Genomic DNA, 55,116 nt, shown 5'->3' on the forward strand with positions numbered 1-55,116 from the left:
GGCCCGCGCCGCCCGCCGGGCCGAGATCGCCGCCGGTGGGTCGCTCGGTTTCCTGTCCGAGACGGCCGACATCCGCGCCGCCGAGTGGAGCGCGCCGCCGGCCCCGGCCGACCTGCGGGACCGGCGCGTCGAGATCACCGGCCCGACCGAGCGCAAGATGACCATCAACGCGCTCAACTCCGGGGCCAAGGTGTGGCTGGCCGACCTGGAGGACGCGAACACCCCGCACTGGTCGAACGTCGTCGACGGCCAGCAGAATCTTTACGACGCGATCCGGCGCACGGTCACGTTGGAGACACCCCAGAAGACGTACGAGCTGAAGGGTGGCCCCTACCCGACGATCGTGATGCGGCCGCGGGGCTGGCACCTTGACGAGCGTCATCTGCCGGTCGACGGCGAGCCGGCCGTGGGGGCGCTGGTCGACTTCGGGCTCTACTTCTTCCATAACGCTCAGGAACTGCTCGATCGAGGCAGCGGCCCGTACTTCTACCTGCCCAAGATGGAGTCGCACAAGGAAGCCGCGCTGTGGAACGACGTTTTCACGTACGCGCAGGAGACGCTCGGCATCCCGGTCGGCACCATCCGCGCCACCGTGCTGATCGAGACCATCCCGGCCGCGTTCGAGATGGAAGAGATCCTGTACGCGTTGCGCCCGCACATCTCGGGGCTCAACGCCGGCCGGTGGGACTACCTGTTCAGCATCATCAAATACTTCCGCGACAACCCGTCGATGGTGCTGCCCGACCGGGCTTCCGTCACGATGACCGCGCCCTTCATGCGGGCATACACGGAACTGCTCGTCTCGACCTGTCACCGGCGCGGAGCGTTCGCGATGGGCGGCATGGCGGCGTTCATCCCGAGCCGGCGTGATCCCGCGGTCAACGAGGTGGCGCTGGCCAAGGTGCGCGAGGACAAGGAGCGCGAGGCCGGCGACGGGTTCGACGGTTCCTGGGTCGCGCACCCCGACCTCGTGCCGGTCTGCGTGGAGATCTTCGACCGGGTGCTCGGCGACCGGCCCAACCAGCTCGGCAAGCAGCGCCCCGACGTGTCGGTCGAGGCGGCCGACCTGCTCAACGTGGCCGCGACCCCGGGCCAGGTGACCGAGGACGGCCTGCGCAACGACGTCTCGGTCGGCCTGCAGTACCTGGAGGCGTGGCTGCGCGGCAACGGCGCGGTGGCGATCAACAACCTGATGGAAGACGCGGCGACGGCCGAGATCTCCCGGTCGCAGATCTGGCAGTGGATTCACAATTCCGTACGCCTCCCCGACGGCACCGAGATCACCGCCGACCTCGTGGGACGCATCGAGGACGAGGAGCTGGCCAAGATCCGCGAGGCGATCGGCGACGAGGCGTGGGCGCAGAGCCGCTTCGACGACGCGCGCAAGCTGTTCGAGCGGGTGGCGCTGGCCGACGACTTCGCCGACTTCCTGACCACCGCCGCGTACGACTCGATCGACTGATGCGGCTCACCGACGCTGACTACGACGACGCCGACGAACGGCTCGCGGCGCACGACGCGTTCCTGGCCGCGCGTTATCCGGGCGAGCGGGCCGACCGGCAGCCCGTGCACACCGTCTACATCCCGGCCGACCGGCTCGACGGGTTCCGCGAGTGGGGGGCCGAGGCGCTGCGGGTGATGGACGAGCACGACTTCCCGTGGTCGGTGCCGGGCGTCCGCGAGAAGCTGGCGACCGAGCCGATCGAGGATCTGCGCGTCGACTTCGAAGACGGCTACGGCGTTCGCGACAACGAACAGGAGGATGCGGCGGTTCGTAAGGCGGCGGCGATCCTGCGGGCGGGGTCCCTTCCACCCTTTTTGGGCGTACGCGTGAAGTCGCTCGAGGCGGCCACCCGGCATCGATCGCTGCGGACGCTCGACCTGTTCCTCGATTCCTATCAGGACGACAAGTTTCTGATCACCCTGCCCAAGGTGAGCGGGACCGACCAGGTCGCGGCGTTCGTCGCGCTGCTGGAGAAGCTGGAGAGCGCGTACGGGCTGGCCGGCGGGACGCTGCGGTTCGAGATCCAGATCGAGTTGCCGGCCGCCGTGCTCGCGGCCGACGGCACCGCGACGGTGGCCCGGCTGATCACCGCGGCCGGCGGGCGGTGCGTGGGACTGCACTACGGCACGTACGACTACAGCGCCGCGGCCGGGGTTGCCGCCGCCTATCAGGCGATGGACCATCCGGCGGCCGACTACGCCAAGTCGGTGATGCAGGTGGCGGCGGCGCAGACCGGGGTGCGGTTGTCCGACGGGTCGACGAACGTGCTGCCGGTCGGCACCCGGCACGAGGTGCAAGAGGCGTGGACGCTTCATCACCGGCTCGTGGCGCGTTCGCTGGAACGCGGCTTCTATCAGGGGTGGGACCTGCATCCGGCGCAGTTGCCGACCCGGTTCGCCGCTACGTACGCGTTCTTCCGCGAAGGGCGGGACGCGGCTGTGGTTCGACTGCAGCGGTATGTCGCGCGGGCCGACAGCGGGATCGCCGATGAGCCGGCCACTGCCCGGGCGCTGGCCGGGTATCTGTTGCGGGGGCTCAATTGTGGGGCGCTGACTGATGCTTCCTACACGCGGGAGGAGTTGCTCGGCTTCCTCTGACCGTCCGGGCGCGGAGTGATCAGGAATCGAGACCTGGCGAAGCGTCACACCGCGACCGCACGCGGCTGAACGGCCGCGCTTCGGCGTCCGACCGCGCTGACGGCTACTTCGGGGGCAGGGTGCTCACGTGGTCGTAGGCGGCGGCCAGCCAGCCCTCGAGGGCGGGATCGTCCAGGTGTTCGCCGGCGACCAGGATCCAGCCCTTCATCGCGCGTCCGCCCGACTCGAACGGGCGGACGCCCGGACGGGTCAGGGCGGCGGCGATCTCGGGGGCGCCCAGGCGCACGATCAGTTCGTCGCGTGAGACGCCCACCGTCATGTTGCCGTTGGTGAAGAAGGCCAGCCCGCCGAACATCTTGCGCTCGGTGACGGCGGGATCGGTGAGGCGGTCGCGCAGGCGTTGCGCCAGCACCTCGTCGTAGGCCATGACCGCAACCTACCGCAGCACCTCGTAGGTCAGGCGGTTCACTCAGGTGTGACGGCGGAACTGCTCGTCGAGGAAGCCGGCGACCGGACGCCCGTGCAGGCGGAGCCGGGCCATCCCCCCGTCCGGGAAGATGTCGAGGCGGACGTGGGTGGCGGCGCGCCCGGGGCGTACGGGGAAACGGTGTGGGGTGTCGGGACGCAGCGGCGTGCGCGGCAGAATGTCGAACCACTCGGTGCCGTCGGCGGTGCCGCGAACGGACGCCGAACCGGGCGAGTTGCCCTTGAAATGCGTGGTGTCCAGGTCGACCAGCGAGATCTCGGCCGGCGCGGCCAGCGCGACCGTCACCCAGTCGTTGGCGTCGTCGCGGCGGCGGGACGTCTCCCAGCCGTCGCCCATGTGCTGGGCCAGGCCGGGCATCAGCATGTTTTCCGGATGGCCGTAGAACATGTTGCTGCACTCGGTGATCCGCGCCCCGTGGGCCAGCGCGGCCACGTCGAACACCTCGGGCAGCAGACGCGGGTCGGGGACGGCGGTTCCGTGCACACGCAGCCGGGCGACGCCGCCGTCGGGGATGATCGTCAGCCGGACGTGGGTGAACCGCCGCTGGTCGTCGACCGGGAACAGGTTGCGGCTGTCGCCCTGCAGCGGGGACTTCGGCACGAGCGGGACCCACTCGGCCTCGACGAGATCGGACGGTGCCGGATAGCCCTCGACCGTCAGCGCGTCGATCGCCGCGTGCGGCGGATAGTTGCCGGTGAAGAAGGCCGTGTCGATGTCGACGCCCCGGATCACCCCGGGCGCACCGAGCCGCACGATCGCCACGTCGAACCCGGGTTCGCGTCGGCGCCGGGTCTCCCACCCGTCGTACACCTGGCCCTTGTGGTCGAAGCTGCGCGGCGTGAACACCGGCGCGGCCGGGAGCACCAGGTGGTCGGCCGCCGCGAAGAACTCGTCGTTGGCGTGAACGACGCCGCCGCCGAGCGCACGTGAGGCCAGATCGGGCAGAGTGGCGAAATCCTCCATCAAGCGTCCTTCCGCGTCAGAAACCTCCCCCGCGCCGAGTCGCCGGTCACCGCATGCCCGCGCAGCCAGGTGGTGCGGACGACACCGGTCAACTTCCTTCCCGCGTACGGCGTGACGGGGTTCTTGTGGTGCAGCCGGGCCGGCTCGACCACGAAGGTGTCGTCGGGGTCGAACGCGACCAGGTCGGCGTCGGCACCCACCTCGATCCGGCCCTTGCCGCGCAGCCCCACCAGATCGGCCGGGCGGCGCGCCATCCAGTCGACCACGTCGGCCAGCGAATAGCCACGGGATCGGGCCGAGGTCCAGATCACCGGCAGGCCCAGTTGCACCGACGCGATGCCGCCCCAGGCCGCCGCGAAGTCGCCCGTGTCCTGCCGCTTGAGCTCGGGTGTGCAGGGGGAGTGGTCGCTGACGACGCAGGCGATCAGGCCGTCGGCCAGCGCGGACCAGAGCCGGTCGGCGTTCGCGGCGTCGCGGATGGGCGGGCAGCACTTGAACTCGGTCGCGCCCTCGGGGATGTGGTCGGCGTCGAGCGTCAGGTAGTGCGGGCAGGTCTCGGCCGTGACCCGCAGGCCCTCGTGCTGGGCGTTCCTGATGAGCGGAAGCGCGGTGGCGGCCGACAGGTGCAGGATGTGCACCCGGCCTCCGGTGCGCCGGGCCGCGTCGATCGCGGTGGCGACAGCGGCGTGTTCGGCCTCGACCGGGCGTGAGGCGAGGAACTGGGCGTAAGTCGCCGATCCCGACAAATCGGTCAGGTGATCGGGGTCTTCGGCATGGACGACAAACTGGGCGTCCGGGACTTTGTGCAGCGCGGCATGGAGCTCGCCCGCCGACACCGGCGGGAACTCGGGCACGCCCGAATCGGCCAGGAAGGCCTTGAACCCGAAGACGCCCGCCTCGTGCAGCGCCGGAAGCGCGTCGGCGTTGCCCGGGATCGCCCCGCCCCAGAACCCGACGTCGACGAACGTCTGCCCCTCGGCGGCGGCCTGCTTGATCCGCAGTGCCTCGACGTCGACGGTCGGCGGCAGGCTGTTGAGCGGCATGTCGACGATCGCCGTGACGCCCCCGGCCGCGGCCGCGCGAGTGGCCGAGGCAAAACCTTCCCATTCCGTACGCCCCGGCTCGTTCACATGCACATGTGTGTCGACGAGGCCGGGCAGCAGAGCGGTCTCGCCCAGATCGGTGTCGACCGCCGTGTCGAACACGTCGTCGTGCCCGCCGATCGCCACGATCCGCCCGCCCTCGACGGCCACGGAGGCCGCGCGCTCACCGTCACCCGTGACCACCCGCCGCGAACGCAACACCAGCTCGACCATGCCCCGACCCTAGTCCCGCCCTGTGACAGGAAAATGAAGACGACGCCGTTGTCCACAATCCCGGGTTGTCCACAGGGCTCAGGTCAAGATCGGCTCAGCGAGGGACAATCGTCGGGGACGGTGGCCCCCAGGGTGGGTGGGCTATGCGGCGGGCGGGCTACGCGGCGGGCTGTGCGGCCAGGCCGGAAAATGCGCTGGCGAGAGGTCAGAGCATTCCGGCCAGCAGGGTGCGTGCCCGGGCCGGCATCGTGGTCTGCGCGGCCGGGGCCGGAGTGGCGAGCGCCGCCGTGATGCCGTAACCGGACAGGGACATCTTCATGACGCCCAGTTCGGGAATCTTCATCGTGAGCGAGGCGAGATGGCCGTCGCGGGTGACGGCCTCGAAGGGGACCCGCTTCGCGCTGTCGCCGAGCCGTGTCATGTCGGCCTCGCTCAGCATCTTCTGGCCGGTCAGGTCGAGCATGCCGGTGTAGGTGCCCGTGTTCACTGTCGTCACCTCTGAGGCGGTAGCGAACACCGGCGGCGTGCTGACGGTGGCGCTTGTCTTCGTGGCCTGGTCGATGCGCATCCACTTGCCGGGCAGTCCCATCACGCGCAGGACCCCGGCCGGCAGCTCCACCTTGAACCAGCTCTGGTCGCCGACGACGAGTTTGCGGAAAGTCATCTTCGCGGTCGTTTTGGGGACCGGATGGCTGGCCCATGTCTCGATGGCCCGGTTCGCGTCGTCGACGGTCATGTTGATGGTCCGGCCCTTGTATGTGGCGCTCACCTGGTAGGGGTCGGCGCCGGACCTCGACTCGGCCGCCCGCAGTTCCTCGAGCGCCGAGGCCGGGCGACCGGCGGCGGGCCGGTCCTGCGCCCCGGCACAACCGCCCAGCAGGAACGCGACCGTCACGGACACGGCGAAAACTCGCATGGCCGGCCTCCGTCGAAAGCAGGGACTTCTCTTCCCTGTTCGCCCGGCCGGACCGGAAAATTAGCCGCAGGCCACCGCGGCGGTGAGCCGTTCGGGCACGTCGGCGGCGTGGTACGGCCACTCGGACGGCTCGATGCCGGCCAGGAACGCCGAATAGATGACGGCACCGCGCAACGCGTAGATCGGGCGCATCAGGTTCACCGCCCGCAACGGGTCGCTGCCGGGCACGGTCTGCGTCCAGCGGCCGGCCCACGCGTCCAGCAGGGCGTCGCGCTCGGGTGCGGTCAGGCCGTCGGTCAGGCGCAGGATGTCGATGGCCGGGTGGCCGAACGTGCAGTCGCCCCAGTCCATGATGGTCAGCCGGCCCGCGTCGTCGGTGCGGACGTTGCCCGGGTGCAGGTCGCCGTGCACCAGGGTGTCGGGCAGGCCGCAGGCGGCGATGGCCGCGAGCCGCTCCGGCAGGTCGCCGATCAGCGCTTCCAGGCCGGGAATCGTGTCGTAGCAGGGCGCGGCGACCCGGGCGAACGGTTCGACCCGCAGGCGGGCGTCGGGAATCTTCGCCAGGGGTGCCTGGTGGGCGGCGAAGTGCGCCTGGATCGGGTGGAAGGCGGCGGCGATCGAGGCGCACATCTCGGCACCGGCGCCGTAGCGGTCGGCTCCGGGGGCATGAGCCAGCAGCATGCGGCCGTGGTCGCCTTCGGCCAGCAGTTGCGGGACGAGGGACGGGGCGAACTCGGCGACCATGCGGATCGCGTACGGCTCGTGGGCGAAGAACCGCGGCACCTGCTTGAGCCAGGCGACCGGACCGGACGGGCCGTCGATCCGCCAGATGGCCGAGAGGTTCCACGTACGCTGTTGCGCCGCCTCGCCGGTGACGACGGTGGCCGCCCATGCGAGGGAGGCGGTCGGGCCCCCGAGTTCCGCGTACGGGGCGCGGGCCGGGTGGGGCTCCGACGCGTACGGGGAAACGGGTTTGATCGTGAATCTCTCGACGGAACCGGTGACCTCGGCCAGATAGGTGACGTGGCCGCCGGGCGGCGCGGAACGGTCGGCGTGCAGCAGCCGGAGCACCTGGAGGCCGGGGCCGAAGCCGGAGACCTCCTGCCAGTACGGCACCGCGGCCTCGAACGGCTCGGTCTCGCCCAGGATCTCGCCGGCCGGGCTGATCAGCACCAGCGTCACGGTTCTCGTCACGGTCGCAAACCGTAACGTGCGATCGATACCTTGCTCACGTGAATTACTCCCAGGTCGCCTGCTTCCTCGGCTTCGACGTCACCGAACCGGCCGAGGTCGTCCTGCAGATCAGCGTGGCCGCGCCGGAGAAGTCCGAGCTGACGGTGAGCGCGGGCGAGGTCAGCGTGCTGCCCGACGGCCAGCGGATGCTGCGGGCCCCGGCCGGACGGGTCGAGGTCAGCTACGAGGCGTCGGTGGGCCTTCATCCGGGAGTGCCGGCCGTGACCGAGGTCGAGCGGATCGTGGCGTTGCGGCCGAGCCGATATTGCCCGTCCGATCGGCTCGGGGGCTTCGCGAGCAAGGAGTTCGGCGGCCTGAGCGACGCGACGACCGCCGTCCGGGCGATCACTTCCTGGGTGTACGGACATCTCGCGTACACGCCGGGCAGCAGCGGACCCACCACCGACGCCATCGACACGCTGCTGGGCGGGGCCGGGGTGTGCCGTGACTACGCACATCTGGTGGCCACGCTGTGCCGGGCGATCGACATCCCGGCCCGGGTCGCCGCCGTCTACGCCCCGGGGCTCGATCCGATGGACTTCCACCTGGTCGTCGAGACCGCGCTCGAGGGACAATGGCGGGTCTGGGACGCGACCCGGCTCGCCCCGCGGCAGAGCCTGATGCGCATCGCGACCGGGCGCGACGCGGCCGACACCGCGCTGGCCACCACGATCTCGGGCGCGCTGACCATGCCCGACATCCGGATCCTGGCCGTGGCCGGGGGCGATCTGCCGTACGACGATCACGAGGGCTTGGTTTCGCTGAGCTAGTCTCTGGCGATGGCCCTGCCTGATCTTTGCGCCGGACTCGCCGAGGCCGTGCTCCGGCTCGACACCAAGGCGTCCACCCGCAGTTATCGCGCCATTGTGGACAGGCTGCCCGCCGCCGACCGCGACGAGCTGAGCGCCGGCCTGGTCCCGCTGATCCCGGCGCTGGAACAGGTCGCGCTCGGCAACGGCGGCCTGCTGGCGACGCTGGTGGCCGGGCTGATCGAGCAGGGCGCCGACCCGCTGCCGGTGCTCCCGGTGCTGGTGAGCCGGATGGCGACCGGGCTCGAGCTGGCCGCCCGGTTCGGGGAGCTGGGCGATCCGGCCGGCGCACCCCGGTCGGCCGACGAATATCTGGCTCTCCGGGAGCGCGTGTCCCAGGCGGCGAAGCTCAGTGTCGAGGAAGCCGGCGAGATCGTCCAGGCCTGGTTCTCGATCAAGGACTGGATCCCGAGCCTGCTCCTGCCGCTGCAGCAGAAACGGGCCCGGCTGGCGTTGCCGCAACGCGACCGGCTGACCGCGGCGACGGCCCTGATGACCCCGCACGCCGAAGACGCGGCCTGGCTGTTGGGCCTGCTCGAGGTGCTCGACGACGAACCACTGCTGGTGTTGCACCGGCCTGCGAAACAGGCGTACGAGCTGACCATCAGCGGCGTGGGCGACAACTTCCAGCTGCACACGCTGCTGGCCGCGACGCTGATCGGCAAACATCTGCCGGGTTCGCCCCCGGACCCGTCCTGGGTCGCCGCGGCCACCGAGGGTGAGCTGTCGCCGGCGACGCCGATCCACGGGCAGTTCTATCTGGCCGACGCGACCGGCGAGACCATCTGGAACGAGGGCCGGCCGGCCGACATCCCGCTGCTCGGCGACCATCGGGTGGTGGTGCTCGACCCACCGCCGTACGAGCGGAGCTGGAACCTGGGCCGCACCTATCCGCTGATGCGGCCCGAGGTGACGCTCAACCGCGTGCTTCCGGCGGCGGAGGCGTTCGAGTGGGCGGCGCGGGTGTCGCCGGCAAATTGACGCCGGTGGTGCTGTGCACGTGGGCCGGGATCTCCCCCTCGTGCCGGTCACCGGTCGTGAGTGTTCCGGACGGCTCGAACATCAGAATCGAGCCGCCGGGCGACGACGGCTTGTGCTCGACCCCCTTGGGCACGACGAAGACATCTCCCGGACCGAGCGTGACGGTCTCCCGGTCACGCAGGGCGATGTCGAACCGCCCGTCGAGCACCAGGAAGAACTCATCGGTGTCCTCGTGCACGTGCCAGACGTGTTCCCCGGCGACGTGCGCGATCCGCACGTCGTAGTCGTTCATGCGGGCGACGATGCGCGGGCTGTAGACCTCGGCGAAGGTGGCCAGGGCGGCTTGCAGATTGACCGGTTGCTCCATCCTCCCTTTCTAGCGCCTCAGCGTGATCCGCTGCCCGCACTGCTCCTGGCCGGGCGCGGGCTTGGTGGTGAGGACGAGGACGTCCGTCGCGACGGTGGCGGCCTCGGCGTACGCGGCGGCGAGCACGGACGTGGTGTCGCCGTCCGGGGCATAGGCGGCACCCACCCGGGTCATGCCGGCGATCACCGGGGTGCGGCCGGCCATGGCGGCCGGGGTGCCGTCGACCTCGGTCAGGGTGAGGCCGCCGTAGGTGAGCGGGAAGTCGACCACGTAGGTCAGGTCGCTCGGATCGCCCGGGTGGGCCGCCATCAGATCGTGGAACCACGCCACCAGCAGGTCACGGTCGTCCGGGCCGGCGCGGCGGGCCGGTCCGGTCGCCTCGCCGGACGGAGGGCGGCAGATGGTCACGCGAAACAACTCGGACAGGGTGGGCCAGGTGGCGGTGGCCCGATCGAGGTCGCGAGCGTCGATCCCTACCTCGGAAAAATCCGGCAAAGATCCCCAGGCATCGTCCGGGAGCCGGCTCACGATCGGGGCGTGGCGCGCGGCGCGTAGCAGGGCGCCGGTGACCTCGCCCGATGTCGTCGTCCACCAGCCGAACTGCCGGTCGTCGTCGGCGGGGTAGGCCCGCAGATAGGCGGCCTCGGTGAGCAGCATCGTGTTGGCCACCGGGTCGGCCCGCAGAAAGGCGCCCGCCGCATCCAGAAACTCTGCGGCGTCCGTGCTCGTCGACCAAGTCACAGCCGTCACAGTAGGCGCGTGACGGCCTCGCTGTCCGGGTCGCCGACCGGGTCGGTCACCGAGCAGAAGCGCCAGCCGTGGTCCGCGCCGCGGGCGAGCGTGATCGTGAAGGAGGTCGCGGACAGTTCGGGCCGGTCCTCCAGCCAGACCGTCTTGGCCGAGGTGCTGAGCCCGGTCTGACCCTTGACGACGACCGCCTCGGCCGCCCGGGTGGCCGTGACCCGCACCGTGGCCCGGTCGCCGGGGGAGGCGGGCCCGGTCACCGCGGTCAGCGTGACGGGGCTGGTGTGCACCATGGCGTCCGAGGCGGCGAGCGACTTCAGCACGCCGTCGAGCGAGTCGGCGCTGGCACAACCGGCCTGCGTCACGACACCGGCCGAGGCGGGGTCGCCGGTGGTCAGCAGCCATTGCCCGTACGCCACCATCGAGCCCACAACCGCAGGCCAGTCCGTGCCGCGGTTGGCCAGGACAGGTGCCGACGGCGCCGAAGTGGTGACCGGCGCAGGCCGCGACGCCGCCGTCGCCGACTGGCCCGAGCACCCGGACAGAACGGCGACGGCAGCCGCCCCGGCCAGGGCGAGCAGTGCGAACGATCGGCGCATGGCGTACCTCCTCACCGCTCCCGATCGGTGCCCGGCCGCTAGCGCTGATAGCGGAACGGGTGCCGCCGAGTTGCCGCGTCTATGGTGTGGAGGTGAGCGGGCCGCGGGCGGGCTACCTCGAGCGCATCCGGCAAGGGGGCATGGTCCTCTCGCCGCGGCTCGCGACGGCCTTCGCCGAGGTGCCGCGTGAGGTGTTCGTGCCCGAGGGCTTCCAGCGGCGCGACGGCACCTGGGCCGAACCGGCCGACCCCGACTTCCTCGACATCGTCTACAGCGACGACGTGCTGGTCACCAAGGTCGACGGCCGGACGCCGGTCAGCTCGTCGAGCCAGCCGTCGCTGATGGCGCTGATGCTCGAGACGCTCGACGTGCGGCCGGGGCAGACGGTGCTCGAGATCGGCACCGGGACGGGCTACAACGCCGCCCTGCTGTCCCACCTCGGCGCGCGGGTCGTGAGCATCGACGTGCAGGCCGACGTGGTCGAGCGGGCTCGCGCCGCGCTGGCCCGGGCGCAGGTCGGCAACGTACGGGTGGAACTGGCCGACGGTTATGCCGGCCGGCCCGGCCTCGACGCCGACCACGTGATCGTGACCGTCGGCGTCGCCGGGATCTCGCCGCACTGGCCGCGGCCGATCGTGGCGCCGGTCGAGCACGCCGGCACCCACCCCGTGCTCCGGATCGCCACCGACGGCACGGCCCGGGTGGTCACCCCGGCCGGGTTCATGACCGCGGCCGGGCCGTTGACCGCGGCTCACCCGTTTCCCGCGCCCGCGCCGCCGGGCGTGTTCAGCGAGCTCACCCCGTACGGGGAAATCGTCTTTGATCCGCCCCTGGACGCGCTCGCCTATCGCGATCTCTGGTACGCGGCCGGGGTCTGGCATCGGCGGGCGACCCACGCCGCCGTGCCCGGTCACGAGCAGAGTTGCCTGGTGCTGCTGGACGACGAGCGCACCGGCGGCGCCACCATCACCCCCGACGGGCGGATCAGTGCCCGGGGCGCGCAGGCGGACAAATATGCCGCCGACGCCCGGGCGGTGCTCGACCGCTGGCTCGACCTGGGGCGACCGGCGATGGGGGCGTGGCGCATCACGCTGGCCGCGGGCGGCGACCCGGCCGCCCCGATCCTGATGCCGCACACCTGGGAGCTGTGAGTGGACGACGTTCTGGCCTGGCTGCGAGACCACGCTCACCATCGGTTAGCCAGCCGGTCGCGCCACCGCCGCCCGTCCGGGTCGTAGGCCAGCCGATAGGCCGGGGCCGCCCACCACCGCTGATACCAGGGCAGTGGCTCGGTCGAGTGCCGTCGCAACCGGCCCGGCGGGCGATCACCCTGGCGTCCCCGGTCGTGCCATTTCTGCAGGCGATCGGCGGCCGAGGTCATTTCCCGTACGGCGTCCGCCGGATCGACCAGCGGCACGTCCTCGCTGTCCACGTGTTCCCGCATCAGCGCCAGCCGCAACTCGCGCGGGAACCGCCGCGCCTCGTCGCCCAGTCCCGCCGGGTCGAGCGGCGCCCGCCCGTCGCGCGTGTCGTCGAGGATCGCGTTGGAGATCTCGCTGTCGTGCGTCCACGACCGACGGTTGAAGTTGTCGCTGCCCACGCTGCACCACACGTCGTCGATCACGCAGACCTTGGCGTGCACGTAGATCGGCGTTCCGGCCTCGTTCTCCAGGTCGAACACGTGCACGCGGTCGGGCGCGGCCGACGTGCACAGGCCGATCGCCTTCTCCCGGCCGATCTGGTTGGGCGGCAGAGCGAACGCGCCGTCGACGTCCGGGTGCCGGGGCACCACCGCGATCAGGTGCAGGTCGGGGTAGGTCCGCAGTGCTTCGGCGAACAGCCGGGCCACCTCGGCCGACCACAGATACTGGTCCTCGATGTAGATGAACCGCCGGGCCCGTTTGATCGCCTTGGTGTATCCGCGGGCGATGCTCTGCTCGCCGTCCGGTGCGAAGTCGTACTTCGGGCGCATCGCCGGATACGTACGCAGCGTCTGAATGGTGAGCGTCCCGCACTCGGGCGGGTCGGGCGGCTGCGGCGGCAGCTTGTCGGCGCTCATGTCGGCGCCCCGCAGTTTGTCGGTGATCGTCGAGATCGGGCCGTGCTGGTCGAGGTCGTCGGGCTCGTTCCACCGTTCCCGGAAGGTCAGGTCGAGCACCCCCACCACCGGTCCGCGCAACGCCAGCTGCACGTCGTGCCAGGGCGGATTCTTCCCGTACGCCTTGGCCATCGGCACCGCCTGCGGATCCCCGAGGTGCCGTTCGTCGTCGCGGCGGCTGTGACACAGGTCGATGCCGCCGGCGAAAGCGATGTCGAGCTCGGGGCGGTCCGGGTGCCGCAGCACGACGAGCTTCTGGTGGTGCGAGCCCCCGCGACGGACCCGCTGGTCGAGCAGCACCTCACCGCCGGCCGCGCGGATGTCCTCGCTGAGGTTGCGGTTCTCCTCCTCGCTGTAGGCGAGTTTGTCCAGGTGGGAGCGCCACAGCAGCCCCTTGACGACGACACCGCGCCGAGCCGCGGCACTGAACAGCTCGGCGATGGTCGGGCCCTCGTCGCGCATCCGCTCGTCCGGGTCACCCCGCCAGTCGGTGAAGAACAGGTGGTCACCCTCGCGGAGGCTTTCCACCTCCGTTACCAGACGGTCAAAATATGTTTTGCCGTGAATAAGAGGTTCGGCGGCGTTTCCGGCGCTGAACGTGGGTATGGAGGAGGCCGGGTTGCCCCGCTCCTCCGTGGTGAGGAACCAGTCCGGCTGAGGCACGCCCTCGAATCTAAGTCGCAAGCCGGAAGCGCGCACGTCGACACCGTTCCGGAGGGAATCACGCCATGAGCAGCGAGCCGATCACCACCACCGACGTCACCGAGAACACCGAGAAGGGCCTGCTCATCGCGGTCCTGCTGCTGGTCGTGCTGGGCGTGGCCGGGATGATGTTCATGGTTTGATCGTTGTGAATGACAGGGTGGTCGGCACCGGTTCGCCACCCTCGGTGAAGCCGGTCAGCGTCAGGCCCGCATCCAGCACCGCCTGCAGTAGTGCGGGCAACGGAAAGTGAGTGGCACCCACCCGGTTGCGCACACCCTCGGTGGTCCACGAGTCCTTGGTCCAGTGACCGTCCAGATAGCCCGGCCTGATCACCACGGCCGCGGGATCGCTGCGATCGGCGAACCCGCCGCAGAAGGCCGGATGCACCCCCACATGCACGAACACCCCGCCCGGCCGCAGCACCCGGGAGACCTCACGCAGCACGGCCGGATAGTCCGGCATGTCGGTGTGCACCAGCATCGCCACCACCGCAGGCACCGAACCGTCACGCACCGGCAGACGCGTCGCGTCACCCCGGGCCACCGGCAACTTCGTTTTCCCGTACGCAAGCATGCCCGCCGACAGATCCACGCCGAGTGGAGCCCAGCCGAGTTCCCGAAGCTGCGCCGCGTGCACCCCGGTGCCACAGCCCACCTCCAGGACCGTCCCGCTCCCGGCCCCCAGCAGTTCGGTCAGTTGGCGCTGCACCCCGATCGGATCACCGGGCCGGCTCGCCGGCAGAAAGTCGTGCTCGTACCAGTCCGCGATCTCGTCATACGCCGCCGTAGGTGCCATACCCCTCATCGTGCCCACGCGGGCCGCCGCTCACCGTCCCGGAACGTTCGCCCGCAGCGGAAGCCGTCACGGCGCCAAGGTGCGGGGATACAGCTCGGTCTCCGGGTGATCGGCACGGAATCGGGACAGCGCCACCCCACTCACCTGCGTGTCGACGAGGTCGAGCCGGTTGAGGTCGAAGCGCTCGAGCGCGGCGAGGACGGCATCGGTGACGGGCGTGCCCCGCAGACTCAGCGAGCCCAGACGCCGCACGCCGTCGAGCAGCGCGATCACCTCGTGGTCGGTGCCGCGCCGCAGATGCAGGGCGAGCCGGTCGAGGTCCGTCGGCAGTGTGGCCCGGGCACCGATCCCGGCGGCGGTGAGGGTCATTTCCCGTACGGGAAAACCGATGTCACCGTCGAGGAACAGCGCGCCCTCGGCACTGAGGTCGAGGCGGCTCAGATTCGGCGCAAGGCCGCCCAGCGCGCCGAACCCCCACGGACGCGACGGCAGACCGCGGATCGTCAGGATCTCCAGATTCGGTAGAGCGGGCAGCTCGGCCAGGAGTTCGGCCCGCAGAGCGAGCGACCACACCTCGTCCGCGGCGGCGGCCAGATGCCGGGCGTCGGCGTGATCCCAGCACTCGGCCCGCAGGTGGATGCTGAACGGGGTGCCGTCGTGGTGGGGTGGCAGCGCCGGGCCGACCACGTGGAACGGCGGCCGCCCCTCCCGCGCGTGATAGAGCCGGGAGTTGTCGTCGGTGAAGCGGCCGCAGCACACGAGCTCGATCACGGTGGCCGAGCCCGTTTCGTCGACGACTGCCACGTCGATCCACTCGGGCACCCGGCCGTCGCGCCACAGCTCGGCGACCGCGGTGGCGGCGTCGCACTTGCTCAGGAAGCGTGTGCTGTCTTGCGGAAACCGGACCTCGCCCGGCTCCGGCGGATTGCCGTCGTAGGACTGGTTGAGCCGCACCCGGAACAGCAACGGCGCCGGGAGTTCCTCGGCCACGAATTTCCGGGCGAACGCCCAGGCCGCCTCGGCCGACGCGTGCAGACGTCCGGCGAACACGTCCCGATCCACGCGGAGAGCCTAGTGGTGAGCGGCGACACTTGTTGTTTCAGATTTGAAAGAGTTAGTCTCTTCCCATGGCCGACCCGCTGACGGAGAGCGAACAGCTCACCTGGCGCACCTTCATCGAGAGTTCGTGGGCTCTGCACACCCACCTCGAGGACGAGCTGCGCGCGCAGACCGGTCTCAGCATGAATGACTACCACGTTCTCGTCACCCTGTCCGAAGCGCCCGAACATCGGCTCCGGATGGGGGAACTGGCGGGGAAGCTGGTGTTCTCGCCGAGCCGGATCACCTATCAGATCAGCTCCATGGTCAAGCGCGGCCTCGTCCGGAAGCAGCCCTGTCCCGAAGACGGGCGCGGCCAAGAGGCTGTGCTCACCGACGAGGGCCTGCACGCGCTCGAGTCGGCCGCGCCGCTGCACCTCATCACCGTTCGCGACAGCTTCATCGATCGGCTCGATCCCGACGAGCTCGCCGTGATCGCCCGCGTGTTCGACAAAGTCAGGAAGGCGTAACCCATGCCCGCGATTACCGTCGACGACGTTCTGGTCCTGCCGCGGGTGCCGCAGCTCGACCCCTCGACCAGCTTCCGGCCCGTCCGCCGCCTCACCACCGCGCCGAGCGGTTACGAGGGCGAGGGCTTCCCGGTCCGCCGGGCCTTCGCCGGTGTGCCGATCAACGAACTCGACCCGTTCATCCACCTCGACCAGATGGGTGAGGTCGACTACGCGCCGGGTGAACCCAAGGGCACGCCGTGGCACCCGCACCGCGGTTTCGAGACGGTCACCTACATGATCGACGGGATCATGGACCACCAGGACTCGCTGGGCAGCGGCGGCACGATCGCCAACGGCGACACCCAGTGGATGACCGCCGGCCAGGGCATCCTGCACATCGAGGCGCCGCCGGAGCACCTGGTGACCAGCGGTGGCCTGTTCCACGGGCTGCAACTGTGGGTCAATCTGCCCCGCGCGGCCAAGATGATCACGCCGAAGTACCAGGACATCCGCGGCCGCGAGTCGGCCCTGCTGACCACGCCCGACGGCGGGAGCCTGATCCGGGTCATCGCCGGCGAGGTCGGCGGGCACGCCGGTCCGGGGTCGACGTTCACGCCGATCAACCTGGCCCACGTCACGCTGCAGCCCGGCGCCCGGCTCGACCTGCCCTGGCAGCCCGACTACAACGCGCTGGTCTACGTGCTGGCCGGCCGCGGCACGGTCGGCGTCGAGCAGCGCCCGATCCAGATCGGTCAGCTGGCCGCCCACGGCAAGGGCGACGCGATCCGGGTCACCGCCGACGCCACGCAGGACTCGAACATCCCGGCCATGGAACTCTTCATCATGGGCGGCCGCCCGATCCGCGAGCCGGTGGCGCACTACGGCCCGTTCGTGATGAACACCCAGGCCGAGCTCAAGCAGGCGTTCGAAGACTTCCAGAAGGGGCGCCTGGGCGTGATCCCGGCCGAGCGGATGCCGCACACGGACTGATTCGGATCACTTTCCATTCAGTTTCCATAAGGGACGTATGGGGACCGTTCCGGTATGCCCACCGGAACACCCTCGGTGATCTACCCTGCTCGGCATGGTGATCGAGCGATTCGCGGAGCTTGTCGTGCGGGGTGGCATCAATGTCCAACCGGGGCAGGGTGTCGTGATCTATACCGATACGGCCCACCTCGAAATCGCCCGGGCGGTCACCGAGGCCGCCTACGCCGCCGGTGCCGCCTGGGTCGAGCCGATCTGGAGCGACGGCCCCATGCGCCGGTCGGCCGTGCAGCATGCCACGATCGAAAACCTTTCCGCCGTACGCCCGTGGGCCCTCGAACGCATCGCCGAGTGGACCGCGGCCGGGGCGGCCTGGATCCGGCTGATGGGCGAGGCCGACCCGCACCAGTTCGACGGCCTCGACCCGGCCAAGGTCGCCGCCTCCCCGGCCGAGGAGACGCAGGCCATGCGCCGGGCCGTGTTCGACGGGATGCGCTGGACCGTGGTCGGCGCCCCCAACCCGGGCTGGGCCCGTGAGGTGTTCGGCGAGCCCGATGTGGAACGGTTGTGGAAGGCGGTCGGCACGGCCATGCGCCTCGACGCCGACGATCCGGTCGAGGAGTGGCAGCGGCGGGCCGCGATGCTGGCCGAGCGGGGCCGCCGGCTCGACGAGCTCGAGCTGACCGAGCTGCGCTACGCCGGTGAGGGCACCGATCTGACCGTCGGGTTGCTGCCGGGCAGCCGCTGGAAGGGCGGCGGGCTGGTCGACGCGGACGGCGTCCCCTACCTGCCCAACATCCCGACCGAAGAGGTCTTCACCAGCCCCGACCGCAACCGGGCCGAGGGCGTGATCCGGGTGACCCGGCCGGTGGTGATCAGCGGGCGGGTCATCACCGGGCTGGTGGTGACCTTCAAGGACGGGTGCATCACCGCGGTCGAGGCCGACGAGGGCGCCGAGGTCGTGCGGGCGCATCTGGACACCGACGAGGGTGCCCGCCGGCTGGGCGAGGTCGCCCTGGTCGACCGGGACAGCCGCATCGCCCGTACGGGCGTGGTCTTCCACAACATGCTGTTCGACGAGAACGCGGCCTGTCACGTGGCGTGGGGGCAGAGCTTCCCGTTCGCGGTCGAGGGCGGCGGCGCGATGACCGAGCGGCAGCGGGCCGAGCTCGGCCTGAACATGTCGAGCGTGCACACCGACGTGGTGATCGGCGGCGAGGGCATCTCGGTGACCGGCCGCGGCCCGAAGGGCACAGTGGACATCATCCGCGACGATGAGTGGGTGCTGTAGGCCGAGCCCTTGGGGGAGCGCGGATGACGGTCTCTCTGGGTCCCTACCCGCTGTGCGCGATCTGCCGGCAGACCAACGGCGGACTGGTCGCCGTCAGCCACCGCCAGTTTCATCTTCGCGCGCACGGCAAGGAGGCCTGCGTCGACCAGGGACTCGCCGGGCTGATCGACGCGCTGTGGGCGGTGTGTGACACGCGGAGCTGTTGCGAGCAGGACGGCGATCGCGCGTACGTGGTGCCCGAGTGGGGTTCCCTCGACGCGGCCCACGAGATGCTGGTCCGCCTCGGGCTCAAGCCCACCGAGCGGCACGGCATCCTCTACTTCGAGCCGCCGGCCACACCTTTCCTGAGCGACCCGGAACAGGTGCAGAATCGGCTTCGACGGCCGGCCACGACATCGGTGACCTGGCGGGTGACGGGCGGCAAGTTCCAGGTGAGCGCTCAGCCGGCCGCGAACGGATAGCGGGCGGTGAAGCGGGCGAACAGTTCGGCCTGCGCGGCGAGGCGATCGCCCCGGCGGGCGGCCTGGTCGAACACCGTGAACGTGGCCTGCGTGTTGCGCCCGAACACCACCTCGTCGGGGTCATGGCCGGGTCGCGGGATGGCGGCCAGGTGGATGACCGCGTCGGCGCCGTCGAGCGCGTCCGCCACGGAGCCGGTGTCACGGGCGTCGGCTACGAGCGTACGGGAAGCACGGGTTTGATCCGACTCGAGAACCAGGGCGGTCGAGGTGATGCCCTGAGCAGCCAGAAGGTCGAGAACCGCGGTGCCGATCAGGCCGGCCGCTCCGGTGACGAGAACGTGCGCAGGCATGACCCGGAACTTACTCGCACGATCGCTTATCATCGGCCCTGGATGAGGCCGGGCCGGTGGGGGCAACGTGGCGTTCCGGGTGGAATACGACGGCGAGGTGATCGAGTTCGCCGCACTGGATGCTGCTCTCGACTGTGCCCGCAACGCGATCGTGAACGACCTCGGCCGCATCGACGGCTGGTCGGTCGAGCACGACGAGGAGCTCAACGACTGGTACGTCCGCGGCGTGCGCAACGGCCGCCGGGTCGGGCCGACGGCGATCGTCTCGGGGCTGCGGCACCCGGTCGTCTTCGAGGAGTGGGAGCGCCGGGTCGTCTTCATCGGGCAGACGCCGGCCGAGGCGTTCGCGATGGCCGCCGCCTGGCTCGAGAAGCGGCCCGACATCACCACCCTGGGGGACGTCGGCTGGCATCACACCGCCGACGGCCACCAGCTGCGGGTCTATTTCCGCGGTTAGGGTCTGTCCCGTGGATCACGGGGGCCTGCGCCGAGGCCCAGGCGGCGCCTGACGGCGTCCGCAGAACGGCCACATCCAACACCAGGATGCGACCGCCCTGCGGCCGACGCCAGCCACCACAGAGAGGATGTTGGTGAGCGCCTGCGGCCGAGGTCTGACCCTAGCCACCACTGACCGTGGGTCTTGTCCAGGATCTGTCGGCTGCGGCCGTAGGCGCTCGTCGCACTCATCGGACGTGGCGTTGTGACTTCATAGGAGCCTGGCCAGAGGCCCCATCTCTGTCTTGTCCGCGTTGCCCGGCTGGTGCGTGCCGCCCTGCTCACGGTCGCAAAGACAGGACGACGATGCCCTCTATTACACCCGACACTGTGGCGTTCGACGTCGCGGGTGGCGTTGATACACATCAGGACACTCACACCGCCGCGGTGATCGACGTGATCGGCCGGGTGCTGGGTACCGAGCAGTTTCCCGCGACAGCGGCCGGCTATGTCGCTTTGCTGAGCTGGATGCGCGGGTTCGGCCGGGTGGGCCGTGTCGGTGTCGAGGGCACCGGCGCTTACGGCGCTGGGCTCACGCGTCGGCTGCGGGAGCAGGGAGTCGAGGTGATCGAGGTCGATCGGCCCCACCGCAAGACCCGTCGTTTCCAAGGCAAGTCTGATCCGATCGATGCCATCGCGGCTGCTAAAGCCGCCCTGGCCGGTGAACGGACCGGCCTGCCCAAACAGCGCGACGGCCGCGTCGAAGCCCTACGCAATCTCAGAGTCGCCCGGCGCAGCGCCGTCGAACAGCGTTCCGATGCCCAGCGCCAGATCAAATCTCTGATCATCACCGCTCCGGACGAACTGCGCGCCCAGCTACGCGGCCTGACCACTGCCAAGCTGATCGCCACCTGCGCGAACACGCGGCCCGACCATGCGGATGCGGGCTCACCGGTCACCGCCGTCACGATCGCTCTGCGCTCGCTGGCCCGCCGCCATCAACACTTGAGCGTCGAGATCGCCGATCTCGACGCCTTGCTCGAACCTCTCGTCGCCTCGATCAACCCCGCCCTGATCAGCGTTGCCGGCGTCGGCACGGACGTCGCCGGGCAACTGCTGGTCACCGCCGGTGAAAACCACGACCGGCTGACCAGCGAAGCCAGCTTCGCCATGCTCTGCGGCGTCGCACCGCTGCCCGCTTCTTCCGGGAAAACCACCCGGCACCGGCTCAACCGCGGCGGTGATCGCCAAGCCAACGCCGCCCTCTACCGCGTCGTCCTCGGACGCCTGCGCTGGGACTCACGCACTCGCGCCTACGCGCAACGACGAACGACCGAAGGCATGTCCAAGAAAGAAATCATCCGCTGCCTCAAACGCTACGTCGCCCGCGAGCTCTACCAGCTCATCGTGATACCCGAACATCACCGCACCACTTGACATCCATAGGAGCATCCTGGACCGCACCGCAGACCCGCGTGATCCACGGGACAGACTCTAAGCCGCTTTCGCGCTGACCGCCTGTTCCATGTCCCGCCGGACCTGGTCGAAGTCGACGCCGCGGTCGGCCAGGATCAGTGCGGCCAGCCCCTGACCCTCGCGCAGCAGCCCGAGCATGATGTGTTCGGGCGCGATGAACTTCTGCTTGAGCCGGATCGCCTCGCGCAGCGACAGCTCGAGCACCTTTTTGTTGCGGTTGGTGAAGGGGACGTGGCGCCGTCTCCTCTTGTCGGCCGGCGGCGGGATCCGCAACGCCCCGGCGCCGAAATTCGCTTCGATCGCTTCCCGTACGGCGGCCAGGTCGATCCCGATCGCCTTGAGTGCGGCCGCGTCCTCGGCGTCGGTCTCACTCAGCACCGGGCCGTCCTGCGTGTGCCCGCCGATCCTTTTCAAGACATCTTCCCGTACGGTGTTCGCGTCGAGCCCGGTCGACCGGGCGACCGCGCCGTCGGTGTCGGCCAGCAGCGCGAGCAGCGTGTGCTCGGTGCCGATGTGGTCGTGGTGCAGCGCCCGGGCCTCGGTCTGCGCGTTGGTCACGACGGCGCGCGCCCCGCTGGTGAATCGCTCGAACATCTCTCAGTCCTCCCGTGGGTCGTGCGCCGGCATCAGGCGGGCATGCTTCTTGTGTACGCCCTGGCGGGTCACCTCGAGCGCGTCGGCGATCTCCTGCCACGACCAGCCCTTGCGGCGGGCGTTGGCCACCTGCAGGTGCTCGAGGCCTTCGAGCAGGCGGCGCAGGGCCACCACCGCGCGCAGGCCGACCCGGGGGTCGGTGCTGCTCGCGGCCGCGGCGAGATCGGTTGCTTCGGTCATGCTGTCAACTTAGGTTGACTATCCCGCTCGTGTCAACCTCGGTTGACGTCGCGAGCACAAAAAAGCCGACCCGCGTGGGTCGGCTCTCTTGCCTATTTGCCGCGGCCGGTCTTCTCCTGCAGCTCGTCGATCTTCAGCGACGCTTCGGCCTTGGTCAGCCCGTCCGGCACGTCCTCGTGCGCCTCGCCGGCGAGGGTGTGCAGGTAGGACTCCTGCGCTCCGGTGGCCGGCTCGTCGCCGGTGGTCCAGTCGGCCGGGTCCTTCTCGGCGTTCGAAAGGTCGCTCATCGCGCCATCCTTTCTTTGTTCGAACGCCTGTACCCTTACCCGCCGTAGGTCAGCTCCATGCCGATGGTGTCGTTGTACGCGACAGACAACTCGACCGGGCGATGCGCCGGCGCGGTGACCGCGAACGGGTGGCCCTGCGGGTCGATCATCTCGGCGTAGTGGCCCAGGCCCATCTCGACCGGCCCGGTCACCACCCGGCCGCCCAGTCCGGCGCAGCGGTCGATCGTCTCGGAGGCGTCGGCCACCTGGAACGACGGCTGCCAGCGGACGTCGTAGCGCCCGGTGATCAGGCCGGCCACCGAGTCGTGGGCCTCGCTCAGCCACTCGGCGCTGCCGAACTCGTGGGTCAGCGTCCAGCCGAAGGCGGAACCGTAGAACCGCTCGGCCGCGTCCACGTCGTCGGTGATCAGGTCGGACCACTCCATCGCGCCCGGCTCGCCCCGCACCTGGGCGCCGGCGAACCCGTTCGACTCCCACAGCCCGAACATCGCACCGGACGCGTCGGCCACGATCGCGCTGCGGGCGTCGCGGCGGTCGTCCGGGAGAGACAACTGTTTCCCGTACGCCTGTGTGACGTCCTTGATCATCGCCTCGAGGTCGTCCGCGGCCAGGTAGGTCAGCCATCCCTCGGGCCGTTCCGGACGCGGCCGGCTGATGCCCGCCACCGCACGCCCGTCGAGCAGGAATCGATCGCCCTCGACCTGCCAGCCGAAGAGCCCGGCGTAGAAACCCGCCGCGTCGTCCGGGTTCGAAGTCGTGAGCTCGACCCAGCAAGGGGTCGACGGCGCAAAGCCTCTAATCCGCATATACCACTCCAACGTGGACGTCCCCGAATGCATAAGAGTCTACGGCAATCTATACGCGCCGTCACTACCCTGGGGTTCAATGTCCGCTTTAGAGCATCTTTCCGCTACCTAAAGTGACTGCGTGTTAGAGGTATGTCACACGAGCGTTAGCGCACCTGTTTGCGTTAACTCGTAGCGTTCGGTTGGGAGCGTGTCCATCGGTGATCGTGGACGCGGGATCAGCGTTCCTCAATGCGCGAACGGTGTCTCGCCCGTACGGGAAAAGCGTCTCTCAGCGCGCGGCCGGTGTCTCTGTGCGTGGGATCAGCATCTCGAACCAGACGGTTGTGCCCCGCACCGTCGGGTCGGTGCCCCACGAGTCGCTGAGTTCCTCGATCAGGCCGAGACCCCGCCCGCGGCTGCTCATCGTGTCGGCGTGCGCCCGGATCACGCTGCCCCGCGTGCCGGTGTCGGCCACCGAGACCAGCAGGCGCTCGGCGTTCAGGTCGATGTGGACCTGCGCCGGCGTGCCCGCGTGCAGCAACGCGTTGGTGGTCAGCTCGCTCGTGCACAGGATGGCGGCGCCGATGACCTGCTCCGGAACCGACCACTCGCGCAGGTGCGTGGTCATCCATTGCCGTACGCGGCTCGGGCCCGTCGGTTCGGCCGGCACCAGCATGGTGGCCGACCGGCTCATCGCCACCGCGTGCTCGACCGCCAGCACGGCCACGTCGTCGTCGGTCGAACCGGCCACGGCCGAGGTCGCCAGCGAGCACAGGTTGCGCGGATCGCCGCTGGCCGCCGCCGCGGTCGCCGCGACCAGTGCGTCCAGCCCGTCGTTGAGGGCGTGCCCGCGGCGTTCGACCACGCCGTCGCTGAACATCAGGATCGAGTCACCCGGCTCGAGGCGTACCTGGCCGGTCTGCCAGCGCCCGCCCAGCCCCAGCGGAGCGCCCGGCGGCACCTTGACCAGCTCGGCCGTCGGTCGCCCGCCGCCCTGCCCGGCCCGGCGCAGCACCGGCGGCGGGTGTCCCGCGCTCGACATCGTGATCGTGCCGTCGGCCGGGTCGAGCACCCCGTAGACGACGGTCACGAAGATCTCCTCGTTGCGTGACTCGGCCCCCAGCGACCCGACCAGCCGGTCGAGCCCGGCCAGCACGCTCGGCGGCGCCGGGTCGGTCAGGGCCATCGCCCGCAGCGCGGCCCGCACCTGCCCCATCACGGCCGCCGCCCGTACGTCGTGCCCCGCCACGTCGCCCAGCACCATCGCCAGCCGCCCGTCGAGCAGCCGGAACGCGTCGTAGAAGTCGCCGCCGGCCGCGTTCCCGTCGACGCCCACGTCATAGCGGGCCGCGATGCGGAACGTCTCCAGCTCGGGCAGGTGCTCGGGCAGCATGCTGCGCTGCAGCAGCTGGGCCGTGCCGTGCTGGGCCTCGAAGCGCCGGGCCCGCTCGGCCGCCTGCGCGACCAGCTGGGCCGCCGCGTTGAGCAGGGCCCGCTCGGCCGGCAGCCACGTGTGCGCCTCGCGGTAGCCGATCGTCAGCGCCCCCGACAACAACGGGGTGCGCAGCGGCAACGCGGCCAGCGCCCGGATCCGCCGCTCGTGCCGGTCGGACGCCACGTGCAGCAGCGGTTCCCCGTCACCCACGAACGTCGCCTGCCCCGACTGGGCGGCGGCCACGATCGGCGCCCGGGGATCGTTCGGCACCCTCTTCCACACCGGAGGCAGCCGCTCGTCGGCCTCGTCGAGCATCTCGCCCCGGATCCGCCGGACGTAGCGGAAGGCGCCACCGTCGTCGACGGCGAAGGTGCAGTGATCGAGGTCGAACGAGGCCATCGCATAACCCAGCACGACCCGGGCCACGTCGTCGATGGTGAGCGCGCCGGCCAGTTTCGAGGTGAGGTCGCCCAGGTTCTGCAGTCGCCGGGTGACCTGGGTGGTCTCGGCGGCCACGGTGAGCACCCCGGTGACCTGACCACGCAGATCGCGGACTACCGAGTGCCCGCGTGTGAAGAACGCCTGCTCGGGCCGCCCATGCGCGCCCCGAGCGACGGTCAGCGGCGTCTCGGCCTCGAGAAACGCGCGCCCGCTGCGGTAGACGTCCTCGATCACGCCCCCGAAGCCGCGTGACTGCCACAGATCACCCAGCACTTCGGCCGCGGGCTGCCCCAGGGCCGCCGGATGCAGCGCCCCGATCAGGTCGGCGTAGGCATCGTTGTAGATCAGCAGAAAACCGTCGCCGTGGCTGTAGACCATCGGCATGGGCGAGGAAAGAACAAGTTCGACGGTGGCCGCAACCGCAGGATCCCAGTGATCACGCGCACCGAGTTCGGTGCCGGCCCAGTCACGGCCATGCACAAGCTCGGAACAGCCCGGCCGCCCCGGCGCCTCGGCGGAAGTCTGCGCGGGCAACGCGGGCATCACTGAGGGGCTAACCCCGCCACCCGTCCCGCCCATGCGAAAAGAGTATCCCGACTCCGCCATTCGGACGATGCCGCACCAACCTTCCGTCCGATTCTTGACGGTACGACCCCCTGATCCCCCTACGGTGCTCTGCCCACCTTTTCACGGTAAGTAGTTTTCTCACACGCAGCTGGCCTGGCTTTTTCCTGCAGCAGTCACTTAGGGTTGCCGCCGTGACCCGCCCACCCCACTCCGACGCGGTGTCCGCCCACCTCATCCCCACTCAGCGCCACCCCACTCCGCAGGCAACGTCAGCGGCCCCGCAGGCGGTGTCTGTCCCTTCGGCCCGATCTGTCCCCCCGGCCTACCCCATGCCGTCGGCCGGCCCCGCTCAGTCCTGCGGTTCCACCCCGTCGCATGGCTCTGCTGGGTCGTCTGGCCGCACCCTGTCGGGCGACTCTGCTCGGCCGTCCGGGTCCACGCTGTTGGGCGGCTTCGGTCGGTCGCCCGGTTCCACCCTGTTGCGAGGCTCTGCTCAGCCGCCCCGCTCTGCCCCGTTGGGCTGTGCTGCTGAGCCGTCTCGCTCTGCCGAGCCGCAGGTGATCGACCTGTCTGCATTGCCGGCTGCGCCAGAGTCTTCCCCGATGCCCACTCTCGCCGCGGTCGCACGCCACCGTCCCGCTACCTTGCTGATCGCGGCCGCCGTGGCAGTCTTCCTCGCGGGTGGCGTGGCCTACGCCGCCGTACGCCAGGATCCCGTCCTACTCCCGGCGCCATCGGCAACCACGCCACAAAGCGTCTCGCCCTCAGCACCACCCATCGCCCCGGTCGGAATCCCCACCGCCGCCGCCGACCCCGCCAAGGTCAGGCCCGCCCCCGCCCGCTGAACCCGCCCCAGCCCCCGCCAAGGTCGGGTTCGCTCTTGTTCGTCGAGCCCGTTGCTGCCCCCGTCGAGACCAGGCCCGCCCTTGCCCTGAGTCCGTTGCCGTCTCCGTCGGCATCGGGCCTGCTCCAACCCGCTGAGTCCGTCGCTGTCTCCGTCGGCATCGGGCCCGCTCCTTTTCACTGAACCTGCAGCCGTCCTGTCTTCTGCTTACGTTCACGGCGGTTGTTACATGTCGCGAGCGCGGCAAGGCGTTCGTCGTTCTTGACGACGCCCCTCCATTTCCACGGGACCTTTGCACACATCAAGCGTTTGTGCTTGCGCTGGAAGACGTTCTTTCCGTATGCGCCTCAACCCTGTCGTTCGTTCCTGCGGGCACACGAATAGGCGCTTCTCGAGTCAGTGTCGAGTCCTGGTGATTTGGGGGTGCTCGAAATGCAGGGCGCGGTATCTCTATTTGCTGGCGTAGAAAGGGCACATCGCCTTGGCGGATATCGGAGGTCGTGGCTGTGGCCAGAAATCGATTTGTGGTCTCAGTCCCGGCCCGCGGGACCACTGGTGGACCCGGTCTCGAAGCCTAGGACGTATTAGACATGAGCGTCGCGCGGAACGTGGCGTCAGGCCTTGTCCAACAGTTCCGTCTACATGACCGGGCCGGTGCGTGTCGTGCGCCCGGCCCGCGGGCGTCATTCGCAGGCGCCAGGCCGTGAGGGATTGCGGCGCCTGGTCGTCGTGGGTTGCGGGCGTCTGGTCGTGTGGGAGTGCGGCGCATGGTCGTCGTGGGCTGCGGGCGCCTGACCGTCTGGGCTTGCGGGCGGTTGGTCGTTTTGGGTCGGGCCGCCTGCTCGGCTGGGGGTTCGAGGGCGGTCTCGGGTGGGCGCTTGCCGCTGGTTCTCGGCCAGCGAGATCGACCGCTCCACGTGACCGCGCAGTCGGGGCCGTAGTTGATACATGCGTCAGCGGCGGCACCTGGTGGTTGAAGGGGCACCTCGCTGGCGTCGAAGGATTGGTCCGCCTGCAGATCGTCTTCCACTTGACTGACGCGGAACTCGCGACCCACTTCTTGGCCACGTTTCCGCTGGATGGCCCCCAGTTCCACGTCGAGATCCGCCGGTAGGCCTGTCTCGCAGCTCGTCTCGGGTACGCCGGCCGACCCGTGATCCTCAGCCGCGACATCAAGAGTCGCCACCGCCGGCGACGGCTGAACGCGGGTAGCTCTCGCCGACAATGCCCGCACGCTCGTGGCGACGGCCGGCGACCCCTGCGCGCGGGTGGCTCTGACTGGCAACGGCTGCACCCGGGTGGCTCCGGCTGGCGACAGCTGCACACACGTGGCTCCGGCCGGCGACCCCTGCGCGCGGGTGGTTCTGGCTGGTGACGGCTGTGCGCGGGTGGCTCTGACTGGCAACGGCTGCACGCGGGTGGCTCCGGCTGGCGACGGCCGCACGCAGGTGGCTCCATCCGGCCAGATCAATGGTGGGACGGCCTCGAACTGATCGTGCAGTCCCAGCTCTGCGCACAGCAGGGAGCAACCAAGTGACCGGCACAGTTTCGTGGCGTGGCGCCTTGCGAGACCCCAATCGCGGCGACGCGCGTGGTCGCGGCGGAACTCGTCTCGGCTGGGAGAATAGTTACGTGCTTTGGTGCGGTCTCGCATGGCATCAGTCGTCGGCCGGGAGAAGAAAGAAAGCTGCTGGTACCGCATGCCGACAATTATCCCGTGCCCCGCATGCCGCTCGCTAATATTCGATCATGTCAATTCGAGAATTATTCTGCCGCGGGGGAGATCGCCTCGATTGCCGCTGGAATCGGATCTCATTTTCACTCACCTTGAGAAGGGTGGCTGCGGTCAGTGTGTAAGGAATTGCCCCCGGCCACGGAGCGAAGTGGGCGATAGAAACGTAACGATCGGCGTCACGCAATCGGCGTTGGGGCTAGTCCGGCACAGCCTTGAGCAACCGGCGTTGGGAGCCGACCTGGCACCGCCTTGAGCTTCAAGACGGGGCGTGGTGGCTCGAGCCGCTGTGCATATGCCTGAGCCGACCTGCGCAGGTGCATCCGGCGTGGGGCTGAGTTGGGCCCTATTGGAACGGCGGCGGCTGGTGGGTCGGTGAAGCTTGGCTGAACGGCGGCGGCTGGTGGTCGGTGAAGCTTGGCCGGACGAGGGCGGCTGATGGGTCGGTGAAGCTTGGCCGGACGAGGGCGGCTGGTGGGTCGGTGAAGCCTGGCGGGACGACGGCAGCTGGTGAATTGGTGAGCTGGCAGGACGGCGGCAGCTGGTGAATTGGTGAGCTGGCAGGACGGCGGCGGCTGGTGAGTCGGCGGGTGGGTGGCTCGGTTGTGTGACAAGTGCTACGGGTGATGGTCAACGGGCGGATTGGGTCGTTGCGTCCTATGGTCGCAACGGGCCGGCAGCCCGCCGGTCCACCGGAAGCAGGGAGCGCACGATGACCGGGGACGGGCTGGGCCAGGGCCTCAGCGACATGTGGCGGTCGGTGCTCTTGTTCATTCCGACGGCGCTCGCCTTTGTGGCGGTGCTGCTCGTCGGCTATCTGATCGCTCGGCTGCTGCGTACCGCGGTCACCAAAGGGCTGCGCAAGGCCGGCCTCGACCGGGCGGTGGAACGCACTGCCGCCAACAAGATCTTTTCCCGTACGAGTTCCAGCACCCTCGGCGGCAAACTCGTCTTCTACGCGGTCCTGCTTTTCGCGTTGCAGCTGGCGTTCGGGCTGTGGGGGCCGAACCCGGTCAGTGACCTGCTGACCAGCCTGATCGGGTGGCTGCCGCGCCTGCTGGTGGCGATCGTCCTGATCGTCGTGGCGGCGGCGATCGCCCGCGCCGCGCAGGACCTGATCATGGCGGCGCTCGGTGGGCTCTCCTACGGCCGGCTGGTGGCCCGTGCCGCCTCGGTCGTCATCGTCGCGCTTGGGGTGATCGCCGCGCTCGACCAGGTGCAGATCGCCACGACGATCACCCAGCCGGTGCTGATCGCGATCCTGGCCACGATCGCCGGCGTTCTGATCGTCGGCGTGGGCGGCGGCCTGATCCGGCCGATGCAGAACCGCTGGGAGTCCTGGCTCGAGCGGGCCGCCACCGAGTCCGCCACGATCCGCGACCACGCCCGCGCATACGCCACCGAGCAGGCCGAGCGGGCGGAGCAGGCCGAGCACGCCGCGCGCGCCGAGCAAGCCAAGCGCGCCGAGGAAGCGGAGCGGGCCGAACGCGCTGAGCAAGCCGCACGGTCCAGCGATGAGACCCGGCCCTACGAGACTGCCATCCGCGTTCCGGCCGTGCGCCCGCAGTCGCAGGCGGAGCGCACGCACGGCCCCGCACCGGCGAAGACCCAGGTGATCTCGGAGCCCGACGACGATCAGGTCCCGGCCGACGAGACCCAGGTCATCCCGCCGCCTCGCCAGTCGGATCAGCAGGCCACGGTGGTCACGTCAGCCCCGGCCGAAACCACGGTCATCAACCCGGGCCCCAACGACACCGTAGTGATCGGCAGCGGCACCGAGGACGCCGAGAGCACCCAGGTGATCCCACCCGCCGACACCGCCACCACACGTCCGCTCCCACCTGCGGACGACGAGAAACGCGCATAGTCCCGCGGGGGGATCGACCGGCCGCCTCGGACGGCGGCAGTGGGGAAGGGACGTGCCCGGGCGGCGGCGGAGCGAGGACTGGCGCGCTCATGGACGACGCGTGGCGTGGCGCGCTCGCCGAGGGGAAGACGCGTGCCCCGACAACGGAGGAATGACGCGTACCCGGACCAGCGGAGAAGTCGCGTGCCTGGACCGGGGGGAAGTGGCGTGCCTGGACCGGGGGGAAGTGGCGTGCCTGACAGGGGACGTGGCGTGCCCGGGCGAGGTTGGAGGCGCGCCGCAGATGGTGGGACCTGACGCGGTCCCGGGCGGCGGGAGGTTGCGCGCCCGAGCGGGCGGCCGTGGACCAGTGGCGTGCCTGGCCGCCGAGCGGCCCCGGACGGCGATAAAGCGAACAAGCAACGCAAATAAGGAGGGCCGGCACCGGGAGTAGTCCCGATGCCGGCCCTCGAAGTGATGGCTGTCGGCGTTGCCTGGCGAAAGCGAAATACGTGCCTAGCGAAGAACGTAGAAAGTGGTCAGGGCTGGGGCAGGGTGCGGGCCAGGGCGCATACCGCCAGCAGGCGGCGCAGCACCCAGTCGCCTGCGGTCCAGTCGATGTTGTCGGTCGGCGGGCGCCAGCCGTGGGTGAAGGCGGCGTCGCGCACGCCCTCGGCGTACGCGGCCAGCAGCACCGCGGTGAGCGGGCGCAGGTCGGTCGACAGGCTGTCGCGGATGCCCGCGGCGTGCTGGTCGACCAGGGCCATCAGGCCGGGGTTGGCGTCGGCCGCGTCGAGACCGCTGACACCGATGGTGTCGTGCAGCTCAGCGAGGCTGGCGTTGGCGGAACGGTGGGCAGCACGGGCGGCAGCGCCGGAGAACAAGCCATTCATGTGGAGAAACGTTAAGGAGCTTCGGGTAGCCAACGGTTCTCCTGATCGGTGCAGCTCGGTTGAAGCTTCCGCGGCGGGGAAATCTGGGGGGATGACGCCGGATGAGACCACCGTCGAGGCGCTCGGCAAGCTGAGCGAAGCCTTGGAGACGACCGACCGGGCCCGCGGGCATCTGTATTCGTTCCATCAGCTCACCGGCAAGGCCGATTTCGAGCTGGACGAGGCGGTCGAGCTGTTCCGGAAGGCGGGTCACGACGCGATCGCCGACCGGATCCAGGGGGATCTGATCGGGCGGAACGTCACGCCCGGCCATTGGACGTTCCAGCTGGTCGAGGAGTACGACGACAACTACTGGAGCGAGTTCCGCACGATCGAGCGGGCGGCGCGGGAGGAGCTTTCCGGCGGGCGGCGCCACCTCTACGAGGCGGAACTGAAGGAACGCCGCCGCACCCACGGCCGGAGCGGACACGAGGCCCGATAAAGCGAGGCCCGACAAAGCGAGGCCCGATAAACAGCGAAAAGGGCTATTCGGCCTCGACCGGACGGCGCCGCTGGGCGTCGTCGGCCAGGATCACGGTGGCCACCACGAGGGCGACCACGACGGCGAACAGCCACGACGCGTCATCGATGAGGGAAGCGGCGAGCGGGGCCTGGAAGGCGGCCAGCAGGAAGCCGACCCAGGCGAGGCGGCGCTGACTCTCAGAGAGGAAACCGGCAGAACGCATTCGGACAGTCTGGCTCGCATCGGGCGGATCGCCGTCACCCGTTCGGCCGATTCTCCGTTGTCCGATCGTGCCCCCAGCGTTGCGTCGCCGTCGCTCAACCATCGTGTTTCTGCTGGTCGGCGCGGTGCTGTTGACGGGCTGCCAAGAGACTAGGGAAAAGCCGCAAGAACAAAGTGAAAGTGTCGTGGCCGGGCCGCTCCTCGGCCGTACGGGAGCAAGCCTGACCGTCTCCGACGCGGCCTCCCGGGTGCGGATCGTGCTGGCGAACCTGCCCGGCCTGCTCTATCGGATCACCACCCCGGCCGGTTCGGGGCTGACCCCGGTGGTGACTCGCCGTAACGGTCACGTGCGGGCGCAACTGCGTCCGAGCGGCGGCGACGGGCCGGACGAGGTGCGGATCGTGCTCAACCGGGCGGTCCGCTGGGACATCCGGCTGCCGGCCGGCGCGGGCGAGCAGAGCCTCGACCTGACCCGGGGACGGATCTCCCGCCTGCTGATCGGGGCGTCCGGGTTGATCGAGGTGCGCCTGGCCGATCCGTACGGGAAAGTGCCGTTGATCTTGACCGGCGGGGTGGGAACGCTGGCCCTGACCATGCCGAGAGACAAAAGCGCCCGGGACCGCTATGTGCTGCGGACCCGGGCGCCAGTAGCGATCCTGGCCATCAAACGAAGCTAGGGACGGTCGACCTGACCACGCCAGCCGCCGCTCTCGATGCCGCCGCGCTCCTCGATGAACTCCTTGAACCGCTTGAGGTCGCCCTTGACCCGTCGATCCACGATGCCGAGCTTGTCGCCCGCATTCTCGACGAAGCCCTGCGGGTCGTAGTCCATCTGCACGGTCACCCGGGTCGTGGTGTCGTCGAGGCGGTGGAAGGTGACCACACCGGCCTGCTTCTCGCCCTCGGTCGACTTCCAGGCCACCCGCTCGTCGGGCAGCTGCTCGGTGATCTCGGCGTCGAATTCGCGCTTGACCCCGGCGATCTCGGTCTTCCAGTGCGTGTGGGTCGCGTCGAGCTGACGGATCTCCTGCACGCCCTCCATGAACCGGGGAAACTCTTCGAACTGTGTCCACTGGTTGTATGCGGTGCGGACGGGAACAGCAACGTCAACGAACTCGGTCACAGTACTCATGTACTAACGGGTGCCCTCGTCGGCCGGGGCTAAACGAGGGGCCAGCGGAGTCTTCGGGTCGGTGTCGCCCGCCTGCCGCAGCCGGGCCCGCTGCACCTCGGCGTTGACCTGCACGCCGAGCAGCACGGCGATGTTCGACAGGTAGATCCAGACCAGGAACGCCATGATCGCGCCGAGGCTGCCGTACGTGCGGTTGTAGGAGCCGAAGTTGGCCACGTACAGGCCGAACCCGAACGACCCGATCGCCCACAGGATCAGCGACACCGCACCGCCCACGGTCAGCCAGCGGAACCGGGGCTGTTTGACGTTGGGCGCGATCCAGAACAGCAGCGACAGCACCAGCACGGCCGCCACCACCAGCACCGGCCAGCGCCCGACCGACCAGAGCTGCCGGGCCGTCGCACCGGCGCCGAGGGCGTTGCCGACCGCGTCCACCAGCGGCCCACTGATCAGCAGCCCGGTGCCGATCGCGGCCAGCAGCACGAGGGCCACTGCGGCCAGGGCGATCTCGAGCAACTGCAGGACCCACCACGACCTTCCTTCCCGTACGCCGTAGATCCGGTTGGACGCCCGGGAGAAGGTCGACACGTACCCGGAGGCCGACCAGATCGCCAGCAGCAGGCCGAAGCCGAACAGCACCCCGGCCGAGTCCTGCTGGACCAGCAGCGTCTGGACGACCGACAGCAGGTCCTGGTTGTCGACCACCGCGCCCAGGCCGAGGTCGTGCAGGATCCCGACGATCGCGGCCAGCATGGTCGACCCGTCGGTGACCAGGTTGATCAGCGCGACGATGACGACGAGCGAGGGGATCAGCGCGGTGAAGGTCTGATAGGTCATCGCGGCGGCGAAGTCGGAGCAGTCGTCCTCGATGTAGCCGGCGATGCTGCGCCAGAACACCGAGCGCCAGTAGCGCCAGCGCAACTGGCGGAGCCGGCGGGGCAGGGGTCGCGGCGTAGCGTCGTCGGCGGAGGACTCGTGCTCGCGGTCGACGGTCGGCTCGGTCATGGCCGGCTCCTCGAGGTTCTTGATGGCGCAGCTACCCGAGCGCGGCGGTCGACAAACACGTGGGGGAGCGGATGGAGAGCGCGGACGCGATCGTGATCGGCGCCGGGCACAACGGGCTGGTCGCGGCCAACCTGCTGGCCGACGCGGGATGGTCGGTCGTCGTGCTGGAGGCGACTCCTCATCCGGGGGGCGCGGTGCGGTCGGGGCACGTGACCGCACCCGGCTACCTCAGTGATCTTTTCAGCTCGTTCTATCCGCTGGGGTACGCCTCGCCGGTGCTCTCCGGGCTCGACCTCGACGCGTACGGGCTGCGCTGGACGCACGCGCCCGAGGTGCTGACCCACCTGCTGCCGGACGGGCGGGCGGCCACCCTGAGCCGCGACCTGACCCGCACGATGGCGTCACTCGACCAGTTCGCGGCCGGCGACGGGCACAGCTGGAAGCGGGAGTACGACCAGTGGCGCGCGATCTCGGCCCCGATGCTCGAGGCGATTCTGCGGCCGTTCCCACCGGTGCGCGGCGCGGCCGGGGTGCTGCGCGAGCTGGGGACGCCGGGCGCGCTCCGGCTGGCCCGGCGTCTGCTGCTGCCGGTCCGCGAGGCGGGCCGCGAGATGTTCCGCGGCGAGGGGGCGACGCTGCTGCTGGCCGGCTGCGCGCTGCACACCGATCTGTCGCCCGAGGAGGCCGGCGGCGGCGTGTACGGGTGGCTGCTGGCCATGCTCGGTCAGCAGGTCGGCTGGCCGGTGCCGGTGGGTGGCGCCCAGCGGATCACCGACGCGCTGGTCGCCCGGCTGGAACAGCGCGGCGGCCGGATCGTCTACGACGCCCCGGCCCGCCGGGTGCTGGTCGCCCGCGGCCGGGCCATGGGCGTGGCCACCGACGACACCAACTACCGGGCCTACCGCGCGGTGCTGGCCGACGTCCCGGCGCCCGCGCTCTATCTCGACCTGGTCGGCGAGCGCTGGCTCCCGGCGCTGCTGGTGGAGGATCTCGACCATTTCCGCTGGGACGGCGCCACGCTCAAGGTCGACTGGGCGGTCCGTACCCGGATGCCGTGGAAGAACCCGGCCGCGGCCGGCGCGGGCACGGTGCATCTCGGCGCCGACCTCGACGGCCTGACCCGCTACGCCGGCCACCTCGCGACCGGCGCGATCCCGCCCGACCCGTTCCTGCTGCTGGGCCAGATGACCACGGCCGACCCGTCGCACTCGCCGCCGGGCACCGAGTCGTTGTGGGCGTACACGCACCTGCCGCACCGCGCACACTGGGAGCCGGACGAGATCGCGGCCCACGTCGAGCGCATGGAGTCGGTGATCGAGGAGCACGCTCCCGGTTTCCGGCAGCAGGTGGTCGGCCGCCACGTGTTCGGCCCGGCCGATCTCGAGCGGGAGAATCCGGCCCTGGTCGGGGGCGCCCTCGGCGGCGGCACGGCGGCCGCGTTCCAGCAGTTGTTCCTGCGCCCGGTCCCGGGTCTGGGGCGCGCCGACACCCCGGTCGACCGGCTGTTCCTGGCCGGGTCGTCGGCTCATCCCGGCGGGGGCGTGCACGGCGCTCCCGGGGCCAACGCGGCCCGGGCCGCCCTGGCCCGCGACCGTGGCCTGACCGGCGACGCCTATCGGGCGTTGATCAGACTGGGGAACCGGGCTGTGTACGGAGAGCCCCGCGGATAGCCCCGAGCGAGATCTTGGTCAGCTCGTCGCGGGTGAGGGCGCCGTCGGCGAGCCAGTCGATCACCATCGTCCGGACGAAGAGCAGCCAGCTCGTCAGCACCGAGGCCAGCACCGCCCGCTCGCGTCCGGCCAGCCCGCTGATGTCGAGCGCCCGCTGCCGCGGCGTGGCCAGCTCGCCGAGCACGATCTCCTGGATCACCGGGTCGCCCGCCAAGGTGCGGTTGGCCGCCAGCACGGCGCGGCTCGGCATCGGCTCGGTGCCGGGCGAGGGCGCCGCCGACTCGCTGGCCGGCCGCACGGTCGACAGCCGGGAGCGGTTCTACAACGCGATCTTCTTCGGGTACGGGGTGGCCTGGCTCTGGGCCGCCCGGCAGAACCCGGTTCCGGCGCTGGTCGTCCGGGCGCTGGCCGGGTTCATGTTCCTCGGCGGCATCGGTCGGGTCATCTCGCTCGCCCAGTACGGCTCCCCGCACTGGTTCCAGATCCCCCTCACGGTGATCGAACTGGTCGTCCCGCCGGTGTTCGTCCGGCTGACCATCCGGAGCGATAAACTGGCCGCCACCAGCACTTCGAGATAGGCGCAGGTTTACGAATCCGGCTGTCGGGCATCAGCCAGCGCGTACCGGAGCAATCGGAGGGGACCACGTGCGCATCGCCATGATTTCCGAGCACGCCAGCCCCCTGGGTGACGGCGGGCAGCACGATCACGTGGCCGGCCTCTCCGCCGCCCTGAGCGAGCTGGGCCACGACGTCTGCGTCTACACGCGTCGCGACGACCCGTCCGTCGCCGAGACCGTCACCACCCCGGGCGGCATCCGCGTCGTGCACATCCCGGCCGGCCCGGCCCGGTTCCTGCCGCCCGACCTGCTGCTGCCGCACATGGGAGAGTTCGCCAAGCGGCTCGAGCAGCTCTGGCGCACCGGCGAGTGGGTTCCCGAGGTCGCCCACGCCCATTTCTGGACCAGCGGTCTCGCCGCCGTCACGGCCGCCCGCCAGATCGGCATCCCGGTCGTCCAGTCGTTCCACGAGCTGGGCGAGATCGAGGCCGGAAACGACAAGCCGTCCCGTACGGGCTACGAGCGCGCCCTCGGCCGTGCCGTCGACCGGGTCGTCGCCCAGACGCAGGACGAGGTGCAGGGCCTGGTCCGCATCGGCGTGCCCCGGGCCCAGCTGACCGTCGTGCCCGCGGGCGTCGACAGCGAGCGCTTCAGCCCCGAGGGCCCGGCCGTCGAGCGTGACCCCGAGCGGCCGCGCATCCTCTCGGTCGGCCGGCTCGTCGAGCGCAAGGGCTTCGGCGATGTCATCGAGGCCATGCGCTACGTGCCGAACGCCGAGGTGGTTGTCGTCGGTGGCCCGTCGCCCGACCAGCTGACCGCCGACCCGGGCGCCCGCAAGCTGCGCGCCCTGGCCGAGAAGCTCCAGGTCGCCGACCGGTTCCGGCTGGTCGGCGCGGTGCCCGCCAGAGACATGCCGAGCTGGTACCGCTCGGCCGACCTGCTCGTCGCCGCTCCCTGGCAGGAGCAGTTCGAGCCGACCGCGCTCGAGGCGATGGCCTGCGGCGTCCCGATCATCGGCACGACCGTGGGCGGCCTGACCGAGACCGTGGTCGACGGCCTGACCGGCGACCTCGTGCCCGCCCGTGACCCGCGGTCGCTCGGCGGGGCGATGCGCCGGCTGGTCAACGACAAGGTGCGCCGGTTCGCGTACGCCACCGCGGCGCTCGACCGGGCCCGTCAGGCGTACTCCTGGAAGCGGGTCGCGGCCCAGGTCGGCTCGGTCTATCAGGCGGTCACCGGCCGTAAGGCGCCGACCGGCGCCGAAGAGGCCATGGCGTAGTCCGGCATCCACCAGTTGGTGGATCCACGGTAGAGCGAGCTGTTCGATTCGGCGCCCGGTCGCCGATGTGACGCTCTATGCATGACAGTCATCGAGGTCCAGAACCTGCGCAAAGCGTACGGGGACACGGTCGCGGTACAGGACGTCTCGTTCACTGTGGAGTCCGGCGAGATCTTCGGCATCCTCGGTCCGAACGGCGCCGGGAAGACCACCACCGTCGAGAGCATCGCCGGGCTGCGCTCGGCCGACTCGGGCACGATCCGCGTGCTCGGCCGCGACCCGTCCGACACCTCCCTCCGCTACGAGGTCGGCGTCCAGCTGCAGGAGAGCGGTCTGCCCGACCGGCTCACCGTGCGGGAGGCGCTCGACCTCTACGCCACCTTTTATCCCGAGCCGGCCGACTGGCGGGCGCTGACCCGTGAGCTCGGACTCGGCGAGAAGCTTGCCACGGCGTACGGGAAACTCTCGGGGGGTCAGAAACAACGCCTCTCGATCGCCCTCGCCCTCATCGGCAGCCCGAAGATCGCCATCCTGGACGAGCTCACCACCGGACTCGACCCGCAGGCCCGCCGCGACACCTGGGACCTGATCGAGTCGGTGCGCGACAGCGGCGTCACCATCGTGCTGGTCACCCACTTCATGGCGGAGGCCGAACGCCTCTGCGACCGGATCGCCGTGATCGACCACGGCCGGGTCGTCGCCCTCGACACCCCGGCCGGCCTGATCGCCGGGCTCGACACCGAGCAGCGGATCCGGTTCCGGCCGTCCGCGCCGGTCGACGACGCCCTGCTGACCGCGCGGCCCGAGGTGCGCGAGGTGATCCGGCACGGCTCGCAGATCGAGGTGGTCGGCACCGGCAACCTGCTGCACGCGGTCACCTCGGTGCTCGCCGTCAACGAGATCATCGCCGCCGACCTGCGGATCGAGCAGGCCAGCCTGGACGACGCGTTCGTGCAGCTGACCGGCCGATCGACCAAGGAGTGAACCCGATGCGCATCTTCGCCAAGCTCACCCTGACCGAGATCAGGCTCTTCCTGCGCGAGCCGGTCGCCGCCTTCTTCGTGCTGGTCTTCCCGACCCTGCTCGTGATCATCCTGGGCAGCATCCCGTCGTTCCGCGAACCCTCGGCCGACATCGGCGGCCGCCGCGTCATCGACCTCTACGTCAGCATCGCCGTGGTGCTGACCCTGGCCATGGTGGCCATCCAGGTCGCCCCGGCCGTGCTCGCCACCTATCGCGAGCGTGGCGTGCTGCGCCGGCTCGCCACCACCCCGGTGTCTCCGCTCAAGATGCTCGGCGCCCAGCTGGCCATGAACGGGATCGCCGCCGTCGTGTCGACCACCCTGGTGCTGGCCGTAGGCCGGATCGTCTTCGACGTACGACTGGCCCAGCAGTTCGCCGGCTTCGTGCTGGCCTTCCTGCTCACCCTGGCCGGCACGCTCGCGATCGGACTGTTCGTGGCCGCGGTGGTGCCCAGCGGCAAGACCGGCAACGCGATCGGGACGGTGCTGTTCTTCCCGCTGATGTTCTTCGCCGGGCTGTGGACGCCGCGCGAGGTGATGCCGGAGATCCTGCAGCGGATCGCCGACTTCACGCCGCTCGGCGCGGGGCAGCGGGCGCTGAGCGAGGCTATGACGGGCAGCTGGCCCAACCTGCTGTCGGCTACCGTGCTGGTGGGCTACCTGGCCGTGTTCGGTTTCGCCGCGGTCCGATCGTTCCGCTGGTCCTGACGGGGGGTGACGGTGATGGCGGCGTCTCGGCGCAAGATCGACGAAATCCTCCTCCGGGTTCCGTACGTCGCTCTGGCCTGCTCGCTCGCGCTGGTGCTGGCCGGTGAGTCGGTCGACATCCCGCACGAGCCGTGGTGGGTCATCGGCCTGGCCGCCGCCGTCACCGTCGCATGGCAGCTCTGGTGGGTCACCCTGCACCCGCAGTGGGAGCACGACGAGCGCAAGATGCTGGTCTTCTTCGGCGGCCTGGTCGTCGGAATCTACCTGCTCATCTGGTGCAGTCCGCTGTTCGGCTTCTACGCCTGGTCGGGCTACCTGCTGACCACCCACGGGCTGCGCTCGTGGCGGCCGATGGCCGCGGGCAGCCTGGTCGCCGTGGCCGGCGCGATCTCGCAACTCGGCGGCTTCGCGGTGCTCACCGACCGGTCGACCTGGCCGATCTTCGCGGTGGTGCTGGCGATCAACGTCAGTGTCGCCACCGTGATGATCTGGGTGACCGGCCGCACCCACCGGCAGGCCGAGCGCCGGGCCCGGATCATCGACGAGCTGGCCGTGGCCAACGCGAAACTCGCCGAGGCACTCAAGGAAAATGCCGGCCTGCATGCCCAGCTGCTGGCCCAGGCCCGCGAGGCCGGCGTGCTCGACGAGCGGCAGCGGATGGCCGGCGAGATCCACGACGTGCTGGCCCAGGGCCTGACCGGCATCGTGACCCAGCTCGAGGCGGCCGACGCCGCGGCGACCCGGCCCGCCGACTGGCAGCGCCACCTGGGCAACGCCAAGCGCCTGGCCCGCGACAGCCTGACCGAGGCCCGCCGCTCGGTGCAGGCGCTGCGGCCGCAGACCCTGGACGCCAACGCGCTGCCCGAGGCGATCGGCGACCTGGTGACCGACTGGGCGCGGGTGCACGAGGTGGTGGCCGAGCTGATCACCACCGGCACGCCGCGGCCGCTGGTTCCCGAGATCGAGACGACCCTTCTGCGTACGGCGCAGGAAGCCCTGGCCAACGTGGCCCGGCACGCCGACGCGGGCCGGGTCGCGCTGACTTTGTCCTACATGGAGGATGTGGTGACGCTGGACGTGCGCGACGACGGCGACGGGTTCGACCCCTCGTTGCCCGCGGTCCTGAATGATCAGGGCGGGTACGGTTTGTCGGCCATGCGGGAGCGGCTGGCCCGCATCGCCGGCAGCCTCGAAGTCGAGTCCGAGCCCGGCTCCGGCACCGCCCTGTCGGCCTGCGTCCCGGCGATCGCCGCATGATCAGCCTGATCCTCGTCGACGACCACCCCGTGGTGCGCGACGGCCTGCGCGGCATGTTCGCCGGCGACGACCGTTTCACCGTGCTGGGCGAGGCCGGCGACGGCCGGGAAGCGCTGGCCGTGGTGCAGGCCGTCGACCCCGACGTGGTGCTGATGGACCTGCGGATGCCCGGGATGGACGGCGTGACCGCGATCAAATCGTTGAAGGATGGCGGGTGCCGGGCCCGGGTGCTCGTGCTCACCACCTATGACACCGACGCCGACGTGCTCCCCGCGATCAAGGCCGGCGCCACCGGCTACCTGCTCAAGGACGCCTCCCGCGACGAACTGTTCCGCGCGGTCGAGGCGGCCCACCGGGGCGAGTCGGTGCTCTCCCCGGCGGTCGCGGGCCGTCTGATGGGCTCGCTGCGCTCCCCGGCCAAAGAGCCGTTGAGTCAGCGCGAGCTCGAGGTGCTGGCGCTGATCGCGCGCGGCAACTCGAACAAGGAGGCCGCCGGTCGCCTGTTCATCAGCGAGGCCACGGTCAAGACCCACCTTCTGCACGCGTACGCGAAACTGGGTGTCCGCGACCGCGCGGCCGCCGTCGCCGTGGCCTTCGAAAGGGGTTTGCTCTAAGCGCCGCCATAGGTGCCGAACGACCACAGGTTGCCCTCGGGATCGCGGGCCAGGAAGTCGCGCGACCCGTAGTCGGTGTCGAACGGCTCCCGGATGATCTCGGCGCCGGCCTTGGCCGCCCGCTCGTGCAGCGCGTCGACGTCCTCGGCCACCACGTAACAGCCGGTCGACCCGGGCCGGATGGTCCATTTGTCGTCCTCGCCCCGGCCCGCCGCCGAGCCGAGCATGATGCCCCCGCCGCCCGGCCATCGCAACTGTGCGTGATCGACCTGGTCGCCCTCGCCGTAGACGACCACCTCTTCGAAGCCGAACGCCTCGGTCAGGAACCGGATCAGGGCGCGGGCGTCGTCCGCCCGCAGGGTGGGCCACACTTTCTGCTCAGTCATGCCCCTCATCGTGCGCTTCGCCGATCGGCTGCGCTTGGACGAAATCGAACTGGCCGGCCAACCACTCGGACGGGCTGCAGCCGGCCAGCGCCCGGAACTCCCGCACCAGGTGCGACTGGTCGGCGAACCCGTGCTCGGCCGCCACCGCGGCGATCGCCCGGCCCGGACGCAGGGCCCGTCGCGCCCGGTCGAACCGCGCCACCCGGGCCGCCTCTTTGGGCCGCAACCCGGTCTCGGCCCGGAACCGGTCGGTCAGATGATGACCGCTCCACCCGACCCGATCGGCCACGGTCCGGATCGGCACACCTTTCAGGACCAGGTCCCACGCGTACGTCATCCGCCCGCTCGCGCCGTCGGACAGATGCCCCGCGAGCCACTCGTCGACCATCGTGAACCGGGCGGCCCAGCCCTCGGCGGCGGCGATCTTTTCGCGAACCTCGGCCACCGACCGCCGGCCCAGCACGTCCGCCGCGTCGACGTCTAGGCCGGCCAGTTCGCCCGCGGGCAGCCCGAACAGGGCCCGGCACCCGAGCGGCCGAAGAGCAACCTGAACCCCCGACTGCCACCCGTCGTGCACGATGACCGCCGGCCGCAGATGAAGCCCGCCGAGCAGCGCGTCATAGCGGCCCGGGCTCTGCCGCGGATCGGGGTGCGACTCCATGACCAGCGGATCATTCAGCGTGAGAATCATGGTCAGCCAGGGCGAGGGCAGCCCGAGATGCCGGGTCGGGGCAACGCCGGCCTGCCGGTAACCCGAGTAGTGCGCAACAAACGGAGCCAGCGCCGCGGCCGGCCGCCCCTGCACATACTCGTCAACCACCATCGCGACTATTTTACGGCGCCGACGCCCGGCAATCCCACGTCCGTGGGATGGGGGAGTGCACGCGGCCGTGGTTGGTTCGTGCCATGGGTAGCCGCCGGGTCGTGTCCGCTGTGCTCGTGTCTCTGCTGGTCGCGACGGGTGGGTGCACGTTGCTGAAGCACGACACCGAGACGGTCACGTTCAAGGCCGACGGCGTGGCACCCACCACGGTGACCGTGCCGTCGGCGGCGGGTAAGCCGACGGTGTCGGCGATCGCGGCGCCGCCGGCCGATCAACTGCCGGTCGGCGTACGGGCCCTGTCGGCGCCGGTGCACGTCGCGACGCCCAAGACGTTCACCGGCACCGCGACCATCACCATGACCTATGACCCGGCGCAGGTCGGCGACAAGGATGTCGCCGTCTATCTCTGGGTGCCGGACTTCGGGTTGTGGATGCCGGTCGGGGACGACGTCGACCGGGACAAGCACACCGTCTCGGCCGAGACCGAACATTTCTCCGACTGGATGCTGGGGGTCACCGATCCGGACCAGCTGCGCTACGACAAGGCACTGGCCGAGCACCTGAACGGCACCTTCAGCGGACGGGTCGTCGGCCTCACGTACGGCAAGGCCCGCGCCCTCGAGTGCGACCCCGACGGCCTGCTCGTGCCGGCTGCCGTGAAGTCCGACCTGATCGTCGGGCCGGCCAAGTTGTGCGAGGTGGCCGACGAGCGGGACGGCACCTACGAGCTCGAGTGGATGAACTCCACCGAGTTGCCGGTGGTGTTCGATCTGCCGCCGGGGGTCGCCGAGACCAGCACCGACTATCGCCTCAACCCGCTGATCCAGGGAGTTCTGCAGCGCCACCACCATCCCGGCGGCGCGCTGATCAGCCCCGATCGCAGCTTGACGGTGAAGTTCGAAGCCTCGGGCGCGGACACCGAGATCGCGGGTGAGGTCGACTGGAGCCTCTACCTGATCGCCCTCATGCGGCAGATCGTCAGCGTCGCCATGTTCGACAAGTCCACCGAGGACCCCAAGGCCCGCGAGCGCCTCGACACCGGCTTCGAGACCGCGGACAAATGGGACTGCGCCGGCGAGGCCGCCAACGACTGGGAGGAGAACCACGACGTCGCCAAAGATGGTCAAGGCGGCGGTCTCCAAGTGCAAGGCCCAACTGGCCGAGGCGGTCGGCAAGGCGATCCTGGCCAGCGGCAAGAAGGCCATCAAGGCGATCGGCAAGTTCCTCACCGGCCGGCTGAACGTGCTGTTGTCGCTGGGCGAGCTGATGGAGTTCGCTCGCTCCGAGATCGCCGGGCTGCTGGCCCTGCCGGGCGCGGCCACCGGGCAGCTCGACACCTCGGTGTCGGTGCGGCCGGGCCGGGTGATGAGCTACGCCGAGGCGGTCCGGCTCCCGACGGCCAAGCCGAACGGCGGGGCGATGCCGGGCTGCAGCCGCCTGCCCGCCGCCTCGTGGCCTCCGGCCGGCCTCCCGTCGATGTCGCTGTGCGTGCAGAGCACCGACGCCGACCTGAACGGCAACGGCCGCCCGGACCGGCTGCTCACCTGGCGGCCGACCTGGGGCAGCCCCGGCGTCGAGCTCGACCGCAAGAGCATCGGCGCGGTCGCCTACCTGGACGACGGCTCGTTCCGCCGGCTGGCCGTCCCCACCACCGGCTGGACCGACGTCGACACGATGGACTCCTTCGACATGGACGGGGTCGTCCATCTCGGCGCCGACGCCCGCGCCCAGGTGCTGATGATCGACATCATCGGGTCGAGCACCCTGCACCACACCGTGCTCGGCCTGGACAAGCGTGGTGACCTGCGCCCGGTCGACGAGGGCGGACGGCTCGCCGATGTCATGTCGGGCGGCGCCGCGGCGTACGGGAGCGCCTGGGGTTGTGTCCGTTCTCGCGGGCGCCCGCTGTTCGTGCAGGCGGGTTGGTCGCGCGACGTCACGAAAGTGAACCCGCCGGTGCCGTGGAGCCGCACGTTCTATTCGTACGAGGGAAGCACGCTGACCCGGGTCGGCGGTGATTCCGGCACCGCGAAGCCGGGCGGTTACCCCGCGACCGGATCGACCTGCTCGAATCCCGCCCCGGCCGGCCGCGGGCCGGAGATCGGTGCCGTCCGCTGATTCGACGGGTGCCCAAATGGGACGGCGAGTGGCCATCGAAGTCTGACCTAACGTTCAGGCGCATAGGTGTGACTGGATGGCTACTCTCCGAGGATCGCCCGAGTGCGGATCGATGACAGGCACTGCCGCCCGCACTCGTTACGGGGGCGAAATGTGGACGAAGGGCATGGTATGAAACGACTTCTGGCGGCCACCGTCGCCACGACTGTGGGGCTGGCGCTCGGCGTGGGCTTGAGCCCGACGACGGCGTCGGCGCACAGCGGTACCCCCAGCTACACACCGCCTCCGATCGCCTGGGGTGCGTGCACCAACGCGACCCTGAAGGCGCGCGGCGCCGAGTGCGGGTTCGTGATCGTCCCGCTGGACTACGACCGGCCGGGCGGCACGACGATCAAGATCGCCGTCTCGCGGATCAAGGCCAAGTCGCCGGCCGCCGACTACCAGGGCGTCATGCTGGTCAACCCGGGCGGTCCGGGCGGATCCGGCCTGATCTACTCGGTGTTGCAGTCGGCCATCCCGAACGGGGTCGGCAACGACTACGACTGGATCGGGTTCGACCCGCGCGGCGTCGGCTCCAGCGTTCCGTCGCTGACCTGTGACGGCAACGTCGCCGGCTACAACCGGCCCTACTACGTGCCGGTCACCAAGCAGCTCGAGAAGACCTGGCTGGACCGCTCCAAGGCCTACGCGCAGGCGTGTGCCAAGGCCGGCGGCCCGCTGCTCGACCACCTGAAGACCACCGACAACGTGGCCGACATGGAGAGCATCCGCAAGGCGCTGGGCCAGAAGCAGATCAACTTCTACGGCTTCTCGTACGGCACGTACCTCGGTCAGGTCTACGCGACTCAGCACCCGGCCCAGGTTCGTCGCATGGTCTTCGACGGTGTCGTCGACCCGCGGGGTGTCTGGTACGACGCCAACCTCAGCCAGGACATCCAGTTCGACAAGAACATGGACATCTACTTCACCTGGGTCGCCAAGTACGACGCGGTCTACCACCTGGGCAACACCGGCAAAGCGGTGAAGGCCAAGTACTACGCCACGCTGCAGAAGCTGCGCACAGCACCGGCCGAAGGCAAGATCGGCCCGGACGAGTGGAACGACATCTTCGTCTCGGCCGGCTACTACGTCTACGGCTGGGAGGACGTGGCCACCGCGTTCTCGGCGTACGTGAACAACGGCGACGCGTCCGGTCTGCTCGACCTGTACTCGGCGCCCGGCCCGGGGGCCGACAACGGCTACGCGATCTACCTGGGCACCCAGTGCACCGACACCAAGTGGCCGAAGAACTGGGACAAGTGGAAGCGCGACAACTGGCGCATCTACCAGAAGTACCCGTTCATCACCTGGAACAACGCCTGGTTCAACGCGCCCTGCCTCTACTGGAAGGGTGACGTCGGCCGCGCGGTCGACGTGAACGGCAAGAAGGCCCCGCCGATCCTGCTGATCAGCGAGACCAAGGACGCTGCCACCCCGTACGCGGGCAGCCTCGAGATCCGCCAGCGGTTCCCCCGCTCGGTGCTGATCGAGGGTGTCGGCGGTACCACGCACGCCGGCTCGCTGAGCGGCATCGCGTGCACCGACGACACGATCGCCAACTACCTGGACACCGGCGCCCTGCCGAACCGGGTGCGCGGCAACCGCTCGGACAAGCAGTGCGCCCCGGTCCCGCAGCCCGACCCGACGGCCGCGGCGGCGAAGTCGCTGTCGTCCTCCGGCAGCGGCAGCATCAAGGCAACCCTGCGAAACGCCGCACCGGCGATCCGCTGACGAGTGGCCCGGGAGCCCGCTTCGGGCTCCCGGGCCCACCTCATTCCCCGTACGGCGGAGTCAGCGTGAACGGCGTCCGAGCCAGCTCGAGCACCGCCGCCGGAAACTGAGGGCCCTCGACGTAGAAGCGGGCCCGCGTCCGCCCGACCGGTTCGAGCAGGCCCGCGGCGACCAGATCACGCAGATCTCGCTGAGCCTGTTGAAGTGTGAGACCCTCGGCCTGCTCGTACCGTGCGCGCCGGACCCGGTCGAGGACGGCGACATCATGCAGGGCCGAGAGGACGCGTTCGTCCAGTCCGGTCCGGCCTGCGAACTCACCAAGCAGTTCCCACACGGCGGTCGACTGGTCCATCTGGTGCTGCACGGTCTGCGCCTGCTGGTGGTAGGCGGTCAGGTTGAAGCGGATCCAGCTGGAGACATCCTGGTCGGGCCGATAGACGGCCCCCCGGCGCTGGAGTTCCTGGTAGTACGCCCACGTGTTGACGGACCGGCCCAGCCAGGCCTCGATCGACGAGAACTCCGGGGCCAGCACCCCTTCGCGCGCGATCATCAAGGTCTGCAGCGATCGGGACATCCGGCCGTTGCCGTCCGCCCACGGGTGGATGGAAACCAGATGCAGATGGGCCATGGCCGCGCGGATCAGCGGATGCGTGGCGTCGTCGGCGTTGAGCCAGGCGACCAGTTCGCTCATCAGGTCCGGGACGAGCTCGACGTCAGGAGCGGTGTAGGCCGCGACCCGCCGGTTAGTGGGATCGGTGACGTAGACCGGCCCGGTGCGCCATTGCCCGGCACGCTTCCGCGGCGTGTGGCGATGGCCTTGCAGCATCCAATGCAGGCCATTCAGCAGGCCTTTGCTGTAAGTGAAGTCCGCGGCGTCATGCAGGGACTGCACATAAGTCATCATCCGCTGGTAGGCGAGCGTCTCCTCGCGGTTCTCGTCGGTCACATCGACGTCGCGCTCGCCGTCCATCAGATCCTGAACGTCCTGGGTGCTGACGCGGAATCCTTCGATCGAGTTCGACGCGGCGACGGCGTCGGCCGTCAAGAACTTCCGTAGTCCTGAAGTCCACTTGCCGGGGCGGTCCTGGATCTGGTGTCGCAGCCGGACGCGCATCTGCTCCACCTCGTCTAGGACGCGTTGGTCATCCGGCGTGATGGACGGTGTCGGGTACAGCATCACGTAATAATAGAATGACGCAATCATTACGTCAATAGACTCGCCGCGCATGGGACCATCGATCGATGGGGGACGCGATCGTCATCGGTGCGGGTATCGGTGGGCTGGCGGCGGCTCTGGCGCTCGAACGTCAGGGCTGGAACGTGACGGTGCTCGAGCGAGCTGCCGCCCTGGAAAATGTCGGGGCCGGGCTGGCTGTTGCCCCGAACGGGCTGCGCGCCCTCGACCATCTGGGGGTCGGCGGGCCGGTGCGGGCGCTGGCCGCGCTGCAAGGCACGGCCGGCATCCAGAAGCCCGGTGGTGGGTGGATCTCGCGGACCGACGCGGCGGCGGCCGAGGCCCGGTTCGGGCAGCCGACCATCGTGGTGCATCGGGCGGCTCTGGTCAGTGTGCTGGCCGACGCGCTGCGGCCGGGCACGCTGCGCCTGGGCCGGGCCGCCGTTGACGTCTCGCCGGACGGCACGGTGGTCACCGAGGACGGCCCGCTGGCGGGTGCTTTGGTGGTTGCGGCTGATGGACTGCGTTCCCGCGTACGGGGAAAGCTCTTCCCGGATTCCCCACAGCCGGTCTATGCGGGGGTGACGAGCTGGCGGTTCATCGTTCCGCGGCCGCCGGGTGAGCTGGTGATGTCCGAGACGTGGGGCGACGGTCAGGTGTTCGGGGTGGTGGGGCTGGGTGACGGGCGGATCTATTGTTTCGCCACCGCGCCGGCGCCGCCCGATCAGTCCGCGCCGGATGAGAAGGCCGAGCTGGCGCGGCTGTTCGCCGGGTGGCACGCGCCGATCCCGGCCATGATCGCGGCGGCCGGTGACGTCATTCGCACCGACATCCGCTGTCTCGACCCGACGCCGCCGGTGTTCCATCAGGGTCGCGTCGCGCTGCTCGGTGACGCCGCGCATGCGATGACGCCCAACCTGGGTCAAGGCGCGTGCCAGGCCTTGGAAGACGCGGTCGTGCTGGCCTCGACGCCGGAGGATCTCGCCGCGTATTCGGCGGCGCGGGTCCCGCGGACGACCACCGTGGCCGCCAATTCGCGCCGGATCGGGCGAATGGCGGGCTTGAGCGGTATGGCGGCCACCGCCCGCAACGTCGGGATGGCACTGGCCGGGAAGGCCGGGCCCAACCTGGTGCTACGCCAGATGGACCCGATCTTCTCGTGGCGACCGCCGAGCTAGTCGTTCAAAGCCTTGGACAGATCGTCACGGAAGGCGCGCTCGCTCTCGGTGACGGTCTCGCCACCGAGGCCCAGCACGCCGCCCGTCGAGGCGGCGCCGACCACGCTCTCGGCGATCTCGACCAGCCAGTGCTTGTACGTCTCGGCGTCGGCCGGCTCGGCCTTGGCGGCCAGCAGCGCGTTGGCCTCGGCGGCCCGGCCGAGCACGTCTTCGGCGTACGCGATGGGGTCGCTCGGCTCGATCACCGGCGGCTCTTCGCCCAGGTCAGGGTCGCCCACCCGGGACACGACGGCCCCGGCCACCGCCACCACCAGGCCGCTGGCCGAGGCCCGTGCGTCCGAGATGACGTCGAGCCCGGCGGCCGTCTCGGCCCGGGTCTTGCGGGCGCTGTCAGGAGTGGCGGCGCTGGCCGCGGTGAGCACCGACTGGGGCAGGCCGACGAGCAGCCCCCACTCGGAGTCGGTGAAGCCCAGCTTCGAGTACAGCGGTTCGTCGCTCACGGGTGCATCCTCACGGTCGGTGAAACCCTCGGGCTTCTTATACCCCAACCACGAGGTCGATCACGCGGCGCAGTTCCGCGAGCTGATCGCCGGGTGCGGATCCGGTCCAGGGGCCGTCCAGATCCGGGCGGTGCCGGGTGACGTGCACCGCGTACGCCGCCACCTGGTCGCGCGCGTTCTCGGCCTCGGTGACCTGCTCTCCGACCAGCCGGCGGGCCTCCCAGCACAGGGCGATCCGTTCCCGCAGCCACAGCGGCGCGATCTCCGCCCGCGCCGCCGCACCCGCCACGTCGGCGCCGGCCAGCACCGCGATGCGGTCGGCCAGCTCCCGCTGTCCGTGCCGGTCGGCCATCCGCTCGAACCGGGTCCACTCGCGGCCCATCGAACCGAGCCGCTCGCCCCAGCTCTCCAGCAGCACCATGCGCAGCGCCCGGGCCGCATCGGCGGCGTGGCCGCGGTCGGCGGCCGCGAGCGCCTGACCGCGCCACGAGGCGATCCGCGCGGCGACCACCTCCGGGTGGAAGCGCACCTCGGTGATCCACGCGGAGAAACCGGCGATCAGTTCGTCATCAGAATCCGAGGGCCTTCCCCCGTACGCCTTGTCAATGCCATGAAACCACCGAGGATCGTCCCCGAGGCGCGTGGCGAGGGCCGTCGGACCATCCGCCATCGCTGACCGGATCTCGTCGGAGGTGAAGCACAGCCACGACAGGTCGAGGGCCTGGGCGCGTCCGGAGCCGGTCCACCAGTCGACCAACTCCGCCTGCCCGCGACGAGTCGCGTCTTCGGCCGCCCGATCGTCGTACACGGGAAGAAGGTCTATGTCGGACATCGGCCACGGATCGCCGCGCCCGACGCTGCCGCCGACCAGGAAGCCGCGGACGCCGGGGATGCGGCCGAGCACGGTGATCGCCTCGTCCAGCCGATCGTCGATCAGCTGCCGCCACCGGTCACTGTGCACGGCCGCACCTTAGCCACTACGAGAAGATCCCGCCCAGCCTTTCCCAGTCGTTCGGTGAGGGCGCCCACTTCGTGCCGGTCCACGCCTTGTGGTACATCGCCTTGTCGGTGCCCAGGCCGAAGATGTCCAGCCGGTTCAGGCCCCAGGACTCCACCGCGGGCGGGCTGGTGAAGACGCCACCGAGCCGTTCCCAGTCGGTCGGTGACGGCGACCATCCGCTGCCCGTCCACGCCTTGTGGTACATCGCGCGGTCGGTGCCCAGCCCGAAGATGTCGAGCCGGTTGGGTCCCCACGAGGTCACGGCGGGCGGGCTCGTGAATACGCCGCCGAGTGACTCCCAGCCGTTTGTCCACGAATTCCCGGTCCAGGCTTTGTGGAACATACCGCCGCCGAGTCCGAGCCCGAAGATGTCGAGCCGGTTGTTACCCCACGACGTGACGGCGGGCGGGCTCGTGAACACGCCGCCGAGTGACTCCCAGCCGTTCGTCCACGAGTTGCCGGTCCAGGCCTTGTGGTACATGCCGCCGTCCAGGCCCAGCCCGAAGATGTCGAGCCGGTTGGGTCCCCACGAGGTCACGGCGGGCGGGCTGGTGAAGATGCCGCCCAGCGCTTCCCACCCGGGCGTCCACGAGTTGCCGGTCCAGGCTTTGTGGAACACTCCGCCGTCGGTGCCGAGCCCGAAGATGTCGAGCCGGTTCGGGCCCCACGACGTGACCGCGGGTGGACTGGTGAAGATGCCGCCGAGCGCTTCCCAGCCGGGCGTCCACGCGCTACCGGTCCACGCCTTGTGGAACATGCCGCCGCCGAGTCCGAGCCCGAAGATGTCGAGCCGGTTGTTACCCCACGACGTGACCGCCGGCGGACTGGTGAAGATGCCGCCCAGGCCCTCCCAGCCGTCCGGCGACGGTGCCCACGCGTTCCCCGTCCACGCCTTGTGGAACATCCCGCGATCGGTGCCGAGCCCGAAGATGTCCAGCCGGTTCGGCCCCCACGCGGTCACCGCCGCCGGACGCGGATACAGCGCCTCGATCCCGGCCCGGTCATCCGGCTGCAGCACCCGCAGCGTGAAGTTGGCGCTCACACTCGGGAACATCACCGAACCGTTCACCGTGCTGTGCTGCAGGCCGAGGATGTGCCCGAGCTCGTGCAGGCCCACCGTCTCGACGTCGAACGAGTTCGCCACCGCGCCGACCGACCAGTTGTGCTCGGTGTCGTCGAAGTGCACCGGCTTGGGCCGGGTGTTGGTGATGACGCCGCAGTCGAGTGGGAAGTCGGCGTGCGCGAGAATCCCGCCCACCATGCTGTGGTCGGGGTCGTTGGCCGGCCGCCAGCCGATCCGGATGTCCGGGTTGTTGCCCACGCCCACCTCGGTGAAGACGATCTGGGTGGCCGCGGTCCAGCTGCGCAGCGCCCGCCGGATCGCGTCGAACTCACCGTTGCCGGCGATGTCGGCCGTGCCGGTGTCGAAGGCGAACGTCAGCCCCCGGGTGTTCCAGTTGCACCGGATGCTGAAGTCGATCCCGTTGTCGAGGTCGGGCAGCCCGCACCGGGAGGTCGTCATGGCGTTCGCGGTCGTCTCGTCGAAGTTGCCGCTGACCGGGACGGCGTTGCGGGTCTGATATTCGGCCAGGGCGGTGGAGGTTTCGTCGTCGAGCACTCCGGTGGCGTAGGAGCCCTCGCGCAGATAGCCGAAGCGGGACAGGAACTCTTGCACGGGTTCGAGGTCGGTGGCCTTCTCGCCGGCCTGGTGGAAGGCGCTCTCGGCGATTTCCGGGAAGGCTTCGACGCGTCCATCGGGCATGGTGTGGTCTCCCTCAGATCGTCTGTCCGTGGGGAGGTGGCGGGGGAGAGGACGACAGGCTTTCGATTGCGCGTACGGCGGCATCGGGTCCGAGAACCGCATCGGCGCGAACCGTGATGGTGGCGGTGTCACCGCTCGGCATCCGCAGGACGACGCCCGCGGTCTGGGCGCCGTCGGGGTCGGTCCACGAGACGAGTTGGGCGGGCTGGCCGGCGATCGTGCGGGCCTCACGCCGCCCCCGGTCGAGCGAGGTGGCGAACGGCCCCTCGTCGACCACGACCGCGATGCCGTCGCCGGTGAACGTCGCGGCCCTGGAGTCGACCGCTTGCCCGTCCGACGGTGCGACCGGCACCGGCGTCCGCATGCTGAGGCCCGCCCCGATCGCGATCGTGCTGCTCATAGCCCCGGAGCCTATGACTGCTCACGACCGGGCCGGTGCCTCGAGTCCATGAGCCGACACCGCGTCAAATCAAGATCAACTGCGTTCCCTCGTACGGACGCAAAGCCTCGCCGTCAGTGGCGGAAACCGGCGACTTTGACGCGGAACGAGAGCGCCGGACCCGGGGTGGGTGTCGTCTTGCGGGCCAGCACGTAGCCGGGCGGGTCGAGGCGCAGGTCGAGCCGGTGGAACATCCGCGCCATGGTGACCATCATCTGGACGTCGGCGAGGGTCTTGCCGAGACAGACGTGCTGCCCACGCCCGTACGGGGAATAGGCCCCGGCCTGCATGTGCTCGGCCCGCGGCTTCTCGTAGCGGTCGATGTCGAACCGCATCGGGTCGGGGAAGAACTCGTCGAGGAAATGCGGGACGCTGGTGCCGACGTAGAGGTTCTCGCCCGCCGAGATCCGGTGGCCCTGGAACGTGAAGTCGCGGGTGGCCGTGCGCATCTGGACGACCGCGATCGGATAGAGCCGCATCGTCTCCATCAGCGCGCCCCGGATCGCGGGCAGGCTGCGCAGATCCTTCTCGGTCAGGGTCTCGCGGGCGAACAACTCGTCGGCCTCGGCCTGCACCCGCGCGAGCACCTCGGGGTGCTTGAGCACGGCGTACACAAAGGACGCGATCGTGTTGGCCACGGTGTCCAGCCCCGCCACGTACGGTCCGGTCACGCTGATCGCCAGGTCCGACGCGGGCATGGCCGAGGGGCGTTCCCGGTGGGCCCGCAGCAGGTCGTCGATCAGGACGGCCGGTCTGCCGCCGGGCCGCTTCCTGTCCTCGATCATCTTGTCGGCCAGTTCGGCGACCCGCGCCTTGGCCCGCCGGTAGCGGGGATCGCGCAGCACGATCCGCGGCCGCTGCCGGGTGACCAGCACGTTGAGGATGTACATGGTGGCGCGCCGGATGTCCGCGACGTATTCCGGCCGGGACGCCCCGGTGAGCAGCTCGCCCAACTGGTCGGTCACGAGTTCCTGCATCGAGCGCAGCACCGGCACGGTCGCGCCGGGCGTCCAGGTGCGGTCGAGGTTGCGGTCGGTGATCGCCACGACCTCGTCGAGCCGGTCGGCGATCGCCTCGCGCGAGTAGCCGCGCCGCATGATGTCGCGCAGCTCCTTGTGGCTGGCGCCGTCCTCGCCCGGCAGCGTGCGGGTCGCGCCGTACTCCTCGACCAGCCCGCTCCAGAACTCCTTGGAGCGCAGGCAGTCGCGCCCCTCCTTGGTGCCGAGGAACTCGGCCGCCTCGGGCCCGGCGATGACCGGATGCTCGCGGCCCAGCACGCGGACCCGGAACACCGGGCCGTGCTCGCGGTAGCAGTCGACGAAGAACTGTGCGGGATCCTTGGCCATCGCCACGGCGTTGCCCACCACCGGAAGCCCCCGCACGACTGGTGTGGTCGTAGTCGTCACGTCACGGATGGTATCGACTCACGGAGATCGATCGGGTGGTCCCGGCGTGCCGTTCGGTCCGGAAGCCGACATTCAGTGGCCGCGCGCGGTCGCGCTCGGACAATGAATCGGGTGTCTGCCCAGCGGCGTACGGCCGTCGCCGACTACGCCGTCCTGGCCGGCGTGCTGCTGCTCGTGCTGCTTGTCCCGCTGACCGCGATCCTGACCGCCCGGCTGCCGGTGCCGCCGGACACCGAGCTGACCGCCCGGCCGCTGCCCGCGAACCGATCGACGGCGGTCTTGCGGCCCCTGCCCGACGGGCCGCCCGGCGACGTGGTGCCGGACGATGTGGCCGGCCTGCGTCCGATGGCCGTGGCGGCATGGGGGATCAAGGGCGCCGATTCCCTCGTACGCCTCCTGACCGCCAAGCAGTATCTGCAGGACACCACCGAGCGTACGGGCGAAAAGTTCGTCTACCCCTATCGCTACCCCGCGATGATCCGGCTCCTCGACCAGGTCCCGGGCCAGGGCCGGTCCGCGGCGGCCGGGCGGCTCGGCGTGGCCCTGATGCGGTTCGCCGCGAGCGCACCCGGCCACTACGACTTCCCCGAGGTCAACGCGGCCGCGGCGGCGCTCGCCGTGCTCGACCGGGCCCGCTCCGGCGGCGACTGCACCGCCCAGCTGAACCTGCTGCTGATGGTCACCTCGGACGCCCAGCCGCGCGACGCCCCGGTGCAGGAGGAGGAACAGCGCACCGAAAAGGCCTGCCCGGAGGATCCGACCCCGCTCTGGCTGCTCGCCCAGTATCTGTCGCAGCGCGCGACCCGGCTGGTCCAATACGATCGCGGCGACCTGGTCCGGGCCGGTGCCCAGGAGCGGGCCGACGCCGCCGTGGCCCGGCTCGCCGAGCGCTTTCCGGGCTCGGTCCCGGCCGTCACCGCGGAGGCCGACAACGATCTGCGGGCCGGTCTCCGGCTGATGCCGGCCCAGCCCTTCGCCGCTCGCCTGCGCCTGCGCGCGGCGGCCGAGGGTTACCTCACCGCGCAGAAGCTGGGTGCGGAGGGTGCCTCGGCCGGTTTGGCCCGTGCGCTGATCGCCCTCGGCGAGCCCGATCGCGCCGCCGACCTGATCCGCCCGCTCACGCCCCGGACCACGACCCCCGGCCCGCTGCTCGAACTGCTCACCGTCGCCAATGAGTCGGCGCACCACTTCGACCGGGCCTCGGCCGCCGCCCGCACCCTCGCCGGCCGGATCGCGGACGCGTATCCCGGCCGCCGCTTGTTCTTCCCCGTGCCCGGCCACCTGGACGAGAGCCTGGCGCTGGACGCCTTCGGTCCACAGTCGACCGGCACCGGAACGTACGCCCCGATGACGCTCGATCTGCAGTTCGTGCCGGGCGGTGGCGAGGCCGACGTCGATGACCTGTCGTTCATCCCGCTGTTCCGCCCCGGCGGGAACGTGGGTCGCAACCCGGACTGTCCCGAGCTCGCCGGGCGCCGCGACGCCCTCGTGGCCGGCGACGTCCCGGGCGCGCTGGCCGGGCTGCCGTCCGATCCGGCGGCCCTGCAGGGGTTGAGGGCCTATCGCCCCGGCGGCTCCTGCGGGATCCGGGCCCAGGACATCTACGACATCGGCCGGCTCGAGCAGGGCCGGCCGATCGACCCGGACCGGATGCAGTGGGTCGCCGACGAGCGGCAGAACCTGTTCCGCTGGGCCGGCCAGCTGCCCCGCGCCGAGCTCGCCGTCCAGGCCTGGACGACCGTCGCGCCCCGCGATCCGTTG

At 70.2% G+C, this 55,116-nt stretch carries 56 protein-coding genes (2 of these 56 running past the window's edge); 25 read left to right on the forward strand and 31 right to left on the reverse strand.

Going from position 1 to position 55,116, the window contains the following annotated elements:
* Both aceB and KOI35_RS24015 read left to right on the forward strand, forming a co-directional pair.
* Window positions 1-1,462 carry the 3' portion of a malate synthase A gene (aceB, locus tag KOI35_RS24010; RefSeq protein WP_215790246.1) on the forward strand. It extends 86 nt beyond the left edge of the window, so 1,462 of the gene's 1,548 nt are visible here — the last part of the coding sequence; its start codon lies off the left edge, out of view; the stop codon is at window positions 1,460-1,462.
* Window positions 1,462-2,601, forward strand: coding sequence for a DUF6986 family protein (locus tag KOI35_RS24015; RefSeq protein ID WP_215790248.1), 1,140 nt, complete (start codon window positions 1,462-1,464; stop codon window positions 2,599-2,601). The genes aceB and KOI35_RS24015 overlap by 1 nt, the downstream gene beginning before the upstream one ends.
* 103 nt (window positions 2,602-2,704) lie before the next feature.
* On the opposite strand, the gene KOI35_RS24020 is transcribed toward KOI35_RS24015, so the two are convergent.
* From KOI35_RS24020 to KOI35_RS24040, 5 genes are all read right to left on the reverse strand, one after another.
* Window positions 2,705-3,028 carry a TfoX/Sxy family protein gene (locus KOI35_RS24020; protein ID WP_215790250.1) on the reverse strand — a complete coding sequence of 108 codons (324 nt, stop codon included), beginning with the start codon at window positions 3,026-3,028 and terminating at the stop codon, window positions 2,705-2,707.
* 42 nt (window positions 3,029-3,070) lie between these two features.
* Window positions 3,071-4,051 carry an allantoicase gene (gene alc / locus KOI35_RS24025; protein WP_215790252.1) on the reverse strand — a complete coding sequence of 327 codons (981 nt, stop codon included), beginning with the start codon at window positions 4,049-4,051 and terminating at the stop codon, window positions 3,071-3,073.
* Complete coding sequence (allB, locus tag KOI35_RS24030) at window positions 4,051-5,367, reverse strand: allantoinase AllB (protein WP_215790254.1); 1,317 nt, start codon at window positions 5,365-5,367, stop codon at window positions 4,051-4,053. The genes alc and allB overlap by 1 nt, the downstream gene beginning before the upstream one ends.
* Window positions 5,368-5,572: 205 nt before the next feature.
* Entirely contained in the window at window positions 5,573-6,283 is a 711-nt protein-coding gene (locus KOI35_RS24035; protein ID WP_215790255.1) for a hypothetical protein, read from the reverse strand.
* 60 nt (window positions 6,284-6,343) lie between these two features.
* Window positions 6,344-7,477 (reverse strand): phosphotransferase family protein, encoded by a 1,134-nt coding sequence (locus KOI35_RS24040; protein WP_215790257.1) that lies wholly within the window; start codon window positions 7,475-7,477, stop codon window positions 6,344-6,346.
* 38 nt (window positions 7,478-7,515) lie between these two features.
* Here KOI35_RS24040 and KOI35_RS24045 point away from each other — a divergent pair, with 38 nt between their 5' ends.
* Complete coding sequence (locus KOI35_RS24045) at window positions 7,516-8,286, forward strand: transglutaminase-like domain-containing protein (RefSeq protein ID WP_215790259.1); 771 nt, start codon at window positions 7,516-7,518, stop codon at window positions 8,284-8,286.
* Between the two features lie 9 nt (window positions 8,287-8,295).
* A complete protein-coding gene (locus tag KOI35_RS24050; RefSeq protein WP_215790260.1) occupies window positions 8,296-9,306 on the forward strand; it encodes a hypothetical protein in 1,011 nt (336 codons plus the stop codon).
* Here the strand turns inward: KOI35_RS24050 and KOI35_RS24055 are convergent.
* Genes KOI35_RS24055 through KOI35_RS24065 form a run of 3 tightly spaced genes read right to left on the reverse strand, consistent with a single transcriptional unit; the run spans window position 9,242 to window position 11,016 of the window.
* The gene (locus KOI35_RS24055; RefSeq protein WP_215790262.1) at window positions 9,242-9,673 is read right to left on the reverse strand and encodes a cupin domain-containing protein; all 432 of its coding nucleotides are present in this window, start codon (window positions 9,671-9,673) and stop codon (window positions 9,242-9,244) included. The two genes, KOI35_RS24050 and KOI35_RS24055, sit on opposite strands and share 65 nt — an antisense overlap.
* Before the next feature lie 9 nt (window positions 9,674-9,682).
* Window positions 9,683-10,414, reverse strand: coding sequence for a hypothetical protein (locus KOI35_RS24060; RefSeq protein ID WP_215790264.1), 732 nt, complete (start codon window positions 10,412-10,414; stop codon window positions 9,683-9,685).
* A 5-nt stretch (window positions 10,415-10,419) separates the two neighbouring features.
* The gene (locus KOI35_RS24065) at window positions 10,420-11,016 is read right to left on the reverse strand and encodes a hypothetical protein (protein WP_215790266.1); all 597 of its coding nucleotides are present in this window, start codon (window positions 11,014-11,016) and stop codon (window positions 10,420-10,422) included.
* A gap of 92 nt (window positions 11,017-11,108) precedes the next feature.
* Between KOI35_RS24065 and KOI35_RS24070 the strand changes: the two genes are divergently transcribed.
* On the forward strand, window positions 11,109-12,167 hold the full coding sequence (locus KOI35_RS24070; RefSeq protein ID WP_215790268.1) for a protein-L-isoaspartate O-methyltransferase family protein: 1,059 nt from the start codon (window positions 11,109-11,111) through the stop codon (window positions 12,165-12,167).
* 35 nt (window positions 12,168-12,202) lie between these two features.
* Here the strand turns inward: KOI35_RS24070 and KOI35_RS24075 are convergent, their stop codons facing one another.
* From KOI35_RS24075 to KOI35_RS24085, 3 genes are all read right to left on the reverse strand, one after another.
* The gene (locus KOI35_RS24075; protein ID WP_215790270.1) at window positions 12,203-13,777 is read right to left on the reverse strand and encodes a phospholipase D family protein; all 1,575 of its coding nucleotides are present in this window, start codon (window positions 13,775-13,777) and stop codon (window positions 12,203-12,205) included.
* A gap of 171 nt (window positions 13,778-13,948) precedes the next feature.
* Entirely contained in the window at window positions 13,949-14,614 is a 666-nt protein-coding gene (locus tag KOI35_RS24080; protein ID WP_215790271.1) for a class I SAM-dependent methyltransferase, read from the reverse strand.
* A gap of 66 nt (window positions 14,615-14,680) precedes the next feature.
* Window positions 14,681-15,676: a hypothetical protein gene (locus tag KOI35_RS24085; RefSeq protein ID WP_215790273.1), complete on the reverse strand. Its 996-nt coding sequence runs from the start codon at window positions 15,674-15,676 to the stop codon at window positions 14,681-14,683.
* Window positions 15,677-15,741: 65 nt separating this feature from the next.
* Here KOI35_RS24085 and KOI35_RS24090 point away from each other — a divergent pair, with 65 nt between their 5' ends.
* The 4 genes from KOI35_RS24090 (at window position 15,742) to KOI35_RS24105 (ending at window position 18,903) form a co-directional block, all read left to right on the forward strand.
* Entirely contained in the window at window positions 15,742-16,182 is a 441-nt protein-coding gene (locus tag KOI35_RS24090; protein ID WP_215790275.1) for a MarR family winged helix-turn-helix transcriptional regulator, read from the forward strand.
* 3 nt (window positions 16,183-16,185) lie between these two features.
* Window positions 16,186-17,154 carry a pirin family protein gene (locus KOI35_RS24095; RefSeq protein WP_215790277.1) on the forward strand — a complete coding sequence of 323 codons (969 nt, stop codon included), beginning with the start codon at window positions 16,186-16,188 and terminating at the stop codon, window positions 17,152-17,154.
* Window positions 17,155-17,248: 94 nt separating this feature from the next.
* Complete coding sequence (locus KOI35_RS24100; protein WP_215790279.1) at window positions 17,249-18,442, forward strand: aminopeptidase; 1,194 nt, start codon at window positions 17,249-17,251, stop codon at window positions 18,440-18,442.
* A 23-nt stretch (window positions 18,443-18,465) separates the two neighbouring features.
* Window positions 18,466-18,903: a hypothetical protein gene (locus KOI35_RS24105; RefSeq protein ID WP_215790281.1), complete on the forward strand. Its 438-nt coding sequence runs from the start codon at window positions 18,466-18,468 to the stop codon at window positions 18,901-18,903.
* Here the strand turns inward: KOI35_RS24105 and KOI35_RS24110 are convergent.
* Entirely contained in the window at window positions 18,882-19,253 is a 372-nt protein-coding gene (locus KOI35_RS24110; protein WP_215790283.1) for an NAD-dependent epimerase/dehydratase family protein, read from the reverse strand. The two genes, KOI35_RS24105 and KOI35_RS24110, sit on opposite strands and share 22 nt — an antisense overlap.
* 67 nt (window positions 19,254-19,320) lie before the next feature.
* On the opposite strand from KOI35_RS24110, the gene KOI35_RS24115 reads away from it, so the two are divergent.
* Together KOI35_RS24115 and KOI35_RS24120 are read left to right on the forward strand one after the other, a co-directional pair.
* Window positions 19,321-19,710 (forward strand): hypothetical protein, encoded by a 390-nt coding sequence (locus KOI35_RS24115; RefSeq protein ID WP_215790284.1) that lies wholly within the window; start codon window positions 19,321-19,323, stop codon window positions 19,708-19,710.
* 344 nt (window positions 19,711-20,054) lie between these two features.
* On the forward strand, window positions 20,055-21,125 hold the full coding sequence (locus KOI35_RS24120; RefSeq protein WP_215790286.1) for an IS110 family RNA-guided transposase: 1,071 nt from the start codon (window positions 20,055-20,057) through the stop codon (window positions 21,123-21,125).
* Window positions 21,126-21,182: 57 nt separating this feature from the next.
* Here KOI35_RS24120 and KOI35_RS24125 read toward each other — a convergent pair whose 3' ends face one another.
* The 5 genes from KOI35_RS24125 to KOI35_RS24145 all read right to left on the reverse strand — a co-directional run bounded on the left by KOI35_RS24125 (window position 21,183) and on the right by KOI35_RS24145 (window position 25,528).
* Window positions 21,183-21,758 carry a Clp protease N-terminal domain-containing protein gene (locus KOI35_RS24125; protein ID WP_215790288.1) on the reverse strand — a complete coding sequence of 192 codons (576 nt, stop codon included), beginning with the start codon at window positions 21,756-21,758 and terminating at the stop codon, window positions 21,183-21,185.
* 3 nt (window positions 21,759-21,761) lie between these two features.
* A complete protein-coding gene (locus tag KOI35_RS24130) occupies window positions 21,762-21,998 on the reverse strand; it encodes a helix-turn-helix domain-containing protein (RefSeq protein ID WP_215790290.1) in 237 nt (78 codons plus the stop codon).
* Between the two features lie 92 nt (window positions 21,999-22,090).
* Window positions 22,091-22,285 carry a DUF3072 domain-containing protein gene (locus tag KOI35_RS24135; protein ID WP_215790291.1) on the reverse strand — a complete coding sequence of 65 codons (195 nt, stop codon included), beginning with the start codon at window positions 22,283-22,285 and terminating at the stop codon, window positions 22,091-22,093.
* Window positions 22,286-22,320: 35 nt separating this feature from the next.
* Window positions 22,321-23,091 (reverse strand): VOC family protein, encoded by a 771-nt coding sequence (locus KOI35_RS24140; RefSeq protein WP_215790293.1) that lies wholly within the window; start codon window positions 23,089-23,091, stop codon window positions 22,321-22,323.
* A gap of 271 nt (window positions 23,092-23,362) precedes the next feature.
* Window positions 23,363-25,528: an ATP-binding SpoIIE family protein phosphatase gene (locus tag KOI35_RS24145; RefSeq protein WP_215790295.1), complete on the reverse strand. Its 2,166-nt coding sequence runs from the start codon at window positions 25,526-25,528 to the stop codon at window positions 23,363-23,365.
* Window positions 25,529-28,804: 3,276 nt separating this feature from the next.
* Between KOI35_RS24145 and KOI35_RS24150 the strand changes: the two genes are divergently transcribed.
* Window positions 28,805-29,959, forward strand: coding sequence for a mechanosensitive ion channel family protein (locus tag KOI35_RS24150; protein WP_215790296.1), 1,155 nt, complete (start codon window positions 28,805-28,807; stop codon window positions 29,957-29,959).
* A 518-nt stretch (window positions 29,960-30,477) separates the two neighbouring features.
* On the opposite strand, the gene KOI35_RS24155 is transcribed toward KOI35_RS24150, so the two are convergent.
* Window positions 30,478-30,831 (reverse strand): DUF6401 family natural product biosynthesis protein, encoded by a 354-nt coding sequence (locus KOI35_RS24155; RefSeq protein ID WP_215790298.1) that lies wholly within the window; start codon window positions 30,829-30,831, stop codon window positions 30,478-30,480.
* On the opposite strand from KOI35_RS24155, the gene KOI35_RS24160 reads away from it, so the two are divergent.
* A complete protein-coding gene (locus tag KOI35_RS24160; protein ID WP_215790300.1) occupies window positions 30,830-31,312 on the forward strand; it encodes a hypothetical protein in 483 nt (160 codons plus the stop codon). The genes KOI35_RS24155 and KOI35_RS24160 overlap by 2 nt on opposite strands.
* A 43-nt stretch (window positions 31,313-31,355) precedes the next feature.
* Here the strand turns inward: KOI35_RS24160 and KOI35_RS24165 are convergent, their stop codons facing one another.
* Window positions 31,356-31,556 carry a hypothetical protein gene (locus KOI35_RS24165; protein WP_215790302.1) on the reverse strand — a complete coding sequence of 67 codons (201 nt, stop codon included), beginning with the start codon at window positions 31,554-31,556 and terminating at the stop codon, window positions 31,356-31,358.
* A 184-nt stretch (window positions 31,557-31,740) separates the two neighbouring features.
* On the opposite strand from KOI35_RS24165, the gene KOI35_RS24170 reads away from it, so the two are divergent.
* Window positions 31,741-32,232, forward strand: coding sequence for a hypothetical protein (locus KOI35_RS24170; RefSeq protein WP_308121134.1), 492 nt, complete (start codon window positions 31,741-31,743; stop codon window positions 32,230-32,232).
* On the opposite strand, the gene KOI35_RS24175 is transcribed toward KOI35_RS24170, so the two are convergent.
* Entirely contained in the window at window positions 32,229-32,687 is a 459-nt protein-coding gene (locus KOI35_RS24175; protein ID WP_215790303.1) for an SRPBCC family protein, read from the reverse strand. The two genes, KOI35_RS24170 and KOI35_RS24175, sit on opposite strands and share 4 nt — an antisense overlap.
* Window positions 32,688-32,690: 3 nt before the next feature.
* The gene (locus tag KOI35_RS24180) at window positions 32,691-33,692 is read right to left on the reverse strand and encodes a YihY/virulence factor BrkB family protein (RefSeq protein WP_215790305.1); all 1,002 of its coding nucleotides are present in this window, start codon (window positions 33,690-33,692) and stop codon (window positions 32,691-32,693) included.
* 71 nt (window positions 33,693-33,763) lie between these two features.
* Between KOI35_RS24180 and KOI35_RS24185 the strand changes: the two genes are divergently transcribed.
* Window positions 33,764-35,362, forward strand: coding sequence for a phytoene desaturase family protein (locus KOI35_RS24185; protein WP_215790307.1), 1,599 nt, complete (start codon window positions 33,764-33,766; stop codon window positions 35,360-35,362).
* Here the strand turns inward: KOI35_RS24185 and KOI35_RS24190 are convergent.
* Entirely contained in the window at window positions 35,319-35,612 is a 294-nt protein-coding gene (locus KOI35_RS24190; RefSeq protein WP_215790309.1) for a hypothetical protein, read from the reverse strand. The two genes, KOI35_RS24185 and KOI35_RS24190, sit on opposite strands and share 44 nt — an antisense overlap.
* Between KOI35_RS24190 and KOI35_RS24195 the strand changes: the two genes are divergently transcribed.
* The 6 genes from KOI35_RS24195 to KOI35_RS24220 all read left to right on the forward strand — a co-directional run bounded on the left by KOI35_RS24195 (window position 35,584) and on the right by KOI35_RS24220 (window position 40,799).
* The gene (locus KOI35_RS24195) at window positions 35,584-35,940 is read left to right on the forward strand and encodes a DUF4345 domain-containing protein (RefSeq protein WP_215790311.1); all 357 of its coding nucleotides are present in this window, start codon (window positions 35,584-35,586) and stop codon (window positions 35,938-35,940) included. The genes KOI35_RS24190 and KOI35_RS24195 overlap by 29 nt on opposite strands.
* 67 nt (window positions 35,941-36,007) lie before the next feature.
* Entirely contained in the window at window positions 36,008-37,198 is a 1,191-nt protein-coding gene (locus KOI35_RS24200; protein ID WP_215790313.1) for a glycosyltransferase, read from the forward strand.
* 81 nt (window positions 37,199-37,279) lie between these two features.
* Window positions 37,280-38,182 carry an ABC transporter ATP-binding protein gene (locus KOI35_RS24205; RefSeq protein ID WP_215790315.1) on the forward strand — a complete coding sequence of 301 codons (903 nt, stop codon included), beginning with the start codon at window positions 37,280-37,282 and terminating at the stop codon, window positions 38,180-38,182.
* Between the two features lie 5 nt (window positions 38,183-38,187).
* Window positions 38,188-38,928: an ABC transporter permease gene (locus KOI35_RS24210; protein ID WP_215790318.1), complete on the forward strand. Its 741-nt coding sequence runs from the start codon at window positions 38,188-38,190 to the stop codon at window positions 38,926-38,928.
* A gap of 15 nt (window positions 38,929-38,943) precedes the next feature.
* Complete coding sequence (locus KOI35_RS24215; protein WP_215790319.1) at window positions 38,944-40,185, forward strand: sensor histidine kinase; 1,242 nt, start codon at window positions 38,944-38,946, stop codon at window positions 40,183-40,185.
* Window positions 40,182-40,799, forward strand: coding sequence for a response regulator (locus KOI35_RS24220; RefSeq protein ID WP_215790321.1), 618 nt, complete (start codon window positions 40,182-40,184; stop codon window positions 40,797-40,799). Before KOI35_RS24215 ends, KOI35_RS24220 begins: the two co-directional genes overlap by 4 nt.
* Here the strand turns inward: KOI35_RS24220 and KOI35_RS24225 are convergent.
* From KOI35_RS24225 to KOI35_RS24235, 3 genes are read right to left on the reverse strand one after another with little or no spacing between them, the layout of a single operon-like run.
* Window positions 40,796-41,185 carry a VOC family protein gene (locus KOI35_RS24225; RefSeq protein ID WP_215790323.1) on the reverse strand — a complete coding sequence of 130 codons (390 nt, stop codon included), beginning with the start codon at window positions 41,183-41,185 and terminating at the stop codon, window positions 40,796-40,798. The genes KOI35_RS24220 and KOI35_RS24225 overlap by 4 nt on opposite strands.
* Window positions 41,178-42,008 (reverse strand): helix-turn-helix transcriptional regulator, encoded by an 831-nt coding sequence (locus tag KOI35_RS24230; protein WP_215790325.1) that lies wholly within the window; start codon window positions 42,006-42,008, stop codon window positions 41,178-41,180. The genes KOI35_RS24225 and KOI35_RS24230 overlap by 8 nt, the downstream gene beginning before the upstream one ends.
* Window positions 42,009-42,013: 5 nt before the next feature.
* Window positions 42,014-43,135 (reverse strand): hypothetical protein, encoded by a 1,122-nt coding sequence (locus tag KOI35_RS24235; RefSeq protein WP_215790326.1) that lies wholly within the window; start codon window positions 43,133-43,135, stop codon window positions 42,014-42,016.
* Here KOI35_RS24235 and KOI35_RS24240 point away from each other — a divergent pair.
* Both KOI35_RS24240 and KOI35_RS24245 read left to right on the forward strand, forming a co-directional pair.
* On the forward strand, window positions 43,128-44,126 hold the full coding sequence (locus KOI35_RS24240; protein ID WP_215790328.1) for a hypothetical protein: 999 nt from the start codon (window positions 43,128-43,130) through the stop codon (window positions 44,124-44,126). The two genes, KOI35_RS24235 and KOI35_RS24240, sit on opposite strands and share 8 nt — an antisense overlap.
* Window positions 44,127-44,297: 171 nt before the next feature.
* A complete protein-coding gene (locus tag KOI35_RS24245) occupies window positions 44,298-45,896 on the forward strand; it encodes an alpha/beta fold hydrolase (RefSeq protein ID WP_215790330.1) in 1,599 nt (532 codons plus the stop codon).
* A 40-nt stretch (window positions 45,897-45,936) separates the two neighbouring features.
* Here the strand turns inward: KOI35_RS24245 and KOI35_RS24250 are convergent, their stop codons facing one another.
* Complete coding sequence (locus KOI35_RS24250; protein ID WP_246613644.1) at window positions 45,937-47,100, reverse strand: Fic family protein; 1,164 nt, start codon at window positions 47,098-47,100, stop codon at window positions 45,937-45,939.
* A gap of 38 nt (window positions 47,101-47,138) precedes the next feature.
* Between KOI35_RS24250 and KOI35_RS24255 the strand changes: the two genes are divergently transcribed.
* Window positions 47,139-48,248, forward strand: a complete 1,110-nt coding sequence (locus tag KOI35_RS24255; protein WP_215790332.1) for an FAD-dependent monooxygenase — start codon at window positions 47,139-47,141, stop codon at window positions 48,246-48,248.
* On the opposite strand, the gene KOI35_RS24260 is transcribed toward KOI35_RS24255, so the two are convergent.
* The 5 genes from KOI35_RS24260 to KOI35_RS24280 all read right to left on the reverse strand — a co-directional run bounded on the left by KOI35_RS24260 (window position 48,245) and on the right by KOI35_RS24280 (window position 53,355).
* Window positions 48,245-48,748: a hypothetical protein gene (locus KOI35_RS24260; protein ID WP_215790333.1), complete on the reverse strand. Its 504-nt coding sequence runs from the start codon at window positions 48,746-48,748 to the stop codon at window positions 48,245-48,247. The genes KOI35_RS24255 and KOI35_RS24260 overlap by 4 nt on opposite strands.
* Before the next feature lie 37 nt (window positions 48,749-48,785).
* The gene (locus KOI35_RS24265) at window positions 48,786-49,709 is read right to left on the reverse strand and encodes a nucleotidyltransferase domain-containing protein (RefSeq protein ID WP_215790335.1); all 924 of its coding nucleotides are present in this window, start codon (window positions 49,707-49,709) and stop codon (window positions 48,786-48,788) included.
* 16 nt (window positions 49,710-49,725) lie between these two features.
* Window positions 49,726-51,510 carry a DUF8189 domain-containing protein gene (locus KOI35_RS24270; protein WP_215790337.1) on the reverse strand — a complete coding sequence of 595 codons (1,785 nt, stop codon included), beginning with the start codon at window positions 51,508-51,510 and terminating at the stop codon, window positions 49,726-49,728.
* Window positions 51,511-51,523: 13 nt separating this feature from the next.
* Window positions 51,524-51,910 (reverse strand): hypothetical protein, encoded by a 387-nt coding sequence (locus tag KOI35_RS24275; RefSeq protein WP_215790339.1) that lies wholly within the window; start codon window positions 51,908-51,910, stop codon window positions 51,524-51,526.
* 113 nt (window positions 51,911-52,023) lie between these two features.
* On the reverse strand, window positions 52,024-53,355 hold the full coding sequence (locus KOI35_RS24280; protein ID WP_215790340.1) for a cytochrome P450: 1,332 nt from the start codon (window positions 53,353-53,355) through the stop codon (window positions 52,024-52,026).
* A gap of 111 nt (window positions 53,356-53,466) precedes the next feature.
* On the opposite strand from KOI35_RS24280, the gene KOI35_RS24285 reads away from it, so the two are divergent.
* On the forward strand, window positions 53,467-55,116 hold the 5' portion of the coding sequence (locus KOI35_RS24285) for a tetratricopeptide repeat protein (protein ID WP_215790342.1). It continues 1,590 nt past the right edge of the window; 1,650 of the gene's 3,240 nt are visible here — the first part of the coding sequence; its start codon is at window positions 53,467-53,469; its stop codon lies off the right edge, out of view.

Source organism: Paractinoplanes bogorensis (genome assembly GCF_018829635.1).
Classification (GTDB): Bacteria; Actinomycetota; Actinomycetes; order Mycobacteriales; family Micromonosporaceae; genus Actinoplanes; species Actinoplanes bogorensis.

Bases quoted from the DNA above. Each gene is read 5' to 3' on its own strand.
- KOI35_RS24015 (WP_215790248.1), top strand. From the start codon at position 1,462: ATGCGGCTCACCGACGCTGACTACGACGACGCCGACGAACGGCTCGCG.
- KOI35_RS24020 (WP_215790250.1), bottom strand. From the start codon at position 3,028: ATGGCCTACGACGAGGTGCTGGCGCAACGCCTGCGCGACCGCCTCACC.
- alc (WP_215790252.1), bottom strand. From the start codon at position 4,051: ATGGAGGATTTCGCCACTCTGCCCGATCTGGCCTCACGTGCGCTCGGC.
- allB (WP_215790254.1), bottom strand. From the start codon at position 5,367: ATGGTCGAGCTGGTGTTGCGTTCGCGGCGGGTGGTCACGGGTGACGGT.
- KOI35_RS24035 (WP_215790255.1), bottom strand. From the start codon at position 6,283: ATGCGAGTTTTCGCCGTGTCCGTGACGGTCGCGTTCCTGCTGGGCGGT.
- KOI35_RS24050 (WP_215790260.1), top strand. From the start codon at position 8,296: ATGGCCCTGCCTGATCTTTGCGCCGGACTCGCCGAGGCCGTGCTCCGG.
- KOI35_RS24055 (WP_215790262.1), bottom strand. From the start codon at position 9,673: ATGGAGCAACCGGTCAATCTGCAAGCCGCCCTGGCCACCTTCGCCGAG.
- KOI35_RS24065 (WP_215790266.1), bottom strand. From the start codon at position 11,016: ATGCGCCGATCGTTCGCACTGCTCGCCCTGGCCGGGGCGGCTGCCGTC.
- KOI35_RS24080 (WP_215790271.1), bottom strand. From the start codon at position 14,614: ATGGCACCTACGGCGGCGTATGACGAGATCGCGGACTGGTACGAGCAC.
- KOI35_RS24090 (WP_215790275.1), top strand. From the start codon at position 15,742: ATGGCCGACCCGCTGACGGAGAGCGAACAGCTCACCTGGCGCACCTTC.
- KOI35_RS24095 (WP_215790277.1), top strand. From the start codon at position 16,186: ATGCCCGCGATTACCGTCGACGACGTTCTGGTCCTGCCGCGGGTGCCG.
- KOI35_RS24100 (WP_215790279.1), top strand. From the start codon at position 17,249: ATGGTGATCGAGCGATTCGCGGAGCTTGTCGTGCGGGGTGGCATCAAT.
- KOI35_RS24105 (WP_215790281.1), top strand. From the start codon at position 18,466: ATGACGGTCTCTCTGGGTCCCTACCCGCTGTGCGCGATCTGCCGGCAG.
- KOI35_RS24110 (WP_215790283.1), bottom strand. From the start codon at position 19,253: ATGCCTGCGCACGTTCTCGTCACCGGAGCGGCCGGCCTGATCGGCACC.
- KOI35_RS24120 (WP_215790286.1), top strand. From the start codon at position 20,055: ATGCCCTCTATTACACCCGACACTGTGGCGTTCGACGTCGCGGGTGGC.
- KOI35_RS24125 (WP_215790288.1), bottom strand. From the start codon at position 21,758: ATGTTCGAGCGATTCACCAGCGGGGCGCGCGCCGTCGTGACCAACGCG.
- KOI35_RS24130 (WP_215790290.1), bottom strand. From the start codon at position 21,998: ATGACCGAAGCAACCGATCTCGCCGCGGCCGCGAGCAGCACCGACCCC.
- KOI35_RS24135 (WP_215790291.1), bottom strand. From the start codon at position 22,285: ATGAGCGACCTTTCGAACGCCGAGAAGGACCCGGCCGACTGGACCACC.
- KOI35_RS24140 (WP_215790293.1), bottom strand. From the start codon at position 23,091: ATGCGGATTAGAGGCTTTGCGCCGTCGACCCCTTGCTGGGTCGAGCTC.
- KOI35_RS24145 (WP_215790295.1), bottom strand. From the start codon at position 25,528: ATGGGCGGGACGGGTGGCGGGGTTAGCCCCTCAGTGATGCCCGCGTTG.
- KOI35_RS24150 (WP_215790296.1), top strand. From the start codon at position 28,805: ATGACCGGGGACGGGCTGGGCCAGGGCCTCAGCGACATGTGGCGGTCG.
- KOI35_RS24160 (WP_215790300.1), top strand. From the start codon at position 30,830: ATGTGGAGAAACGTTAAGGAGCTTCGGGTAGCCAACGGTTCTCCTGAT.
- KOI35_RS24155 (WP_215790298.1), bottom strand. From the start codon at position 30,831: ATGAATGGCTTGTTCTCCGGCGCTGCCGCCCGTGCTGCCCACCGTTCC.
- KOI35_RS24165 (WP_215790302.1), bottom strand. From the start codon at position 31,556: ATGCGTTCTGCCGGTTTCCTCTCTGAGAGTCAGCGCCGCCTCGCCTGG.
- KOI35_RS24175 (WP_215790303.1), bottom strand. From the start codon at position 32,687: ATGAGTACTGTGACCGAGTTCGTTGACGTTGCTGTTCCCGTCCGCACC.
- KOI35_RS24180 (WP_215790305.1), bottom strand. From the start codon at position 33,692: ATGACCGAGCCGACCGTCGACCGCGAGCACGAGTCCTCCGCCGACGAC.
- KOI35_RS24185 (WP_215790307.1), top strand. From the start codon at position 33,764: ATGGAGAGCGCGGACGCGATCGTGATCGGCGCCGGGCACAACGGGCTG.
- KOI35_RS24190 (WP_215790309.1), bottom strand. From the start codon at position 35,612: ATGCCGAGCCGCGCCGTGCTGGCGGCCAACCGCACCTTGGCGGGCGAC.
- KOI35_RS24205 (WP_215790315.1), top strand. From the start codon at position 37,280: ATGACAGTCATCGAGGTCCAGAACCTGCGCAAAGCGTACGGGGACACG.
- KOI35_RS24210 (WP_215790318.1), top strand. From the start codon at position 38,188: ATGCGCATCTTCGCCAAGCTCACCCTGACCGAGATCAGGCTCTTCCTG.
- KOI35_RS24215 (WP_215790319.1), top strand. From the start codon at position 38,944: ATGGCGGCGTCTCGGCGCAAGATCGACGAAATCCTCCTCCGGGTTCCG.
- KOI35_RS24220 (WP_215790321.1), top strand. From the start codon at position 40,182: ATGATCAGCCTGATCCTCGTCGACGACCACCCCGTGGTGCGCGACGGC.
- KOI35_RS24225 (WP_215790323.1), bottom strand. From the start codon at position 41,185: ATGACTGAGCAGAAAGTGTGGCCCACCCTGCGGGCGGACGACGCCCGC.
- KOI35_RS24230 (WP_215790325.1), bottom strand. From the start codon at position 42,008: ATGGTGGTTGACGAGTATGTGCAGGGGCGGCCGGCCGCGGCGCTGGCT.
- KOI35_RS24240 (WP_215790328.1), top strand. From the start codon at position 43,128: ATGGTCAAGGCGGCGGTCTCCAAGTGCAAGGCCCAACTGGCCGAGGCG.
- KOI35_RS24245 (WP_215790330.1), top strand. From the start codon at position 44,298: ATGAAACGACTTCTGGCGGCCACCGTCGCCACGACTGTGGGGCTGGCG.
- KOI35_RS24250 (WP_246613644.1), bottom strand. From the start codon at position 47,100: ATGATTGCGTCATTCTATTATTACGTGATGCTGTACCCGACACCGTCC.
- KOI35_RS24255 (WP_215790332.1), top strand. From the start codon at position 47,139: ATGGGGGACGCGATCGTCATCGGTGCGGGTATCGGTGGGCTGGCGGCG.
- KOI35_RS24270 (WP_215790337.1), bottom strand. From the start codon at position 51,510: ATGCCCGATGGACGCGTCGAAGCCTTCCCGGAAATCGCCGAGAGCGCC.
- KOI35_RS24275 (WP_215790339.1), bottom strand. From the start codon at position 51,910: ATGAGCAGCACGATCGCGATCGGGGCGGGCCTCAGCATGCGGACGCCG.